This window comes from Brevundimonas sp. MYb52, assembly GCF_002979535.1.
Lineage (GTDB): Bacteria > Pseudomonadota > Alphaproteobacteria > Caulobacterales > Caulobacteraceae > Brevundimonas.
In genome coordinates this window covers 1-56,921 of the sequence record NZ_PCPB01000011.1, presented here as the reverse complement: position 1 = coordinate 56,921, position 56,921 = coordinate 1, and the positions used below count along the sequence as shown (strand labels likewise).

Annotated in this window: 51 protein-coding genes (1 of these 51 running past the window's edge); 37 read left to right on the top strand and 14 right to left on the bottom strand. The window is 68.2% G+C overall.

The features are described 5' to 3' along the window. From CQ039_RS12230 to CQ039_RS12165, 14 genes are all read left to right on the top strand, one after another. A protein-coding gene (locus CQ039_RS12230; protein ID WP_105564242.1) for an NAD-glutamate dehydrogenase crosses the window boundary here: on the top strand, window positions 1-989 show its 3' end. Its footprint begins 3,871 nt before the window's first position; 989 of the gene's 4,860 nt are visible here — the last part of the coding sequence; the start codon falls outside the window, past its left edge; the stop codon is at window positions 987-989. Between the two features lie 233 nt (window positions 990-1,222). Further along, on the top strand, window positions 1,223-1,690 hold the full coding sequence (locus CQ039_RS12225) for a universal stress protein (protein ID WP_105564243.1): 468 nt from the start codon (window positions 1,223-1,225) through the stop codon (window positions 1,688-1,690). A gap of 250 nt (window positions 1,691-1,940) precedes the next feature. Beyond that, complete coding sequence (locus CQ039_RS12220; protein WP_105564244.1) at window positions 1,941-2,498, top strand: NifU family protein; 558 nt, start codon at window positions 1,941-1,943, stop codon at window positions 2,496-2,498. 279 nt (window positions 2,499-2,777) lie between these two features. Next, the gene (locus tag CQ039_RS12215; protein ID WP_105564245.1) at window positions 2,778-3,374 is read left to right on the top strand and encodes a helix-turn-helix transcriptional regulator; all 597 of its coding nucleotides are present in this window, start codon (window positions 2,778-2,780) and stop codon (window positions 3,372-3,374) included. A 69-nt stretch (window positions 3,375-3,443) separates the two neighbouring features. Beyond that, on the top strand, window positions 3,444-3,812 hold the full coding sequence (locus tag CQ039_RS12210; protein ID WP_105564246.1) for a helix-turn-helix domain-containing protein: 369 nt from the start codon (window positions 3,444-3,446) through the stop codon (window positions 3,810-3,812). A 22-nt stretch (window positions 3,813-3,834) separates the two neighbouring features. Then, on the top strand, window positions 3,835-4,524 hold the full coding sequence (gene tsaB / locus CQ039_RS12205) for a tRNA (adenosine(37)-N6)-threonylcarbamoyltransferase complex dimerization subunit type 1 TsaB (protein ID WP_105564247.1): 690 nt from the start codon (window positions 3,835-3,837) through the stop codon (window positions 4,522-4,524). Continuing rightward, window positions 4,521-4,934, top strand: a complete 414-nt coding sequence (locus tag CQ039_RS12200; protein WP_105564248.1) for a GNAT family N-acetyltransferase — start codon at window positions 4,521-4,523, stop codon at window positions 4,932-4,934. Before tsaB ends, CQ039_RS12200 begins: the two co-directional genes overlap by 4 nt. 73 nt (window positions 4,935-5,007) lie before the next feature. Then, complete coding sequence (locus tag CQ039_RS12195) at window positions 5,008-5,454, top strand: Fur family transcriptional regulator (protein WP_369831557.1); 447 nt, start codon at window positions 5,008-5,010, stop codon at window positions 5,452-5,454. Between the two features lie 60 nt (window positions 5,455-5,514). Next, window positions 5,515-6,933, top strand: coding sequence for a tRNA (N6-isopentenyl adenosine(37)-C2)-methylthiotransferase MiaB (gene miaB, locus CQ039_RS12190; protein ID WP_105564250.1), 1,419 nt, complete (start codon window positions 5,515-5,517; stop codon window positions 6,931-6,933). 149 nt (window positions 6,934-7,082) lie between these two features. Beyond that, window positions 7,083-8,075: a PhoH family protein gene (locus CQ039_RS12185; protein ID WP_105564251.1), complete on the top strand. Its 993-nt coding sequence runs from the start codon at window positions 7,083-7,085 to the stop codon at window positions 8,073-8,075. Next, window positions 8,076-8,531 (top strand): rRNA maturation RNase YbeY, encoded by a 456-nt coding sequence (gene ybeY / locus CQ039_RS12180; protein ID WP_105564252.1) that lies wholly within the window; start codon window positions 8,076-8,078, stop codon window positions 8,529-8,531. It abuts the gene before it with no gap. Then, window positions 8,528-10,114, top strand: coding sequence for an apolipoprotein N-acyltransferase (gene lnt / locus CQ039_RS12175; protein ID WP_105564253.1), 1,587 nt, complete (start codon window positions 8,528-8,530; stop codon window positions 10,112-10,114). Before ybeY ends, lnt begins: the two co-directional genes overlap by 4 nt. Beyond that, window positions 10,111-10,581, top strand: a complete 471-nt coding sequence (locus CQ039_RS12170; RefSeq protein ID WP_105567996.1) for a helix-turn-helix domain-containing protein — start codon at window positions 10,111-10,113, stop codon at window positions 10,579-10,581. The genes lnt and CQ039_RS12170 overlap by 4 nt, the downstream gene beginning before the upstream one ends. 123 nt (window positions 10,582-10,704) lie before the next feature. Then, window positions 10,705-11,124: a helix-turn-helix domain-containing protein gene (locus tag CQ039_RS12165; protein WP_105564255.1), complete on the top strand. Its 420-nt coding sequence runs from the start codon at window positions 10,705-10,707 to the stop codon at window positions 11,122-11,124. An 84-nt stretch (window positions 11,125-11,208) separates the two neighbouring features. On the opposite strand, the gene CQ039_RS12160 is transcribed toward CQ039_RS12165, so the two are convergent. Further along, on the bottom strand, window positions 11,209-11,742 hold the full coding sequence (locus CQ039_RS12160; RefSeq protein ID WP_105564256.1) for a carboxymuconolactone decarboxylase family protein: 534 nt from the start codon (window positions 11,740-11,742) through the stop codon (window positions 11,209-11,211). 204 nt (window positions 11,743-11,946) lie between these two features. Then, entirely contained in the window at window positions 11,947-12,501 is a 555-nt protein-coding gene (locus CQ039_RS12155) for a peroxiredoxin (RefSeq protein ID WP_105564257.1), read from the bottom strand. A gap of 273 nt (window positions 12,502-12,774) precedes the next feature. On the opposite strand from CQ039_RS12155, the gene katG reads away from it, so the two are divergent. The 3 genes from katG (at window position 12,775) to acnB (ending at window position 18,709) form a co-directional block, all read left to right on the top strand. Next, a complete protein-coding gene (katG, locus tag CQ039_RS12150) occupies window positions 12,775-14,988 on the top strand; it encodes a catalase/peroxidase HPI (protein ID WP_105564258.1) in 2,214 nt (737 codons plus the stop codon). A gap of 113 nt (window positions 14,989-15,101) precedes the next feature. Next, window positions 15,102-15,989, top strand: a complete 888-nt coding sequence (locus tag CQ039_RS12145) for a hydrogen peroxide-inducible genes activator (protein WP_105564259.1) — start codon at window positions 15,102-15,104, stop codon at window positions 15,987-15,989. 137 nt (window positions 15,990-16,126) lie between these two features. Next, window positions 16,127-18,709 carry a bifunctional aconitate hydratase 2/2-methylisocitrate dehydratase gene (gene acnB, locus CQ039_RS12140; RefSeq protein ID WP_105564260.1) on the top strand — a complete coding sequence of 861 codons (2,583 nt, stop codon included), beginning with the start codon at window positions 16,127-16,129 and terminating at the stop codon, window positions 18,707-18,709. Window positions 18,710-18,778: 69 nt separating this feature from the next. On the opposite strand, the gene CQ039_RS12135 is transcribed toward acnB, so the two are convergent. Together CQ039_RS12135 and acnA are read right to left on the bottom strand one after the other, a co-directional pair. Further along, window positions 18,779-20,392, bottom strand: a complete 1,614-nt coding sequence (locus CQ039_RS12135) for an NAD(P)/FAD-dependent oxidoreductase (protein ID WP_105564261.1) — start codon at window positions 20,390-20,392, stop codon at window positions 18,779-18,781. Window positions 20,393-20,510: 118 nt separating this feature from the next. After that, window positions 20,511-23,237: an aconitate hydratase AcnA gene (gene acnA, locus CQ039_RS12130; protein WP_105564262.1), complete on the bottom strand. Its 2,727-nt coding sequence runs from the start codon at window positions 23,235-23,237 to the stop codon at window positions 20,511-20,513. A gap of 198 nt (window positions 23,238-23,435) precedes the next feature. Between acnA and ccmA the strand changes: the two genes are divergently transcribed. After that, window positions 23,436-24,059, top strand: a complete 624-nt coding sequence (gene ccmA, locus CQ039_RS12125) for a heme ABC exporter ATP-binding protein CcmA (protein ID WP_105564291.1) — start codon at window positions 23,436-23,438, stop codon at window positions 24,057-24,059. Further along, window positions 24,056-24,721 carry a heme exporter protein CcmB gene (gene ccmB / locus CQ039_RS12120; RefSeq protein ID WP_105564263.1) on the top strand — a complete coding sequence of 222 codons (666 nt, stop codon included), beginning with the start codon at window positions 24,056-24,058 and terminating at the stop codon, window positions 24,719-24,721. The genes ccmA and ccmB overlap by 4 nt, the downstream gene beginning before the upstream one ends. 150 nt (window positions 24,722-24,871) lie before the next feature. Here ccmB and CQ039_RS12115 read toward each other — a convergent pair whose 3' ends face one another. The 3 genes from CQ039_RS12115 to CQ039_RS12105 are packed head-to-tail and all read right to left on the bottom strand — an operon-like array spanning window position 24,872 to window position 26,329. Continuing rightward, window positions 24,872-25,465, bottom strand: coding sequence for a Smr/MutS family protein (locus tag CQ039_RS12115; RefSeq protein ID WP_105564264.1), 594 nt, complete (start codon window positions 25,463-25,465; stop codon window positions 24,872-24,874). A gap of 1 nt (window position 25,466) precedes the next feature. Continuing rightward, the gene (locus CQ039_RS12110; RefSeq protein WP_105564265.1) at window positions 25,467-25,700 is read right to left on the bottom strand and encodes a helix-turn-helix transcriptional regulator; all 234 of its coding nucleotides are present in this window, start codon (window positions 25,698-25,700) and stop codon (window positions 25,467-25,469) included. A 23-nt stretch (window positions 25,701-25,723) separates the two neighbouring features. Further along, window positions 25,724-26,329, bottom strand: coding sequence for a DUF2975 domain-containing protein (locus tag CQ039_RS12105; RefSeq protein ID WP_105564266.1), 606 nt, complete (start codon window positions 26,327-26,329; stop codon window positions 25,724-25,726). Window positions 26,330-26,786: 457 nt separating this feature from the next. Here CQ039_RS12105 and rdgB point away from each other — a divergent pair, with 457 nt between their 5' ends. After that, the gene (rdgB, locus tag CQ039_RS12100) at window positions 26,787-27,389 is read left to right on the top strand and encodes an RdgB/HAM1 family non-canonical purine NTP pyrophosphatase (protein ID WP_105564267.1); all 603 of its coding nucleotides are present in this window, start codon (window positions 26,787-26,789) and stop codon (window positions 27,387-27,389) included. After that, the gene (gene hemW, locus CQ039_RS12095) at window positions 27,382-28,578 is read left to right on the top strand and encodes a radical SAM family heme chaperone HemW (protein WP_105564268.1); all 1,197 of its coding nucleotides are present in this window, start codon (window positions 27,382-27,384) and stop codon (window positions 28,576-28,578) included. Before rdgB ends, hemW begins: the two co-directional genes overlap by 8 nt. A 1-nt stretch (window position 28,579) precedes the next feature. Here the strand turns inward: hemW and CQ039_RS12090 are convergent, their stop codons facing one another. Next, window positions 28,580-29,269, bottom strand: a complete 690-nt coding sequence (locus tag CQ039_RS12090) for an alpha/beta hydrolase (protein ID WP_105564269.1) — start codon at window positions 29,267-29,269, stop codon at window positions 28,580-28,582. A gap of 119 nt (window positions 29,270-29,388) precedes the next feature. Between CQ039_RS12090 and rsmI the strand changes: the two genes are divergently transcribed. From rsmI to CQ039_RS12050, 8 genes are all read left to right on the top strand, one after another. Then, window positions 29,389-30,264, top strand: a complete 876-nt coding sequence (rsmI, locus tag CQ039_RS12085) for a 16S rRNA (cytidine(1402)-2'-O)-methyltransferase (protein ID WP_105564270.1) — start codon at window positions 29,389-29,391, stop codon at window positions 30,262-30,264. After that, complete coding sequence (locus CQ039_RS12080) at window positions 30,261-30,689, top strand: YraN family protein (RefSeq protein WP_105564271.1); 429 nt, start codon at window positions 30,261-30,263, stop codon at window positions 30,687-30,689. The genes rsmI and CQ039_RS12080 overlap by 4 nt, the downstream gene beginning before the upstream one ends. Beyond that, the gene (locus CQ039_RS12075; protein ID WP_105564272.1) at window positions 30,686-31,498 is read left to right on the top strand and encodes a SirB1 family protein; all 813 of its coding nucleotides are present in this window, start codon (window positions 30,686-30,688) and stop codon (window positions 31,496-31,498) included. Before CQ039_RS12080 ends, CQ039_RS12075 begins: the two co-directional genes overlap by 4 nt. A gap of 156 nt (window positions 31,499-31,654) precedes the next feature. Continuing rightward, a complete protein-coding gene (gshB, locus tag CQ039_RS12070; protein ID WP_105564273.1) occupies window positions 31,655-32,605 on the top strand; it encodes a glutathione synthase in 951 nt (316 codons plus the stop codon). Between the two features lie 25 nt (window positions 32,606-32,630). Beyond that, complete coding sequence (locus CQ039_RS12065) at window positions 32,631-33,317, top strand: hypothetical protein (RefSeq protein ID WP_105564274.1); 687 nt, start codon at window positions 32,631-32,633, stop codon at window positions 33,315-33,317. Window positions 33,318-33,393: 76 nt separating this feature from the next. Further along, window positions 33,394-34,980: a YifB family Mg chelatase-like AAA ATPase gene (locus CQ039_RS12060; protein WP_105564275.1), complete on the top strand. Its 1,587-nt coding sequence runs from the start codon at window positions 33,394-33,396 to the stop codon at window positions 34,978-34,980. A gap of 69 nt (window positions 34,981-35,049) precedes the next feature. Further along, window positions 35,050-36,597: a response regulator gene (locus CQ039_RS12055; RefSeq protein ID WP_105564276.1), complete on the top strand. Its 1,548-nt coding sequence runs from the start codon at window positions 35,050-35,052 to the stop codon at window positions 36,595-36,597. 43 nt (window positions 36,598-36,640) lie between these two features. After that, window positions 36,641-38,314: an MFS transporter gene (locus CQ039_RS12050; protein WP_105564277.1), complete on the top strand. Its 1,674-nt coding sequence runs from the start codon at window positions 36,641-36,643 to the stop codon at window positions 38,312-38,314. Window positions 38,315-38,381: 67 nt separating this feature from the next. Here the strand turns inward: CQ039_RS12050 and CQ039_RS12045 are convergent, their stop codons facing one another. Beyond that, window positions 38,382-40,661: an NADP-dependent malic enzyme gene (locus CQ039_RS12045; RefSeq protein WP_105564278.1), complete on the bottom strand. Its 2,280-nt coding sequence runs from the start codon at window positions 40,659-40,661 to the stop codon at window positions 38,382-38,384. An 87-nt stretch (window positions 40,662-40,748) separates the two neighbouring features. After that, a complete protein-coding gene (gene dapF, locus CQ039_RS12040) occupies window positions 40,749-41,657 on the bottom strand; it encodes a diaminopimelate epimerase (protein ID WP_233190290.1) in 909 nt (302 codons plus the stop codon). Window positions 41,658-41,706: 49 nt separating this feature from the next. Between dapF and CQ039_RS12035 the strand changes: the two genes are divergently transcribed. The 6 genes from CQ039_RS12035 to CQ039_RS12010 all read left to right on the top strand — a co-directional run bounded on the left by CQ039_RS12035 (window position 41,707) and on the right by CQ039_RS12010 (window position 51,433). Continuing rightward, the gene (locus tag CQ039_RS12035) at window positions 41,707-42,510 is read left to right on the top strand and encodes a potassium channel family protein (protein ID WP_105564280.1); all 804 of its coding nucleotides are present in this window, start codon (window positions 41,707-41,709) and stop codon (window positions 42,508-42,510) included. A 115-nt stretch (window positions 42,511-42,625) separates the two neighbouring features. After that, window positions 42,626-44,794 carry a prolyl oligopeptidase family protein gene (locus CQ039_RS12030; RefSeq protein WP_105564281.1) on the top strand — a complete coding sequence of 723 codons (2,169 nt, stop codon included), beginning with the start codon at window positions 42,626-42,628 and terminating at the stop codon, window positions 44,792-44,794. Between the two features lie 142 nt (window positions 44,795-44,936). Then, the gene (locus CQ039_RS12025) at window positions 44,937-47,147 is read left to right on the top strand and encodes a prolyl oligopeptidase family protein (RefSeq protein ID WP_105564282.1); all 2,211 of its coding nucleotides are present in this window, start codon (window positions 44,937-44,939) and stop codon (window positions 47,145-47,147) included. A gap of 121 nt (window positions 47,148-47,268) precedes the next feature. Continuing rightward, window positions 47,269-48,012: a thioredoxin family protein gene (locus CQ039_RS12020; protein WP_105564283.1), complete on the top strand. Its 744-nt coding sequence runs from the start codon at window positions 47,269-47,271 to the stop codon at window positions 48,010-48,012. A gap of 74 nt (window positions 48,013-48,086) precedes the next feature. Further along, window positions 48,087-50,042: a potassium transporter Kup gene (locus CQ039_RS12015; protein ID WP_105564284.1), complete on the top strand. Its 1,956-nt coding sequence runs from the start codon at window positions 48,087-48,089 to the stop codon at window positions 50,040-50,042. A gap of 47 nt (window positions 50,043-50,089) precedes the next feature. Then, window positions 50,090-51,433 (top strand): RsmB/NOP family class I SAM-dependent RNA methyltransferase, encoded by a 1,344-nt coding sequence (locus CQ039_RS12010; protein WP_233190291.1) that lies wholly within the window; start codon window positions 50,090-50,092, stop codon window positions 51,431-51,433. On the opposite strand, the gene CQ039_RS12005 is transcribed toward CQ039_RS12010, so the two are convergent. After that, window positions 51,430-52,155 carry a hypothetical protein gene (locus tag CQ039_RS12005; protein WP_105564286.1) on the bottom strand — a complete coding sequence of 242 codons (726 nt, stop codon included), beginning with the start codon at window positions 52,153-52,155 and terminating at the stop codon, window positions 51,430-51,432. The genes CQ039_RS12010 and CQ039_RS12005 overlap by 4 nt on opposite strands. An 88-nt stretch (window positions 52,156-52,243) precedes the next feature. After that, window positions 52,244-52,663 (bottom strand): metallopeptidase family protein, encoded by a 420-nt coding sequence (locus CQ039_RS12000; RefSeq protein WP_105564287.1) that lies wholly within the window; start codon window positions 52,661-52,663, stop codon window positions 52,244-52,246. A gap of 145 nt (window positions 52,664-52,808) precedes the next feature. Between CQ039_RS12000 and CQ039_RS11995 the strand changes: the two genes are divergently transcribed. Next, on the top strand, window positions 52,809-55,121 hold the full coding sequence (locus tag CQ039_RS11995; protein ID WP_105564288.1) for a PAS domain-containing sensor histidine kinase: 2,313 nt from the start codon (window positions 52,809-52,811) through the stop codon (window positions 55,119-55,121). A 54-nt stretch (window positions 55,122-55,175) separates the two neighbouring features. After that, on the top strand, window positions 55,176-56,030 hold the full coding sequence (locus CQ039_RS11990) for an HAD family hydrolase (RefSeq protein WP_105564289.1): 855 nt from the start codon (window positions 55,176-55,178) through the stop codon (window positions 56,028-56,030). 23 nt (window positions 56,031-56,053) lie between these two features. On the opposite strand, the gene CQ039_RS11985 is transcribed toward CQ039_RS11990, so the two are convergent. Both CQ039_RS11985 and CQ039_RS11980 read right to left on the bottom strand, forming a co-directional pair. Further along, window positions 56,054-56,608, bottom strand: a complete 555-nt coding sequence (locus tag CQ039_RS11985; protein ID WP_105564290.1) for an ActR/PrrA/RegA family redox response regulator transcription factor — start codon at window positions 56,606-56,608, stop codon at window positions 56,054-56,056. Between the two features lie 80 nt (window positions 56,609-56,688). Then, on the bottom strand, window positions 56,689-56,921 hold a 233-nt coding region (locus CQ039_RS11980), incomplete at its 5' end, for an ATP-binding protein (RefSeq protein ID WP_146113545.1).

Genomic DNA, 56,921 nt, shown 5'->3' with positions numbered 1-56,921 from the left:
TCGACGAGATCGTCGGCTCCTCGGCCCCCGACGACGCCTTCTTCGAGCGCCTTCTGGTCCACTACTTCCCGGCGCCGCTGGCCAAGTTCGAAGACGACATGAAGCGTCACCGCCTGCGTCGCGACATCATCGCCACCGTGCTGTCGAACGAGATCGTCAACATGGCCGGGCCGACCTTCCCCGACCGCCTGCGCGCGGCGGCGGAATGCGACACCGCCGCCATGGTCACGGCCTTTGAAACGGCGCGTCAGGTCTTCCGCCTGGACCAGGCCTGGAAGGCGGTTTCGGCCCTGGACCTGAAGATCCCTGCCGAGGCCCAGACGGCCCTCTATCGTGAGATCGCCAAGGTCCTGCGTCGCCAGACCTACTGGCTGGCCCGTCGCGCCGCCCGCACCGAAACCACGGTCGGCGGCATGATCGCCGCCTATCAGCCCGCCGCCGACGCCCTGCGCGCCGCCGGTCCTGAGGTGCTGTCGCGCTTCGAGCAAGGGCAGTATGAGGCCCGCGTCGCCACCTTCGTCGGTCTGGGCGCGCCGGAAGACCTGGCGCGTGACATCGCCCTGCTGCGGCCCATGGTGGCCACGGCGGACATCGGCGACCTGGCCAATGAACTGGGCTGGAGCGCGCCGGCCATGGCCCGTCTCTATCACCAGGTCGGCGCCGCCTTCGACTTCGACCGTCTGCGCGTGGCGGCCGGTTCGGTGCCGTCGGGCGATCACTTCGACCGTCTGGCCGTGCGTCGCCTGATCCAGGACCTGATGGCCGAGCAGCAGCAACTGACCCGCGCCGTGGCCAAGGCCTCGGCCGAGGCGGCGGGCGCCAGCGAGGAAACCGCCGAACGGGCCGTCGACGCCTGGATCGGCGCCCGCATCGGCCAGGTCGAATCCCTGCGCGCCTCGGTCGACGAGATCGAGACCTCGGGCACGGGCTGGACCTTCGCCAAGCTGACCATCGCCAACGGGGCTATCAGAGAAGTTCTGGGAAGCTAGGGCTTCCCAGAGCGCTACGCTCGCGACGCAGTCGCTCGCTGCTTGAGCGAGTCTTTGGGCGCTATGCTCGGCTCGCGGAGCCTCGCGACTTGAGCGCATGACCCCGCGCTTTGGCGTCAGTTCAGGGCCCGCTCGTTTCGTCGTTCACGGCGAGGCGGGCGGGCCTTGGCGTTTGGGGCGGCTTGGCGTTAGGTGGTTCCCGCTGTTCAGAGATCCGCAAGGCCGTCCGTCCCATGCCCAGGAAGTTTCTCGTCGTCGTCGACGACAGTCCCGAGTTCGGCGCCGCCCTCGGCTATGCCGCCCGGCGGGCCAAATCGACCGGGGGCCGTGTCGTTCTTCTGCGCGCCCTGCCCGGCGGCTCGGACGAGCACTGGTCCGGCGTCCGCGACGAAATCCGCCGCCAGCAGCGTGAGGAGGCCGAGCTTCTGCTGAACCGTCTCGGCGAGGAGGCCGCCGAGAAATCCGGCGCCCCGCCCATCTTCCTGATCGAGGAAGGCGACCCCCAGGGCGCCATCCGCAAGGCCGTGGGCGCCGACCCCGACATCAAGATCCTGGTGCTGGCGGCGGGCTCCGGCTCGCGCGGTCCGGGGCCCCTGGTTTCGGCGGTGCTGAAACAGGGCGGGGCCTTCACCGGCCGCAAGCTGCCCGTGACCATCGTGCCCGGCGAACTGACCGAGGCGGATATTGAGGATTTGGCGTAATTCTTAGGGTCGCTATCGCAAGCCGCGCGGAACCGAGCTGCTTGAGCAACGCGACGCCTCTCCCTCCCCTTCATGGGGAGGGTGGCTGACGCGAAGCGTCGGACGGGTGGGGGCGCTTTGGCAACTCAAGCGCCGCGCCCCTGCATCACCTCGCCCTCCCCACCCGCTCGTCGCTCTGCGACGACCACCCTCCTCATAAAGGGGAGGGAGAAGGGTTGCGGACGGTTCGCCCAAGGCGCATCTCCCGGCCATGTTCATCCAGACCGAACCCACGCCGAACCCCAATGTCCTGAAATTCCTGCCGGGCCGCGATGTGGCGCCGGAAGGCGTGCTGGAATATCGCACCATCGACGAGGCGGCCGCCTCGTCCCTGGCCGAGGCCCTGTTCGAACTGGAGGGCGTCGAGGGCGTCTTCTTCGGCGCCGACTATGTCTCGGTGACGCGCGGCGCCCAGGCCCCGGACTGGAGCGCGATGAAGGCCCCGATCCTGTCGGTCATCATGGATCACTTCGTTTCGGGCGCGCCGCTGACGCGCGGCATCGAGGCCGCGGCCGAAGACGCCGGCGAGGACAGCGAGATCGTGGCCGAGATCAAGGGTCTGCTGGACAGCCGCATCCGCCCGGCCGTGGCCCAGGACGGCGGCGACATCCTGTTCGACCACTTCGATGTGGAAACCGGCGTCCTTCGTCTGCGCATGCGCGGCGCCTGCTCGGGCTGTCCCTCCTCCTCGGCCACCCTGAAGGCCGGCGTCGAGCAGATGATGCGCCACTACGTTCCCGAAGTGACCAGCGTCGAGCAGGTGATTTAAGCGAAGGGCGACATTCTTGGGGCGCTGCCGCTCGCCACGTGGCGGCTCGCTGCTTGAGCGCGCGCGAAGCGCCAGGCCGCGTCGGGTCGAGAAGGCGGAGGCTTCTGACCGCGGCCCACAAGAAAGCCGCGTCGGGTCGGGAGGTCCCGCAGGGCCGACGACTGCGGCCCACAAGAAAGCCGCGTCGGGTCGAGAAGGCGGAGCCTTCTGACCGCGGCCCGCCAAGATGTTTCACATGAAACACTATCGTCCGAACGGGCCGTGGGGCATGATCGCTGCATGGCCCGTTTCACATCCGATGATGACGCCGGGACCGAGGGGCGCGCCCTCGGCGAGGCCCTGTCCGCCCTGCGCCGCGAGCGCGGGCTGAGCCAGGCCGAGGCCGGCGCGAGGATCGGCATGACCAGCCAGGGCTGGGGCCTCTACGAAGCCGGCAAGCGCCCCGGCCTGTTCCGCCCCGACGTTCAGCGCCGCCTGACCGGCGCCCTGGACGCCACGCCCGAGGATTTGGCCCTTCTGGTCGGCGCCGCCCCTGCCCCCTCACCCAAGCCCGCCGTGGAGGGCCTGCAGGCGCGGGGCCGCGCCTTCGAGGCCGCGCCGGTCGCCGAGCGGCGGCGGATGCAGCTGTCGAGCGACGACCTGGCGCCCTGGGCCGCCGCCGGAACGGTGCTGGAATACGCCCCCGGCCGCTGGCCGCGCCGGGATCAGGGCTGCGTCATCGAGATGGACGACGGCAGTCTGCGGGCGCGGCTCTATGTCCGGTCCGACGAGGCTGAACTGGTGGTGCGCGGCGCCGGCGCCCTGCTGACCATCGAGCGGATTCCGCGCGAGCGCGCCCGAACGGTCGCGGCGGTCGTCGCCCGCCTGGATGAATGATGAAACGAAACAGTTGTGTTTCATTCTGCTTCATGAAACTCTCCCTTCATTATCAGGGAGACGCCGCCCATGAACCGCCGCACTCAAGATATCGACGCCGCCGTGGGCCTGCGCATGGCCGCGCGACGATCGGCCCTGGGCCTGTCGCAGACCGCCCTGGCCCTACAATTGGGCGTCAGCTTCCAGCAGGTGCAGAAATACGAAAAGGGCGCCAACCGCGTTTCAGCCTCGCGCCTGCATCAGGTGGCGACTGTCCTGGGTTGTTCGGTGGCCGACTTTTTCCCTGCGCGGGCCGACGCGCTCGACCCGTTGGCGGGTCTGCGCGACCTGACGGCGACGGCGGACGGACGCGCCCTGGCCGAGGCCTTCCCCCGGATCAGCGATCCGGTCCTGCGTCAGGCGGTCAGCCGGGTGGTCGAGGCGCTGGCGTCGGCCTGAGCGCCCCGATAGGAAGGCCGCGATGAGAATTCTGATCGTGGATACGGCGCTGGGCGCCTGTACGGCCGGCGTGGTCGAGAATGGACGCGTGCTGGGCCTTCGTTCCGAGTTGATGACCAAGGGCCATCAGGAACGGCTGGCGGGCATGGTTCGTGACGCCGTGGCCGATGCGGGCGGCGGCTTCGGGGTCATCGACAGGATCGGAGTCACCGTCGGGCCCGGCTCCTTCACTGGCCTGCGCGTCGGTCTGGCCTTTGCGCAGGGGCTGGGCGCGGCATTGGATCGGCCCGTGGTCGGCGTCTCGACGCTGGACGCCTTGGCGGCTTCGGTTGACGCAGCCGGTCTGGTCGCCGCCGTGATCGACGCCCGACGGGGGCAGGTCTATACGCGTCTGTTCCGCGACGGCGTTGCCCAGGGGCCGGCCGAGGCCCTGTCGCTGGAGGCTGCGACGGACCTTATCCTGGACGTTGCCGCTGGGACCAGGCCTGGGCTGGTCGGCTCGGGCGCGGCCGTCCTGGTCGAAACCTTCCTCGAGCGATTGGAGCGCGCTGAGGCCGCGCCCCTGGTTGCGCCCTCGCCGGAGGCCCTGGCGCGTCTGGCGGCCGCAGCGGACCCGGCGGTCGCCCTGCCCGCGCCCCTCTATCTGCGTGCGCCCGACGCCACGCCGCCCAGCCGTCTGCCGGGTCAGGCGCGTCCGCCCGCGACATCATGACCGACCCCCGCGCCCTTGCGGTGATCCACGCCGAGGCCTTCGACGCCCCCTGGGACGCGGCCAGTCTGGCGGCCTTGCTGGCCTCGCCCGGCGTCTTCGCCATCAAGGACGGCGACGGCTTCATCCTGATCCGCGTCGTAGCCGACGAGGCCGAGATCCTGACTCTGGCCGTACGAGCCGCCGCCCGGCGCAGCGGCCTGGGGGGCCGTCTGGTCCAGGCGGCCGTGGTGCGCGCCGCCGCCCTGGGGGCCGAGCGTCTGTTCCTGGAAGTGGCCGAGGACAATGTCGCCGCCCGCGCCCTCTACGCCCGCACGGGCTTTGTCGAGGCCGGCCGACGACGCGGATATTATGCGCGTGCGGACGGAAGCCGCGAGGATGCTCTGGTCCTGTCGCTGAACTTCACTCGATAGCTTCCATAAGCTGACGGCTCAGCCTATCTTCCGGCCCATGGAACGGATCGAAAAACTCTGCGCCGACCGCGGCATGCGTATGACCGAACAGCGGCGCGTGATCGCCCGCGTCCTGTCGCAGGCCGAGGATCACCCTGACGTCGAGGAGCTGTATCGTCGCGCCTCGGCTATCGACCCGCACATCTCGATCGCCACCGTCTATCGCACCGTGCGTCTGTTCGAAGAAGCGGGCGTGGTCGAGAAGCACGACTTCGGCGACGGCCGCAGCCGCTATGAAGAGGCCGGCGACGATCACCACGACCACCTGATCGACACCAAGACGGGCGAAGTCATCGAGTTCTTCGACGCCGAGATCGAGCGCCTGAAGACCGAGATCGCCAAGCGTCTGGGCTTCGAACTGGTCGGCCACAAGCTCGAGCTTTATGGCCACGCCATCCCCGGCGCCGAGCCGGTCGAGCGCGAGGGTCTGATCTACAAGCGCCACGCCGCACGGGTCGAACCGGAAACGGCCGACAGCTGAGACTGATCGCGGTCGAGCGCTCGCCTTGCCGTCGCCCGCTTGGGCGATCATAAGCCGGGCATGACCGATACCCTCGAAAAGCCCGTTGAAAAGGCTGAAGGCGCGCCGCTGGCCGACGCGCCCAAACGCCTGTTCATCAAGACCTACGGCTGTCAGATGAACGTCTATGACAGTGAGCGCATGGCCGATGTCCTGCGCCCGCTGGGCTATGCGCCGACGGATGCGCCCGAGGGGGCGGACTTTGTCATCCTCAACACCTGCCATATCCGCGAACGGGCCGCCGAGAAGGTCTATTCGGAACTCGGCAAGCTGAAGCAGATGCGCGAGCGCAAGCTGGCGCGCGGCGACGGCGGCATGACCATCGCAGTCGCCGGCTGCGTCGCTCAGGCCGAGGGCGAGGAGATCATGAAGCGTCAGCCGGCGGTGGACCTGGTGGTCGGACCCCAGGCCTATCACCAACTGCCGGAACTGCTGACCCGCACGGCGCGGGCCCGCGGCGAACGCATCGGCGCGGACTTCGCCCCGCATGAGAAGTTCGACGCCTTGACGCCCGAGATGATCGCGACGCGCGGCGGCGAAGGCCCGACCGCCTTCCTGACGGTGCAGGAGGGCTGCGACAAGTTCTGCACCTTCTGCGTCGTGCCCTATACGCGCGGGGCCGAGTGGTCGCGTCCCGTCGCGGCGGTCCTGGCTGAGGCCCGCGCCCTGGCCGACCGGGGCGTGCGCGAAGTCACCCTGCTGGGCCAGAACGTCAACGCCTATGACGGCGAAGGCCCGGACGGAAAGCCCTGGACCCTGGCCAAGCTGGCCTATGCCTTGGCAGAAATCTCCGGGCTGGACCGCATCCGTTATACGACCAGCCACGCCAACGACATGAGCGACGACCTGATCGCCGCCCACGCCGATCTGGACGCGCTGATGCCCTATCTGCACCTGCCGGTGCAGGCCGGGTCGGACCGGGTATTGCGGCTGATGAACCGCAAGCATGGCCGCCAGAAATACATCGATCTGATCGCCCGTATTCGCGAGGCGCGGCCCGACATGGCCATCGCCGGGGACTTCATCGTCGGCTTCCCCGGCGAGACGGATCGCGATTTCGAGGACAGCCTCGATCTGGTGCGCCAGGTCACCTATGCGGGCGCCTTCAGCTTCGTCTATTCGCCGCGCCCCGGCACGCCCGCCGCCACCATGCCGGGCCAGATCGAGGAGAAGGTCGGGCTGGAGCGACTTCAGCGGCTTCAGGCCCTTTTGTTCGAGCAACAGACCGCCTTCAACGCCGCCCAGGCGGGCAAGACATTGAACGTCCTGTTCGAGAAGAAGGGTCGGTATGACCGCCAAGCCATCGGTCGGACGCCCTATCTGCAGGCTGTCCACGTCGAGGGCGCGGATCATCTGCTGGGTCAGATCGTTCCGGTCGAGATCATCAGCGGCGCACAGAACAGTTTGAACGGGCGGTTGGCGGGCGCCGTCACTATCTAGGTCCGCTGGTCCCACGACGAGACCGCGAACTATAATACGGTGTCCCTCAAGCAGCTTCGCTCCGCGAGCGAGGCGATAGGGACCCTAAAACGCTCTCAGGCAGCCCCGCTCCGCGAGCGGGGCGCTAGAGCAACAAAGATGGAGCCTTAATGGCGCGAGAGTCCGAGTTCCTGTCCCTGAGCGATCAGGCCCTGCGAGCCGTGATCGGTCCCAACAGCCGCCACGTCGCCCTGATCGAGGACGCCTTCAAGGTGCTGGTCGAGGCGCCCGGCGGCGGCGTGTCGATCAACGGCTCTGCGCGGGACCGGGCTCAGGCCAAGCGCGTGGTCGAGACCCTGGCCAAGCGCGCCGACGCCGGGGCCGAGATCACCGAAGCCGACGTGCGCATGGCCCTGGGCGCCGCCGTATCGCAGCCGCGACCGGATCAGGGCCGGGTCGTGCCCGACGCCATCAGCCTGCCGGTCGGGCGGCGCGGGGCCATCGCGCCCAAGACGGCAGCCCAGGCCCAGTATCTGGACCTGCTCAGCCGCTGCGAGCTGACCTTCGGCGTCGGCCCGGCGGGCACGGGCAAGACCTTCCTGGCGGCGGCCTATGGCGCCAGCCTGCTGCGGCGCGGCCAGGTGGACCGTCTGGTCATCACCCGTCCGGCGGTGGAGGCGGGCGAGAAGCTGGGCTTCCTGCCAGGCGATCTGAACGAGAAGGTCGACCCCTATCTGGCCCCGATCTGGGAGGCGCTGAACGACATTCTCGGCGTCGAGGACGTGCGCCGCCGCCGCGAAAAGGGTGAGATCGAAGCCGCCCCCATCGCCTTCATGCGCGGCCGCACCCTCAGCCACGCCTTCATCATCGTCGATGAGGCGCAGAACACCTCGCGCCTGCAGATGAAGATGGTCCTGACCCGTCTGGGCGAGGGCGCGCGTATGGTCGTCACCGGCGACCCATCGCAGATCGACCTGTTGAACCCGCGCGATTCCGGCCTCAGCCACGCCCTGCGCATCCTGAAGGACGTGAAAGGGGTCGGGGTTCAGGCCTTCAAGGCCGAGGACGTGGTGCGCCACGCCATGGTCGAGCGCATCGTGCGCGCCTATGACGCCGATTCTGCGCGCAACCGCCCGACAGCGGACCTCGAGGACGAAGACTGAATGATCGAGATCGAAGTCGAGGACGTGGCCTGGAGCACCGCCATGCCGGACGCCGAAGCCGTGGTCCTGCGCGCGGCGACGGCGGCGCTGGGCACGCTTGAGGGCGACCTGGTCGTCCTGCTGACCGACGACGCGGAGGTTCAGGACCTGAACAAGCGGTTCCGCGACAAGGACCGGCCGACCAATGTCCTGTCCTTCCCTGCGGCCGAGAGCGCCTTCCCCCATCTGGGCGACGTGGTTCTGGGCTACGCCTATTGCGCGGCCGAGGCCGAGGCCCAGGGCAAGACCCTGTCCGATCATCTGAGCCATCTGGTCGTCCATGGGGTGCTGCATCTGCTGGGCCGCGACCATGAGGACGAGGCCGAGGCCGAGGAGATGGAGGCCGAGGAGCGAGAGATCCTGGCCGCGCTCGGCGTCGCCGACCCCTATGCCGTCGAACACGAGGCCAATGCATGAACGACCGCTTGTCAGCCCTTTGGGGGGGCGTGCTGACGAACCGCTGGGGCCGCATCGCCCTGGCCCTGCTGGCCGGCGCCGGCGCCGCTTTGGCCCATCCGCCGTTCGGGGTCCTGCCGGGGCTGTTGGGCTATCCCCTGCTGATGCTGCTGGCCGAGCGGTCGCGTAACGTGAAGGGCGGCTTCTGGGTCGGCTGGCTGGCCGGCTTCGCCTATTTCTTCATCGGCTGCTGGTGGGTGGCCGAGGCCTTCCTGGTCAACAAGGACCAGGCCTGGATGGCGCCCTTCGCCGCCAGTCTGCTGCCCATGGGGCTGGGCTTGTTCTTCGGGACGGCGACGGCGCTTTATCGCCGGTTCGCCCCGCAGGGCGTGCGCCGCGTCCTGCTGTTCGCCGCCCTGTTCGCCCTGCTGGAATGGCTGCGCGGCCATGTCCTGACGGGCTTTCCCTGGAATCCGACCGGGGCCGCCTGGCAGGCGGGGTCGGCCATGTCGCAGTTCGCCTCGGTCGCGGGCGTCTATGGCCTGGGGCTGGTGACGCTGGCGGCGGTCTCCGCGCTCGGCCCCTTGGTCGCAGGCGGGCCACGCCGTCCGCGCCTGTTCGCCGCGGGCCTGGGCGTCGCGGCTCTGGCCGGCCTGTTCGCCTTTGGAGCCCTGCGCCTGTCGTCGGCCGAGCGAGTCGACGGCCCGACCCTGGTGCGTCTGGTCCAGGCCGACATTCCGCAAGAATCCAAGTGGTCGCCTGAGGCCTATCAGGCCATCGTCGATCGCTATGTGGCGCTGACGGCTCAGAAAGGCGCGGCGGTTCCTGACGTGGTGGTCTGGCCCGAGGGCGCCCTGCCCGCCACCGCCAATGACGTGTTCAACTCGCCTGACGCCCAGGCCATCGCCGGCGCCCTGCAGACCGGCCAGACCCTGCTGATGGGCATCAGCCGCGGCGAGGCTGATCCGAGCGCCGAGGGCGGCGCGCGCTATTACAACAGCCTGTTCGCCTTGAACGACGAGGGCGCGGCGGGGCTGCGGATCGGCGCCATCTACGACAAGCATCGTCTGGTGCCCTTCGGCGAATACCTGCCGCTGGGGCGGCTGATGAGCCAGATCGGGGTGCGCAGCCTGGTGCACGTCCCCGCCGACTTCAGCGCCGGGCCTGCCCCCGCGCCGATCAGCCTGGCCAATGCGCCCAGGGTCCAGCCGCTGATCTGCTATGAAAGCCTCTATCCGGGCTTCACCCCGGCCAGCGGCGATGCGCGTCCGGCCTGGATCGTCAATGTCTCCAACGACGCCTGGTTCGGCGCCACCTCAGGCCCGCGTCAGCACCTGAACCTGGCCAGCTATCGCGCCATTGAAACCGGCCTGCCGATCGCGCGGGCCACTCCGACCGGGGTCTCGGCCATGATCGACCCCTGGGGCCGGGTGGTGGACGGCAAGCGGCTGGATCCGGGTCATGCCGGCGTCATCGACGTGCGCCTGCCGGAACCGGCGGCGCCGACCTTCTACGGTCGCTGGGGCGACGGTCTGTTCGCTGTTCTGCTGGCCCTCATGCTGGCGGGCGGCCTGTCGTGGAGCCGCCGCAAGGGGCGGGCATGACCAAGGCCGAGGATGACGAGGATCGCAAGCGCACGCAGCATATCGACGTGCCCCTGGGCGTGCGCGTGCGCGCCATTCGCGAGAACCACGGCCTGACCCAGGCCGACATGGCGCGGATGCTCGACATTTCCACGAACCAGTGGGGACGCCATGAAAGCGGCGCGAACCGTTTGCCGGCCGCGCGCCTGTGGCAGTTCTGCGAGGCGTTGAATATAGAGGTGGCGGCGGTGTTCAGGGATCAGCCGTTCGTGGCGGTCCGGCCTTCTGCAGCCTTCGTCCCCCTTCCTGAGCCGCAACGTCCTTTCAGTCTGCACGATGATGCGAGCGGGCCAGCAGACCCTGCGCCGAACGAAAGTGGCGGGGCGCTGGTGCAGAGGATCGGCGCGGCCGTGCGAGCGCTATCGCCGGAGCGTCAGCGCACAGCCCTGGCGGTTATTCGGGCCTTGAAGAACGAAGACCCGGAGTGAGGCGACGCCGTCGAGGCGGCGCTAAACCCGCGTCGCGCGAATTGTCGTGACAGCGCAGGCTATCCGTCGCATTTCGAGACAAGTGAGTAATCGATTTCGGGCGTAATTTTAGGCGAGAAGGCAATGGTCAGAGGCTCTGCTGAGGACGGTCCCCATCCGGTGGACCGGCACGTGGGTCGGCGAGTCTGCGAAAAACGGATCGCCCTGGGCTACAACCAAAGCGATCTGGGGCGCGCCCTGGGTCTGACCTTCCAGCAGATTCAGAAGTACGAGAAGGGCACGAACCGCGTGTCCGCGTCCAAGCTCTGGGACATCGCCCGCTTCTTCAAGGTCGACATCGCCTACTTCTTCGAAGGATTGACAACGGCGGCGCCGGGCATGGCCGAAGGCGAGGCCGAGCCCTTCGTGAACGATTTTCCCGCGACGCGTCAGAGCATCGAGATCGGTCGTCTGGCGCCTCAGCTGTCGGTGCGTCAGCAGAAGCTGGTGCTGGACATGATGCGCGAAATGACGGGCGCCGAGAGCGCGGCCGACAAGGACTGAGGCCGGGTCCGAGCTGGAATTGAAAAGGCGCGGATTGCTCCGCGCCTTATTGTTGTCTGGGGCCGAGGAAGTCCGGTCGCCTGACTATTCGGCCAGGGCGGCTTCCGAAGCCAGGATGCGGCTGGCGGCGTGGACCACGGCGCCGATGCGCAGCGCGGCCTGGATCTGCACGTTCGGCACAGCGTGCTTGCGCAGTTCGCCCTCGTGGGCGTCGATGCAGGCGCCGCAGCCGTTGATGGCCGAGACGGCGGTGGACCACAGTTCGAAGTCCAGCTTGTCGACGCCCGGATTGGCGATGACGTTCATCCGAAGCTTGGCCGGCAGGGTCGTGTACTCGTTGTTCTTCATCAGGTGCAGCGAGCGATAGTAGATGTTGTTCATGCCCATGATGGCGGCGGCGGCCTTGGCGGCGTTCATCGCCTCGGGCGACAGCACCGTCGCGGCCTGGGCCTCGATCAGCCTGACCGCCGGAGCGACGCCGATGGCGTGGGCCGAGGCCAGGAAGCAGCCCCACTTCTGCTGGTCGTTCAGCACCGTCTCATTGGCGAGCGACGACAGGTTCAGCGAGATGTCCTTGCCGTAGGCCGGGATGAGGTCGCGCAGGGCGTCGAGGGACATGGGGAAATCTCCGATAAGGGCCGACTGCCGGCCGGTGGCGCCAGGGGGCATTGAGACAGCGTATTCAGAACGCGCTCAAGCTGTCCGAAGGACGATAGCGCCCAAAAAAGAAAAAAGGCGGCGACAGTCGCCCGCCGCCGCCTCTTCAAAGAGGGGCGACCCGAACCATTACGAACGCGGTCCGGGCCTATCCTTGGCCAGTACTTAGGCGGCCAGGGTCTCGCCGCCGACCGGGCGGTTGCAGGCGCACAGTTCGTCGGTCTGCAGAGCATCGACCACGCGAAGCGTGTCTTCCGGCGAACGGCCGACGTTCAGGTTGGTGACATAGACGTGCTGCACGACGTTGTGCGGGTCCACGACGAAGGTGGCGCGCAGGGCGACGCCGTTTTCTTCGTCCAGGATGCCCAGATCGCGGGCCAGCTTGCCGCCGGCGTCAGCGAACTGCCAGATCGGCAGCTTGTTCAGGTCGGCGTGGTCGCGGCGCCAGGCCAGCTTGACGAATTCGTTATCGGTCGAACCGCCGAGGACGATGGTGTCGCGATCCTCGAAGTCCTTGCCCAGCTTGGCGAAGGCGGCGATTTCGGTCGGGCAGACGAAGGTGAAGTCCTTCGGATAGAAGAAGATGACCTTCCACTTGCCGTCAAAGCTGTCCTGCGTCAGCGTCTCAAAGGCCGAGACGCCGTTTTCTTCGTGGTCGTTGAAGCCCGGCTTCACGCCAGTGATCTTGAATTCAGGCAGTTTTTGACCGACGCCCAGCATAGTGGAGCTCCATTCTGACAATGTAAGACAGGCGGCGACGCAGGGAGGTGCATCGCCGATGGGGGTCAGATGGGCTTTGGCGGCCTGGAAGTCAAATCGATCATTTCGCAACTGCGAATAGATTTTTATTATGGATTGGGCGCGGGGGTTTGTCCGCCCCTACAAGCCTGACCATAAATTTTATTGCTTATCAGGTTAAAGTTTATCGATTTTCCTTCGGCGCGGAACCGGGCGTAGGCTCGAGGCCTAAACAAGCCAGGCAGGAGGAAAGTCATGGACGGACAAGCAGGCGGCCCCACCCCTCTCAATGATCCCAGGAAGGAGCCGGGCGCGCTGCGTTCGCTTCTGGGGCGCACCAACCGCGACTGGTGGCCCAATCAGATGGCCATGGACATCCTGCATCAGCAGGGCAAGTCGGGCGACCCGATGGGCGACGACTTCGACTACGCCGAGGCGTTCAAGTCGCTGGATCTGGCGGCGGTCAAGCGCGACCTGACCGCCCTGATGACCGACAGCCAGCCCTGGTGGCCGGCGGACTATGGCCATTATGGCCCCTTCTTCATCCGCATGGCTTGGCACTCGGCGGGCACCTATCGCACCGGCGACGGGCGCGGCGGCGCCGGCGCGGGCCAGCAGCGGTTCGCCCCGCTCAACTCCTGGCCGGACAACGGCAATCTGGACAAGGCGCGTCGCCTGCTGTGGCCGGTCAAGCAGAAGTATGGGGCCAAGCTCAGTTGGGCCGACCTGATGATCTTGGCTGGCAACGTCGCCATCGAAAGCATGGGCGGGCCGGTCTTCGGCTTTGGCGGCGGTCGCGCCGACGTCTGGGAGCCTGAAAAGGACGTCTATTGGGGCACCGAGGAAAACTGGGTCGGGGACGAGGGCAACCAGACCCGCATCCAGCCCGACAAGGACATGGCCCTGGAGGAACCTCTGGCCGCCATCCAGATGGGCCTCATCTATGTGAACCCGGAAGGCCCCGGCGGCGTGCCCGAAGCCCTGGCCTCGGCCCGCGACATCCGCGAGACCTTCGCCCGCATGGGCATGAACGACGAGGAGACGGCCGCCCTGACCGCCGGGGGCCACACCTTCGGCAAGGCCCACGGCGCCGGCGACGCCTCCAAGGTGGGCGCCAGCCCCGAGGGCGCCGACATCGCCCAGCAGGGCCTCGGCTGGATCTCGGGTCATGAGAGCGGCGTCGGCGATCACACGATCACCTCGGGCATCGAAGGCGCCTGGACCCCCACGCCGACCACCTGGGACATGACCTTCTTCGACATGCTGCTGGACCACGACTACGAGCTGGTCCGTAGCCCGGCGGGCGCCAAGCAGTGGCAGCCGGTCGGCAATCCGCCGGAGACCCTGGCCCCCGCCGCCCATACGCCCGGCAAACGCGTGCCGACGATGATGACGACGGCCGACATGGCCTTCAAGATGGACCCGATCTATCGCCCGATCATGGAGCGGTTCCGCGCCGACCCGGCCTATTTCAGCGATGCCTTCGCCCGCGCCTGGTTCAAGCTGTGCCACCGCGACATGGGGCCCAAGGCCCGCTACCTCGGCCCCGACGTGCCGGCGGAAGATCTGATCTGGCAGGACCCCGTCCCGGCCCAAACGGGGGCGAAGCTGTCGGACGCCGACGTCAAGGCGCTGAAGGACCGCATTGCGGCGTCCGGCCTGTCGGTGGCCGATCTGGTCTCGACCGCCTGGGCCTCGGCTGTGACCTATCGCGGCTCGGACCATCGCGGCGGCGCCAATGGCGGACGTCTGCGCCTGGCCCCGCAAAAGGACTGGGACGTCAACGAACCGGCCAAGCTGGCGAAGGTGCTCAAGGTCTATGAGGACATCCAGGCGGCGTCTGGCCTGAACGTCTCCATCGCTGACCTGATCGTCCTGGGCGGCGGCGTCGGGGTCGAGCAGGCGGCCAAGGCTGGCGGTCATGACGTGACGGTTCCCTTCACGCCGGGCCGCACCGACGCCTCGGCCGAGCAGACGGACGTGGAGGGCTTTGCGGTGCTGGAGCCGCGCGCCGACGGCTTCCGCAACTATCTGCAGGTCCGCTTCAACGTCCCGACCGAGGAACTGCTGATCGACCGGGCGCAACTGCTGGGCCTGACCGCGCCGCAGATGACGGTCCTGGTCGGCGGCCTGCGGGTTCTGGGGGCCAACCACGGCGGATCGAAGCATGGCGTCTTCACCGACCGGCCGGGCCAGTTGACCAACGACTTCTTCGTCAACCTGCTGGACATGAAGACCGGCTGGAAACAGGTGGATGGCGAAGGGGATGAGACCTTCGTCGGCTCCGACCTCCTGACCGGCGAGCAACGCTGGACCGCGACCCGCACCGATCTGGTGTTCGGCTCCAACGCCCAGCTGCGGGCCCTGTCCGAGGTCTATGCCTCGGCCGATGCGGGCAAGAAGTTCGTCACGGACTTCGTCGCGGCCTGGACCCAGGTCATGAACGCCGACCGGTTCGACCTGAACTAGGGCCCAAGAAACGGGAGAGCGGGCGCCGCGGGCCAGTCGGTTCGCGGCGCCTTGCTTCATCAATGACTTCGATTGTCTTTGAAAACACCATAGGGCGCGCCTATGTGGGGCGGATGCTCCCCACCCTGCGACAGCTCCACTATCTCAAGCTCCTGGCCGAGCACGCCTCCTTCAGCCGCGCGGCCGAGGCGGCCCACGTCAGCCAGCCGGCCCTGTCGGCCGGGGTGCAGGAGCTGGAGAAGATTCTCGGCGCGCCGGTGGTCGAGCGCACGCGCGGCGCGGTGCAACTGACGGCCGTCGGCGCCGAGGCGGTCAAACGCGCCGAGGACGTCCTGGCCCGCACCGAGGACCTGGTCGAGGCGGCGCGCAACGCGGGCAAGCCCCTGTCGGGCCGCTTCCGTCTGGGCATCATCCCCACCGTCGCCCCCTTCCTGCTGCCCCGCGCCCTGCCCGGTCTGCGCGACCGATACCCGGCCCTACGTCTGTTTATCCGCGAGGACCTGACCCCGCGCCTGATCGCCGGGCTGAAGGCGGGCCAGTTGGACGCCGCTGTCATCGCCCTGCCCTACGACGCGCCCGGCATCGACCACGCCCGTATCGGCGACGACGAAATCCTGGCCGCCGCCCCGGTCGGCCACCCGCTGGCGGGCGCCGGACCCATCCCCGAGGGGATGCTGAAGGCCGACGACCTGATCCTGCTGGAGGACGGCCACTGTCTGCGCGATCAGGCCCTGGCCGCCGTCAACATCGAGGCCCCGCGCGGCGAGGACGTCTTCGCCGCCACCTCGCTACATACTCTGGTGCAGATGGTGTCCTCGGGCCTGGGGGTCAGCTTCCTGCCGCAGATGGCGGTCCAGGCGGGCCTGGCCGACAACCCCGGCGTCGTCGTCCGCCCCATCTCCGCCGACGCCCCCCGCCGCGAGATCGTCGTCGCCTGGCGCGCCGGCTCCAGCCGCGCCGCCGAAGCCCGCCTGCTGGCCGAGGCTCTCAAGCTGGACTAACTCCCCCTACGACGGAGGTCGAAGGCCGAAGCGGTCCCCTTCCCTTGCGACCCTGACCCTTATGTGGGAAAGGCCACGCGCGGTTTTGGCGGGCCGACAGGTCGGTCATGCCGCGACTGGACCAAGGAAGGCCGCTCATGCTCGAAACCTATCGTCTTCACGTCGCCGAACGCGCGGCCCTGGGCATTCCGCCGCTGCCGCTGTCGGCCGAGCAGACCGCCGACCTGATCGAGCTGATCAAGGCGCCGCCCGCCGGTGAATCCGAGCAGGAACTGCTGGACCTGCTGACCCATCGCGTGCCGCCCGGCGTGGATGACGCGGCCAAGGTCAAGGCCTCCTTCCTGTCCGCCGTGGCCCACGGCGACTTCGCCGTGCCGTCGTTGTCGCGCGAACGCGCCACCGAGCTGCTGGGCACCATGGTCGGCGGCTATAACGTCAAGCCGCTGATCGACCTGCTGACTGATGCCGTGGTCGGCGCCGTCGCCGCCGAGGGTCTGAAGAGGACCCTGCTGATGTTCGACTTCTTCCATGACGTCGCCGAACTGGCCAAGGGCGGCAACGCCAACGCTCAGGCCGTGCTGAAGTCCTGGGCCGAGGCCGAGTGGTTCACGTCGCGCGACAAGGTCGCCGACAAGATCACCGTCACCGTCTTCAAGGTCACCGGCGAGACCAATACCGACGACCTGTCCCCGGCGCCCGACGCCTGGTCGCGTCCCGACATTCCGTTGCACTACCTGGCCATGCTGAAGAACGCGCGTCCGGGCATCACGCCGGAACAGGACGGCGTGCGCGGCCCGATGTCCTTCATCGAAGACCTGAAGGCCAAGGGCCATCTGGTCGCCTATGTCGGCGACGTGGTCGGCACCGGCTCGTCGCGCAAGTCGGCGACCAACAGCGTCATCTGGGCTACCGGCCAGGACATCCCCTTTGTGCCGAACAAGCGTTTCGGCGGCGTGACCCTGGGCGGCAAGATCGCCCCGATCTTCTTCAACACCCAGGAAGACTCGGGCGCCCTGCCGATCGAGGTCGACGTGACCAGCCTGAACATGGGCGACGTCATCGACATCTATCCCTATGCGGGCAAGATCGAGAAGGACGGCGCTGTCGTCTCGACCTTCGAGCTGAAATCGCAGGTCCTGCTGGATGAGGTGCAGGCCGGCGGCCGCATCAATCTGATCATCGGCCGTTCGCTGACCGCCCGCGCCCGCGAGGCTCTGGGCCTGGCCGCCTCGGCCGAGTTCCGCCTGCCTGTGACCCCCGAGGACAGCGGCAAGGGCTTCACCGTCGCCCAGAAGATGGTCGGCCGCGCCTGCGGTCTGCCGGAAGGCCAGGGCATCCGTCCGGGCACCTATTGCGAACCGCGCATGGCCACGGTCGGCTCGCAGGACACGACCGGCCCGATGACGCGCGACGAGCTGAAGGACCTGGCCTGCCTCGGCTTCTCGGCCGACATGGTGATGCAGTCCTTCTGCCACACCGCCGCCTATCCCAAGCCGGTCGACGTCAAGACGCACCGCGAACTGCCGCAGTTCATCTCCAACCGCGGCGGCGTGGCCCTGCGTCCCGGCGACGGCGTGATCCACTCCTGGCTGAACCGTCTGCTGCTGCCCGACACCGTCGGCACCGGCGGCGACAGCCACACCCGCTTCCCCATCGGCATCTCCTTCCCGGCCGGTTCGGGCCTGGTGGCCTTCGGCGCCGCCACCGGCGTCATGCCGCTGGACATGCCGGAGTCGATCCTGGTCCGCTTCAAGGGTGAGATGCAGCCCGGCATCACCCTGCGCGACCTGGTTCACGCCATCCCCTACTACGCCATCCAGCAGGGCCTGCTGACGGTGGCCAAGGCGGGCAAGGTGAACGAGTTCTCGGGCCGCATCCTCGAGATCGAGGGCCTGCCGGACCTGAAGGTGGAACAGGCGTTCGAACTGACCGACGCCTCGGCCGAGCGTTCGGCGGCGGGTTGCACCGTCAAGCTGAACAAGGCGCCGATCATCGAGTACATGACCTCGAACATCGTGCTCATGAAGAACATGATCGCCGACGGTTACGCCGACGCCCGCACCCTGCAGCGCCGCATCGACGCCATGGAGGCCTGGCTGGCCGCGCCGAACCTGCTGGAGGCCGACGCCGACGCCGAATACGCCCACGTCATCGAGATCGACCTGGCGGACGTCAAGGAGCCCATCCTGTGCGCCCCCAACGACCCCGATGACGCGCGCCTGCTGTCGGCGGTGCAGGAGACCCCGATCGACGAGGTCTTCATCGGTTCGTGCATGACCAACATCGGCCACTTCCGCGCCGCCTCGCTGCTGCTGAAGGGCAAGAAGGACATCCCGACCCGTCTGTGGGTGGCCCCGCCGACCAAGATGGACGCCTCGGAACTGACCAAGGAGGGCCACTATTCGACCCTCGGCGGCGCCGGCGCCCGTATGGAGATGCCGGGCTGCTCGCTGTGCATGGGCAACCAGGCCCAGGTGAAGGAGGGCGCGACCGTGGTCTCGACCTCGACCCGCAACTTCCCCAACCGTCTGGGCAAGGGCTCGAACGTCTATCTGGCCTCGGCCGAACTGGCCGCCGTCGCCTCCAAGATGGGCCGCATCCCCACCGTGGCCGAATACATGGCCGAGATGGGCGTCATCGACGCCGACCGCGACGAGGTCTACCGCTACATGAACTTCGACCAGATCCCCGAATACGCGGATCGCGTCGCGGCCGAATAGGGCGGACGACCGTCTGAAAGACAAACGGCCGGTGGAGCGATCCATCGGCCGTTTTCATGGGCGGCGCGTTTACGTCGCCGTCTGTCCGACCATTGATCGGGCGACGGCCTCAGCGACCTTGATGCCGTCGACGGCGGCCGACAGGATGCCTCCTGCATAGCCTGCGCCTTCGCCGGCGGGAAACAGACCGCGCACGTTCAGGCTCTGGAAGTCCGTGCCCCGGGTCATGCGGATCGGTGACGAACTGCGGGTCTCGACGCCCGTCAGAACCGCTTGGGCATCGTCATAGCGGGCGATCTTGCGGCCGAAGACGGGTAGGGCCTCACGCATGGCGGCGATCACATAGTCCGGCATCAGCGGGGCCAGATCAGTCGGGCGCACGCCTGGCCTATAGCTGGGAACGACCTCCCCCAGCGTCGTCGAGGCGCGTCCCGCCAGAAAGTCGCCGACCAGCTGGCCCGGCGCGAAATAGTCGCCGCCGCCCGCCGCATAGGCGCGGGTCTCCAGATCGCGTTGCAGCTCGATCCCCGCCAGCGGGTGGTCGCTCGGATAGTCTTCAGGCGAGATGCCGACCACGAAGCCTGAGTTGGCGTTCCGCTCATTGCGCGAATACTGGCTCATGCCGTTGGTCACGACGCGGCCCGGCTCGCTGGTCGCCGCCACCACCGTCCCGCCCGGGCACATGCAGAAGCTGTAGACTGTCCGCCCGTTCGAGCAGTGGTGCGAAAGCGAATAGGCCGCCGCCCCCAGATCGGGGTGTCCGGCGCAGGGCCCGAACAGCGCCCTGTCGATCCATGACTGCGGATGTTCGATCCGAAAACCGATCGAGAAGGCTTTGGCCTCGATGTGGACGCCCCGGTCGTACAGCGTCTTGAATGTATCACGCGACGAATGGCCGATGGCGAAGACCACATGGTCGGCCTCCAGGAACTCCCCGGTGTGCAGGTGCACGCCACGCAGCTTCCCCTTGTCGAGCTCGATATCGACCACCCGATGCTCGAAGCGGTATTCGCCGCCCAGGGCCTCGATCTTCTCGCGCATGGCCTCGACCATGGTCACCAGACGGAAGGTGCCGATATGCGGATGGGCCTCTGTCAGAATCTCCTCCGGCGCCCCGGCCGCGACGAACTCGGTCAGCACCTTGCGAGCCAGGAAGCGCGGGTCCTTGATCTGGCTGTAGAGCTTGCCGTCGGAGAAGGTGCCGGCGCCGCCCTCGCCGAACTGGACGTTGGATTCCGGGTGCAGTTTGCTCTTGCGCCACAGCTCCCAGGTATCCTTGGTGCGTTCCCGCACCACCTTGCCGCGGTCGAGGATAATGGGCTTGAAGCCCATTTCGGCCAGGATCAGCCCAGCGAACAAGCCGCATGGCCCGGCTCCGATCACGACGGGCCTCAGGCGCTGGTCTTTGGGCGCGACCGCAACCGGGCGATAGGCGACGTCCGGCGCGGGCTGAACGTGCACGTCGTCCTTGAAGCGGGCCAGCAAAACGGCCTCGTCCCTGACCTCGACGTCGAGAATATAGACCTTCAGGATCGCGGACTTCCGACGTGCGTCGTGCGCCCGCTTCCAGACCGACCAGGAAATGACATCACTCGGCGGCACGCCCAGGCGGGTAGCGATCGCGGCGGGCAAGGCCTCCTGCGGGTGATCGAGGGGCAGCTTGAGTTCTGACAGGCGCAACATCGGCGTCTTGTAGCCGTTTGTGACGCCAAACGCATGAGGCAAGAGGCGGCGGATGGCCGAAGAAAAAGGCCGGCGGATCGCTCCGCCGGCCTTTCCAGTTCTTGCCTGACGCCTCGCCTTATTCGGCGGCGGCGGGCGCCTCGGCTTCCGGGCCGCGGGCCAGGTTGCGCAGGACGTAGGGCATGACGCCGCCGGCCAGCAGGTAGTCCAGCTCGGTCTGGTTATCGATGCGGCAGCGGACCGGGAAGCGGGCCATCTTGCCGTCCGAGGGGCGGAACATCTCGACCCAGAGGTCCTGACGCGGCTTCAGCTTGCCGATGTTGGCGTCGGTCAGGCCGCGGATGGTGACGATCTCCTCGCCGGTCAGGCCCAACTTCTGCCAGCCGTCCTGCTTGAACTGCAGCGGGACCACGCCCATGCCGACCAGGTTCGAGCGGTGGATGCGCTCATAGCTTTCGGCGATGACGGCGCGGACGCCCAGCAGACGCGTGCCCTTGGCCGCCCAGTCGCGCGACGAGCCGGTGCCGTATTCCTTGCCGGCGAAGACGACCAGGGGACGGCCTTCCGACTGGTAGCGCATGGCCGCGTCATAGATCGACATGGTGTCGCCCGACGGGAAGTGCTTGGTGACGCCGCCCTCGATGTCCGGGGTGATCTTGTTGCGGATGCGAATGTTGGCGAAGGTGCCGCGCATCATGACTTCGTGGTTGCCGCGGCGGGCGCCGTAGCTGTTGAAGTCCAGGGCGTCGACGCCGTGGTTGGTCAGATAGACGCCAGCGGGCGAGGCCTTCTTGATCGAACCGGCCGGGCTGATGTGGTCGGTGGTGATCGAGTCGCCGAAGATGCCCAGGATGCGGGCCTCCACGATGTCGCTGACCGGGGCCGGCTCCATCGACAGGCCTTCGAAGTAGGGCGGGTTCTGGACGTAGGTGGAGGTATCCTCCCACTCATAGGTCTGGCCGCCGGTGACCTTGATGGCCTGCCAGTGCTTGTCGCCCTTGAAGACGTCCTTGTAGCGCTTGGCGAACATGGCCGGGGTGACCGACTTCTTCTGGATGTCGGCGATCTCCTGCGAGGTCGGCCAGATGTCCTTCAGGAAGACGTCCTTGCCCTTCTTGTCCTGACCGATGGCGTCCTTGGTGATGTCGATGCGCATCGAACCGGCGATGGCGTAGGCCACGACCAGCGGCGGCGAGGCCAGGTAGTTGGCCTGGACGTCCGGGTTCACGCGGCCCTCGAAGTTGCGGTTGCCCGACAGGACCGAGGTCGCGACCAGGCCGTTGTCGTTGATCGCCTTCGAGATCGCCGGGTCCAGCGGGCCCGAGTTGCCGATGCAGGTGGTGCAGCCGTAGCCGACCAGGTTGAAGCCCATGGCGTCCAGGTCTTTTTGCAGGCCGGCGTCGGTCAGATAGTCGGTGACGACCTGCGAGCCGGGAGCCAGCGAGGTCTTGACCCAGGGCTTGACCTTCAGACCCAGGGCGTGGGCCTTGCGCGCCACCAGACCGGCGGCGATCAGGACCGACGGGTTGGAGGTATTGGTGCACGAGGTGATGGCGGCGATGACCACGTCGCCGTCGCCGACGGTGAACTTCTCGCCTTCGACAGCCACGCGCTCGGCGTCGGTGACGCGGCCGAAGACGTCGGCCAGGGCGGTCTCGAAGGCCGGGGCGGCGGTGGTCAGTTCAACGCGGTCCTGCGGACGCTTGGGACCGGCCAGCGACGGCACGACCGTCGAGATGTCCAGTTCCAGCACGTCGGTGAAGACGGGGTCTTCCGAGGTCTCGTCGATCCACAGGCCTTGCGCCTTGGCGTAGGCTTCGACCAGGGCGACGCGCGCCTTATCGCGGCCGGTGGCCGTCAGATAGTCGATGGTCGCGCGCGAGACGGGGAAGAAGCCGCAGGTGGCGCCGTATTCCGGGGCCATGTTGGCGATGGTGGCCTGATCCTCGATGGTCATTCCGGCGATGGCGTCGCCGAAGAATTCCACGAACTTGCCGACCACGCCCTTCTTGCGCAGCATCTGGGTGACGGTCAGCACCAGGTCGGTGGCCGTCGCGCCTTCCGGCAGCTTGCCGGTCAGCTTGAAGCCGATGACTTCCGGGATCAGCATGGGGATCGGCTGGCCCAGCATGGCGGCCTCGGCCTCGATGCCGCCGACGCCCCAGCCCAGGACGGCCAGGCCGTTGATCATGGTGGTGTGGCTGTCGGTGCCGACGACGGTGTCGGGATAGGCGACGGTCTTCTTGCCTTCGTCCAGGGTCCAGACGGTCTGGGCCAGGTTCTCCAGGTTCACCTGGTGGCAGATGCCGGTGCCGGGCGGCACGACGCGGAAGTTGTTGAAGGCCGACGAACCCCAGCGCAGGAAATTGTAGCGCTCGATGTTGCGCTCATACTCGCGTTCGACGTTCTGGCCGAAAGCCTTGGCGTTGCCGAAGTGGTCGACCATGACCGAGTGGTCGATGACCAGGTCGACGGGGACCAGCGGATTGATCTTGGCGGCGTCGGCGCCCAGCTTGGCCATGGCGTCGCGCATCGCGGCCAGGTCGACCACGGCGGGCACGCCGGTGAAGTCCTGCATCAGGACGCGGGCCGGACGGAAGGCGATCTCGTGCTCGACGGCGCCCTTGTTCTCGATCCAGGCGGCGACGGCCTTCAGGTCGTCCTCGGTGACCGAGACGCCGTCTTCGTTGCGCAGCAGGTTCTCGAGAAGCACCTTCATCGAGCGCGGCAGACGGGAAATCCCGGCCAGACCGGCTTCCTCGGCGGCGGGAAGGCTGTAATAGGCGTACTTCTTGCGTCCGACGGCAAGGTCCAGACGGGTCTTGAGGCTGTCAATCGACGGCATGGAGATAAGTCCTCTGACTAACGCCGCCCGACAATTCGGTTGCGCCTTCGCGCGCTGGACGCCGGGGCGCACAGGTCCCAGGCGCGCGCGGCGAAAGCCTGCTGCGGCGCTTGGGGATATAGTCCTGCGCGGGGAAGCCGTCCATGTATCCACAACGGCGTCATGGACATTGAGAAGGGTTCGCAAATCGGCGGGATCATGCTGACGGCGGTCGAGATCAAGGACTTGAGCCTGTCGCGGGGCGAGCGCGTCCTGTTCCAGGGCCTGTCGTTGCGGCTTTCGGCGGGCGAGGCTGTGGCCCTGACCGGGGCCAACGGGGCGGGCAAGACCAGCCTGCTGCGGGCTGTGGCGGGCTTTATCCGGCCGGATTCGGGCGCGATCACTTTTGGCGGCGCGGACGGTGAGGCGCTGGATTCGGAGGCTGCGCGGCGCGATGGCGTCCACCTGCTGGGTCACCTCGAAGGGTTGAAGCCGACGCGGACGGCGCGGCAGGAGTTCGAATTTCAGACGGACTGGCTGGGCGGGACCGGCGCGGCGCGCGAGGCGGCCATTGCGCGTCTGGCGCTGACGCCCCTGCTGGATCTGGAGACGCGCAAGCTGTCGGCGGGGCAGAAACGTCGCCTGTCGCTGGCCCGACTGGTGGCCGCGCCGCGCGCCCTGTGGCTGCTGGATGAACCCCTGGCTCCGCTGGACGAGCGTTGGCGGGCGGCCGCGGCCGAGTTGATGGCGGCGCATCTGGCCTCGGGCGGGATGATTCTGGCGGCGGTGCACGACCCCCTGCCCGTTCTGGCCCGCAATCTTGATCTCGGAGGGCTGTCTTGAGGGCCGCGCGCGTCCTGTTCGGCCGCGAGCTGTCGCTGGCCTGGGGCGGGGGCGGCGGGCCTTTGCTGGCCTGCGGCTTCATGCTGTGCCTGACCGCCATCCTGCCGCTGGCGGCGGGCGGCGATCCGCGCGTCCTGGCCCCGGCGGCCTCGGGCGCCAGCTGGATGGCGCTGGCCCTGGCGTCCCTGTTGTCGCTGGAACGTCTGTTCGAGCGCGATCTGGAGGACGGGGCTCTGGACCTCTTGGCGCTCGGCCCCCTGCCGCTGGAGGCGACGGTGGCGATCAAGGCCCTGGCGCAATGGCTGGCGACGGGTCTGCCTTTGGCCCTGACTGCTCCGGTTGCCGCCCTGGCTCTGGGACAGCCGGCCCATCTGATCGGTCTGACGGCCCTGGCGGCGGCCATCGGCGCTCTGGGTTTCGCCTTCACCGGGGCCCTGGGCGCGGCCCTGGCGCTGGGGGCCAGGCGCGGCGGTCTGCTGATCGCGGTGGTGGTTCTGCCCCTGTTCATTCCGCCGGTGGTGTTCGGCGCGGGCGCGCTGACGCGGGCGGCGGGAGGCGGCGATCCCCTGTCGGCTCTGGCCCTGCTGAGCGCCTATGTCCTGTTCGCCATTGTCATCGCCCCGGTGGCCGGGGCGGCGGCGATCCGCAATGCTCAGGGCTAACCTTCTTTTGCCGTCATCCCGGACAAGGCTCGCTGGCGAGCCGCAGATCCGGGACCCAGACGGGTGATGTTCTCGTGGGTGTCGATGATGTCCAGAGCCGACGCCTGGGTCCCGGATCGGCCTGGCGGCCGTCCGGGATGACGGAGGGTTTTAACCGCGCGGCTTCAGCGTGACATAGAGGGCGCCGTCGCCGCCGTGGCGGCGGTGGGCCGAGGCGAAGCCGGACACCACCCCGCGCAGGTGCGGCCCGGTCAGCCAGTCGTGCACCGAGCCGCGGATGATCCCGCCGCCGCGTCGTCCCTGCCCGGTGATGACCAGAACCGAACGCAGGCCGCGCATCTGACAGCTGATGAGGAAGCCGCGTAGTTGGTCCTCAGCCTCAAAGCGGCCGAAGCCGTGCAGATCGATGCGCGCCTCGATGGGATCGCGCTCGCGCGACAGGCGGCGCTGGCGCCGGGGCTCCAATTCCTCTGGCGTGGGGCGGATGCGAGCCGGCGCCGGCCGTGCCGGGACGACGAGGCCCAGGGCCTCGAAGCTGGGCGTCTGGTCGGGGGTGTTGCGCTTCTTGCCGGCGACGCCGCGCGCGGGCCTGGCCGCGACGGGGGGCGCTTCGGGATCGGGCAGGACCGCGCCGGGGGTGACGCGGGCGGCCTTGCGGCGCGCGGGCGGCGTCACCGTCCCGGTCACGCGGGCCCAGATACGCTTGTCGTCGTCGGAAGTGGTTGGCGGGCCTTTGCGGGCCACCTCAATCCTCGTCGTCGAAGGCGTCGCCGGGGCCAGGCTCGTGGGCCAGCAGGTCGCCCGGCTGGCAGTCCAGCTCGCGGCACAGGGCGTCCAGGGTCGAGAAGCGCACGGCGCGCGCCTTGCCGGTCTTGAGGATCGACAGATTGGCCACGGTCACGCCGACGCGGTCGGCGAGCTCCGTCAGCGACATGCGCCGTTCAGCAAGGATGCGGTCAAGTTGGACGCGGATGGCCATGGGGTGAGCTTAGCGTTTTCAGATCAGATCGTCAGTTCGGATTCGCGGCGCAGGCGGGCGCCTTCGCGGAAGACCTCCGCCAGGACGAAGACGACGAGGATGGAGAAGACGGGGGTGAGCAGGTCGCTGATCCCTTGCGGCTCCATGACGCCAGGGGCCAGGCGGGCCGCCACCAGGCCCTGCGCCAGCCAGACGCCGCCGGTCACGACGGCCAGGATCAGGCCGATCTGGCGCAGGCGGCGCACATTGTCGGGCTGGAAGGGATCGCCCAGGGTCAGGGTGCGGAAGATCTTTCTCAGGCCGCGCAGGATCATCAGGAAGCCGCCGAAATAGGCGGTCATGGCGCCGACGCCGAACAGCAGCAGCGGACGGGTCAGCGGCATCTGCCGGCCATTGTCGCCGTCCGTGACGGTGACGTTGATGTTGTCGAGCGGAATGAAGATGGAGGCGACCCAGAGCAACAGCAGGACGCCGGTGATCAGGGCCAGCAGGACATAGGCCACATCCAGCGCGATCTTCAGCAGGCTGGATACGGAACCTGGACCCAATGTCCGAAGCGGGGTGCGCAGGTTGGCGCCCGTCAGGCGCGGCGCTCCTATCCCGATGGCAGGCAGTTTCGGGAGGCGCATGAAGTCTGGTCTCAGGCCGGAGGGTTCGGGCGGCGATCGCCGCGCGGGGTCCGGCAAACCCTCACGCGGCGCTATTCTTCGCGGTGTTCATGCTGATCGTCAAAGCCCTCATCTCATCACCTGGGCGATCGAAGGGACGATCACAGGCTCTGGATGAACAGGGCGATGGCGGCGGTGGGCAGGGCGGCCAGCAGAAGGGCGTTGAAGAAGCCGTGGCCGACGCGGTCCATCCAGATCGAGGTTTTCATCGCTTGCATCGCATCTCTCCGTTGTTGCACGATTTTCGTGCGTTTCTGTGGTGCCGCTGGGTGAACGTTGCGTTGTTTTCGCTTCGTTTGAACGGTGCGACCCCCGTTCTTGAGATTGAAGATAGGGGCGACCCCGTCGAAAAGCACGTTACATATCGTTTAACGATGTTAAACTTCCGCAATGCGTCGGACGGAGGTAAGGTCGCGCCATGAATCTCAAGCTGATCAAGGGGATGCGGCTGGTGGCCGCGACCCACAATCCGGGCAAGGCGCGCGAGATCGAAGCGCTGCTGGACGGAAATTACAGGATCGTCACGGCCGGCAGCCTCAACCTGCCCGAACCGGACGAGACCGAGAGCACCTTTGTCGGCAACGCCATGCTGAAGGCGCGCCACGCGGCCGAGGCCTCGGGCGAAGTCTCTCTGGCCGACGACTCCGGTCTGTCGGTCGCGGCCCTGGATGGGGCGCCCGGCATCTTCTCCGCGCGCTGGGCCGGGCCCGGCAAGGACTTCGCCCTGGCCATGAAGAAGGTCGAGGAGCGGCTGGAGGAGATCGGCTCGACCGATCGTCGCGCCTGGTTCACCTCTGCGCTCGCTGTGGCCTGGCCCGACGGCCCCTGCGTGGTGGTCGAGGGCCGCCTCGACGGCGATCTGGTGTTTCCGCCACGCGGCGACCGGGGCCACGGCTATGATCCCATCTTCCGGCCGGAAGGCTCGGACAGGACCTTCGCCGAGATGACGGACGCCGAGAAGGACGCGATCAGCCACCGCGCCCGCGCCTTCGCCCGGCTCAAGGCGGCGCTGATTGACTGAGGCCGTCCCTCAAGCCGCCTTCCTCTGCAAGGGAGGCGATGGGGACCAAAAGGATACCCTCGCCCTCTACGTCCACTGGCCCTACTGCGCCCGCATCTGTCCCTATTGCGACTTCAACGTCGTGCGCGACCGGGGCCGGATCGAGGAGCAGGCCGGGCTGGTCCAGGCCATCCTCGCGGACATGGAGGCGCAGAGCCGCCTGATCGGGCCACGCAATCTGGCCTCGATCTTCTTCGGCGGCGGCACCCCCTCCTTGATGCCGCCCGAAGCGGTGGCGGCGGTGATCGAACGGGCCAAGACCCTGTTTCCCCCTGACGGCGACATAGAGATTACGCTGGAGGCCAACCCCACAGACGCCGAGGCGGACCGGTATGCCGCCCTGGCCGCCGCCGGGATCAACCGCCTGTCCATGGGGGTGCAGTCGTTCGACGACGCGGCCCTGACCTTCCTCGGCCGCGACCATTCGGCGGCGGAGGCGCGTCGCGCGGTTCAGACGGCGGCTGCGGCCTTCCCGCGCCTGTCGATCGACCTGATCTACGCCCGGCCGGGGCAGTCGGTCGCTGAGTGGACGGCGGAGCTGACCACGGCGCTGGACCTGGGGTTCGAGCACATCTCGCCCTACCAACTGACCATAGAGCCGACCACGGCCTTTGGTCGGGCCTTCGCGCGCGGGACATTGACCCCGCCGGACGAGGATCTGGCGGCGGCCCTCTATGAGGCCACGCAGGCCGTGTTGGAGGGCGCGGGGTTTGAGGCCTATGAGGTGTCCAACCACGCCCGCGACGAGGCCGCCCGGTCGAGCCACAACCTGCACGTCTGGCGCGGCGGCGACTATCTGGGCCTCGGCCCCGGCGCCCACGGACGGCTGACGCTGGCGGGAGCGCGGACGGCCACGGTCGCCCACCGCCGCATCGCCGACTATGTCGCCGGCGTCGCGGCCGGGGCACCCTGGGCCGAGCGCGAGACGCTGGACCCGCAGGGCGCCGCCGAGGAACTGGTGCTGTTGGGGCTGCGAACCGTCGAAGGGGTGTCTGTGACCACCCTGCAGGCCCTGGGCCTGTCCGATCGGACGGGGCCTCTGGTCGACCTGCTGGCCGATGGCTTCCTGACCCTGCATCAGGGCCGGGTCGCAGCGACGGCGTCCGGGCGTCCGGTGCTGGACGCCGTGCTGCGGACCCTTCTGACCTAGATCAGATCGCCGCGACCGCTTCCTCGATCAGGTCGCTGATCTCGACCGGATGGGAGGCGAGTGAGGCGTGGCTGGCGTCCAGGGTGATGACCTTGCGGGCGTTCATCCGCGCCGACATCCGTTCCTGATTGGTCGGGGCGATCATGTGGTCCTGGCTCGAGACCTGGTACCAGACCGGCTTTTTGCGCCAGGCTGGGGCGGTGACCGCATCGCCGAAGGTCGTGGCCAGGGGCGCCTTCTGCGTCACGGCCATGACCAGGGCCTCGTCCGCCGTCAGGTCCTGGCAGAAGCTCTCGTGGAACTTGTCGGGCTTGACCCACAGATAGCCGTCGCTGTCGGGCGCCAGGTTGGGCGCGGCGATCGGCGGGTCCTGCTGGGTGATGCCGCCGGGGCTTTCGCCCGCGTCGGGGGCGAAGGCGGCGACATAGACCAGGCCCGCCACGTTCGGCAGGTCGCCGGCCTCCGACAGCACGGCGCCGCCGTAGGAGTGACCGACCAGGATGACCGGACCTTCCTGCTGACGCACCATCTTGCGCACCCGTTCGGCGTCGTCGGCCAGGGAGGTCAGGGGCATTTCGACGGCGTGCAGGGAGGTATAGCCGCGCCGGCTCAGCTCCGTGATGACCTTGGCCCAGTGGGCGGCGCCGCCCCAGAAGCCATGGACGAGGACGATGGCGGTGGATTTGGACATGGGTGCGTTTCCTAAGCTTGGCGGTTTCGTAGCCGCTCGGACACATGAGCGCCTCAATTGGAGCCCGGTTCCCAGAACTGGCGGGTTTCACGACAGGGTGACGCCCATTAGGATGGGGCATGTCTTCAGACGCCTCCCTGTTCCCGCCGACCGCCCCGCCCGCACGCTCTGTCGCGCCGGGCCTCTATCTGGTGGCCACGCCCATCGGCAATCTGCGCGACATGACGCTACGGGCGCTGGACGTCCTGGCCGCCGCCGACCTGGTCCTGGCCGAAGACACCCGCGTCACGGCCAAGCTGCTGACCGCCTATGGGCTTCGCGCCAAGCTGGAACGCTGCGACGATCATGCTTCGGCGCGCGCCGCCGAGATCGCGGTCGAGCGGCTGAAGGCGGGCGAGGTCGTGGCTCTGGTGTCGGACGCCGGCACGCCCCTGGTGTCGGACCCCGGCTATGTCGTGGCTCGCGCAGCCATCGCCGAGGGCCTGCCTGTCCATCCCATCCCCGGCGCCTCCAGCCTGCTGGCCGCCCTGTGTCTGGCGGGGCAGCCGGCTGATCGGGTGCTGTTCGCCGGTTTCCTGCCGCCCAAGTCGGGGGCAAGAAAGACCATGCTGGAGGAGTTGCGGACCGGACGTCAGACCCTGGTCTTCTTCGAGAGCGGTCCGCGTCTGAAGGACAGCCTGACCGACATGGCCGAGGTCCTGGGCGACCGCCCCGCCGCTGTCACCCGCGAACTGACCAAGCTCTATGAGGAGGCCGTGCGCGGCACCCTGTCCGAACTGGCCGTCGACCCGCGCTGCGACGCGCCCAAGGGCGAGATCGTCGTGGTCGTGGGCCCCGGCGAGGCCGAGGTCGCCAGCGCCGCCGACGCCGATGCGGCCCTGGCCGAGGCCATGACCCGCCTGCCGCCGGGCGAGGCCGCCGCCGAGGTGTCCAAGGCGCTCAATCTTCCCCGCAAACCGCTCTACAAGCGGGCGTTGGAAATGCAGGGCCGGTGAAGCCCCGCCTGCGCCCCGGTCCGTCGCCGCGTCAGCCGAAAGCGGGCTGGCGTCAGGCGCTGGGCGGGCGGTCGCATCGCGAAGGCCACAGCGCCGAATGGATCGCCGCTGCCTGGCTGATGCTCAAGGGCTATCAAATCCTGGCCTTTCGTCTGAAGGGGCGCGGCGGCGAGATCGATATTCTGGCCAAACGGGGCGGCACCCTGGCGGTGGTCGAGGTCAAGCGACGGCGCACGATCGAGGCCGCCATTCTGGCGCTGGGGTCGGAACAACACGGTCGTCTGGCCGTCGCCGGCGCCGCCGTGGCCCGCAGCCGGCCCTCATTGCAGGGGCTGAACCTGCGGATTGATATGGTGGCGCTGGCTCCCGGACGATTTCCGCGTCATCTTCGCGGGGTGACGACCACAGGAACGGACATCGCGTGACCCGCGACGAGGCCGAGATCATTCTGACTCAGGCGGGAACCGCCCAGGACGACGGCTTCCCGCTGCTCGCCTGCGCCATCGCCTGCGCCATTCACGACTACCCGTTCCGCGATCCCGAACCGGTCCGGCTGCTGGCCGATCAGGCCGCCCAGCGGGTCAAGGAACGCGCAGCCAACGAAAGTCCCGACGACGCCCTGGCCGAGACCATGGCCTGCGACCTGCGTCTGAACGGCGATCTTCTGAACTATGATCATCCGGGCAACACCGACGTCATCGACGTGGCCGAACGGCGGCGCGGCCTGTCGGCGGCCCTGGTGGTCTTCTATCTGGACGCGGCACGGCGTGCAGGGCTGAAGGCGGCGGCGGTGGACTTCCCCGGACATGTTCTCTTGCGCGTGGAGACGCCCGAGGGGCCGGTGGCGCTGGACCCCTTCAGCCAGGGTCGTCTGGTCCTGCCTAGCGAGTTGACGCGGCGCGCCCTGCTGGCGGGACTGACGCCGCATGTGGCCGACCGGCTGGACCTGCTGATGGCCCCGGTCAGCGATCGCCAGGCCTTGATCCGTCTGCAGAACCTTCTCTTCACTCGCGCCTTGCTGGCTGAGGACTATGAGGGGGCGGAGCGCTCGGCCCTGCGCCGCGCCCTGCTGGACCCGGAAGATCACCGGCCCTGGCTTGACGTCGCCGCCGCCCGTGAGAAACAGGGCGCTTTGACCGGAGCGCTGCAGGCCCTGTCGCGCGCCCGCGCCATCGACGGCCCCGCCGACGCCCACCGCGCCAGCATGGACCGGGTGCGGATGCGCCTGAACTGAAGCCTTGCGGTACGCATCCTGCGCCATCAAGTAGGAGCTAGCGCGCTTCGGCGCTCAAGCCGTGATCGTCCGCGACGCGAGCATAGCGCACTAAAACTAGCTCAAGCAGCGAGCGCCCGCGGCGCGAGCGATAGCGCCTCTTACTAAGGACTACCCATGCTGAAAGTCGCCATCCAGATGGACCCGCTCGAGGCGGTGAACGTCGAGTCCGACACCACCTTCCTGATGGCCCTGTCGGGTCAGGCGCGCGGCCACAAGCTGTGGATCTACGACTTCCGCACCCTGGCGCTGGACGAAGGCCGCCTGTTCTGCCGCGCCCGCCCGGTGACGGTGAACGCGGTCCAGGGCGAGCACGCCGACTTCGGCCCCGAGGTGGTCCTTGATCTGGCTGAGGACGTGGACGTCATCCTGATGCGTCAGGACCCGCCTTTCGACATGGCCTATGTCACCGCCACCTATCTGCTGGAGCGGGTGCATCCGAAGACCCTGGTGGTCAACAATCCCGCAGAGGTGCGCTCGGCGCCCGAGAAGCTGATCGCCACCCTCTTCCCCGGCCTGCAGCCGCCGACCCTGGTGTCGTCCGACCCGGTCGCCCTGGTCGACTTCCACCGCCGCCACGGCGACGTGGTGCTCAAGCCCCTGCACGGCGCCGCCGGGTCGGGCGTGGTGCGGCTGAAGGCCGACGATCCCAATCTGGAAGCCCTGATCGAGATTCACGCCGCCGGGTCGCGCGACCCCCTGGTGATCCAGAAATTCATCCCCGCCGTGTCCAAGGGCGACAAACGCATCATCCTGATCGACGGCGAGGCGGTCGGCGCCATCAACCGCATCCCGGCCAAGGATCAGGTGCGCTCGAACCTGCGCGTCGGCGGCACGGCGGCCCCGGTCGAACTGACCCCGCGCGACCTGGAAATCTGCGCCGCCATCGGCCCCTATCTGAAGGAACGCGGCCTGATCTTCGTCGGCATCGACGTGATCGGCGACTACCTGACCGAGATCAACGTCACCTCGCCCACCGGCGCCCAGCAACTGCTGAAGTTCTCGGGCGTCGATGCGACGGCCCTGATGTGGGACGTGATCGAAAGGAAGACGCGCGAAGCCCGCTAGGGCGCGCACAACGGGAGGGGACCCCATGACCAGAACGACGACCGCCGGCGCGCTGACCGCCTTGACCCTGCTTATCGCCGCGCCGGCCTCGGCTCAGGAGGCGGCGCCGAAACGCCCGTCGATGGAGGTGCTGGAGCGGATCATCGAGACCCGCACCCCCCAGACCCGCGTCGAGACGCCGGATCACGACCGCATCACCGCCCGCCGCATCGACATCGTCGACGCCGATGGGACCATTCGCATGACCCTGTCAGGCGCCACGCCCGCCCCGATCATCGACGGCATCCAGTACAAGCGCGCCTTCAATGTCGCCGGCCTGATCCTCTATGACGACAAGGGCAGCGAGCGCGGGGGCTTCGGCACGGCGGATGTGGACGGCGGTATGGCGGTGCTGGCCCTGGATCACCCGGCTATGGACGCCATCGGCTGGCGCGTGTCGCCGGACGGCGCGGTCAGCTTCGTCATCAACCAGGCGCCGCCCTTGATCCGTGAGCCGGGTCTGGGCGACGCTCTCGTGCCCGGCGTGCAGACGCCGACGCGGATGCGGCTGTCGGTCGCCGCCGACGGCACGCCCGCAGTCGCCCTGTCCGACAAGCATGACAGACCGCGCGTTCGCATGACGGTGACGGAAGAAGGCTTTGGCGCCATCCAGTTCCTCAATGCGGCGGGCGAGGTGATCCACACCCTGGCGCCGGAAGCCGATCTGCCTTGATCTGGTGACATAACGACGCTCTTGCAGTTGCTATGAGTTCGTGATTTGTTCCCTCTTGGTCCGCAGGAGGGAGCCTATGGTCGCGCGCGTGGTGACAGTCGCCTTCGACGGGGTCGAGGCGCGACGGGTCGATGTCGAGGTGCAACAGGTGGCGACCCCCGCTGGGGCCTTCGCCATCGTCGGCCTGCCGGACAAGGCGGTGGCCGAGAGCCGCGAGCGGGTGCGCGGGGCCTTCGCCGGCATCGGCCTGGCCCTGCCGCCCAAGAAGGTCATCGCCAACCTGGCCCCAGCAGACCTGCCCAAGGAAGGCAGCCATTTCGACCTGCCCATCGCCCTGGCCCTGCTGGCCTCCATGGGGGTGATCGCGCCGGACGCCCTCGACGGCTGGGCGGCGGTCGGCGAGCTGGGCCTGGACGGCCAGATCGCGGCGGTGGGCGGAACCCTGCCTGCGGCCATGGCCGCTGGCGCCATGGGGCTGGGCCTCATCTGTCCCGAGGCCAACGGCCCCGAGGCGGCCTGGGCCGGGGAGACCGCCATCCTGGCGCCCCGCTCTCTGATCGGCCTGATCAATCATTTTCGCGGCACGCAGATCCTGCGCCCGCCCGAGCCCGGCCCGGTGACGGCGGGCGGCGCCGTGCCGGACCTGCGCGAGGTCAAGGGTCAGGAGAGCGCCAAACGAGTGCTGGAGATCGCCGCGGCCGGCGGCCACAACCTGCTGTTCGTCGGCCCGCCCGGCTCGGGCAAGTCGATGATGGCCCAGCGTCTGCCGGGCCTCTTGCCGCCATTGACGCCGCAGGAACTGCTGGAGACTTCGATGGTCTGGTCGGTGGCGGGCCTGATCCAGCGTGGCGCCTTGACCCGCGACCGGCCCTTCCGCGCGCCGCACCATTCAGCCTCCATGGCCGCCCTGACCGGGGGCGGTTTGCGGGCCAAGCCGGGCGAAGCCTCGCTGGCGCACAACGGCGTGCTGTTTCTTGATGAACTGCCGGAATATTCCGCCCAGGCGCTGGACAGCCTGCGTCAGCCGCTGGAGACGGGCGAGATCGTGGTGGCGCGCGCCAACGCCCATGTCCGCTATCCGGCGCGGTTCCAGCTGGTGGCGGCGATGAACCCCTGCCGCTGCGGCCTGGGCGGGGCCGGGCGCGGCGCCTGCGGCAAGGCTCCTCGCTGCCAGAAGGATTACCAGAACCGCATCTCCGGCCCGATGTTCGACCGCATCGACCTGACGGTGGAGACGCCGCCGGTCACCGCCGCCGACATGGCCCTGCCTCCGCCCGCTGAGGGCACGGTCGAGGCCGCCGCCCGCGTGGCCACAGCCCGCGCCCAGCAGGAGGAACGCGTCCGGGAAGCCGGATTCGACTCGGAGAAGGCGCGCGATCAGGCGATCAACGCCCGCGCCTCGGGCGAGACCCTGGATCGCTTCGCGGCGCCGGATGACGCAGGCCGGGCCCTGCTGATGCGGGCGGGCGAGGCCGGCGGGTTGACGGCGCGGGGGTGGACCCGGACCCTGCGGCTGGCGCGCACCATCGCCGACCTGGACGGCTCGACCGGGGTGCTGCGACGCCATGTCGCCGAAGCCCTGATGTATCGCCGCACCACCGTTGGAGCTCAGGGCGACTTCGACCGGCAGACCGCCCATCGCAGCGAGGCGCCAGCCTTCTGAAGCGTGGCCTTTTGAGGGCTGAAATCTGCGTTCGGTCACGCTTAACTCTTGGGCTCTAGGGTGGCGGATATGGGACAGGCACGCAGAACGCACGCACCGACCGAGATTACGCCCGCCGCCCCCCCCGGAGCGCCGTCGGGCGCGCCGGAACAGCAGTTCCTACGGCTCATGAGCCATGAGATGCGCACCCCTCTGAACGGGGTGATCGGCATGCTGGGCCTGCTCTCGAGGACCAAGCTGGACGGGGCCCAGCGCGCCTATGCCGAGGCGGCGCAGAAGTCGGCTGAGCATCTGTTGGGTCTGGTCAACGACCTGCTGGATTTCGCTCGCCTTGAAGCCGGGGCGCTGGAGTTCGATCCCGCTCCTGTCGATCTGGAAGGCCTGACGCGCGGCGTGGCCGAACTGCTCAGCCCCAAGGCCCACGACAAGGGGCTGGAGATCGTCTGGTCCGTCGCCGCCGATGCGCCCGACGTCATCGCCGACGAGGGCCGTCTGCGTCAGGTCCTGTTCAACCTGGCCGGCAATGCGGTGAAGTTCACCGACCGCGGCGGGGTCCGCCTGACGGTTGAGCGCGCCGGCGGGACCGCCGCGCGCCCGCGTCTGGCCTTTGTCGTCGATGACAGCGGCCCTGGCGTGCCGGAAGAGGCGCGCGGCCGCATCTTCGACGAGTTCGGCCACGCCGACGCCTCGGACGCCGCCCGTTTCGACGGCGCCGGTCTGGGCCTGGCCGTGGTCCGGCGTCTGGCCCAGGCCATGGGCGGCACGGTCGCCGTGAGCGATAGGCCGGACGGCCTCGGCGCTCGTTTCCGCTTCGAGGCCCCCTTCCCGGTCGCCGAAACCGCCCCGCGCGCCCGTCTGTTGGACGGCGTGGCCGTGGCGGTGCGCACCCCCGATCCCTTCGTGCGCCAGGCGGCGACCGCCCAGATCGAGGCCTCGGGCGGCCGTGTCGCGCGTCAGGCAGGGGTGACCCTGATCGACCACGCCATGGCCGAGGACGGCGCCCTGATGGTCAAGCCGTCGCAGGGCGAGGCCATCATTCTGTTGAAGCCCAGCGAGCGTGATCTGGTCGACCGCTACCGGGCGGCCGGTTTTCACGGCTATCTGATCAAGCCCCTGCGCCGCGCCTCCCTTGCTGAAAGGGTGCTGGCGGCCGCGGGCCGTCGCAAGGGGCTGACGGTTGCGGTCGGACGCGGTCAGGACGACGACCGTGTCACGCCCGTCGCCTTCAAGGGGCTGCGGGTCCTATTGGTCGAGGACAATCCGGTCGGCGCCCTGCTGGCCAAGACCCTGCTGCGCCGCGAGGGCTGCGTGGTTCAGACGGCGGCGGACGGCCATGAGGCCCTGCTGACGCTCAAAGAGGCCCGCTTCGATCTGATCTTCATGGACATGCGGATGCCGCGCATGGATGGCCCGGCAGCGGCGCGCGCGCTGCGCGAGCGTGGGGAACGCACCCCCATCATCGCCCTGACGGCCAACGCCTTCGCGGAGGACCGGATCGCCTGTCTGGAGGCGGGCATGAACGATCATCTGACCAAGCCGCTGGAGGCCGACGCCCTGCGCGCCGCCCTGATCCGCTGGACGAACGTCGGCAACCGCGCCAAGGTCGGGGCTCAGTAACCACGACCGCCCGTTTTCCGGCGGCGTCCCGCCGGAGACCTGCATGACCGACACGAAGACGCCCGCTTCCGAGGTTGCGGCACTGCAGCCGTCGCCGAAAGGTCTGGGCGTTCTGAAGGCGGCCTTCCGTGAGCGCCGCACCCTGGCCATGCTGCTGCTGGGCTTCTCCGCCGGCCTGCCCTTCGCCATGCTGTTCGGCACCCTGAACGCCTGGCTGTCGGATGCGGGCGTGTCGGTGGCCACCATCGGCGTCCTGTCCTGGGTGGGTCTGTTCGGCGCCTTCAAATTCCTCTGGTCGCCCTCGGTCGGCCTGACGCCGCCGATCATTGGAAGAATGGGGCGGCGCCGGTCCTGGCTGATCCTGTGCCAGGTGGTTCTGGTCGGCGCCCTGCTGACCATCGCCCTGTCGCATCCGGGCACGGGCGCCATTGCCCTGCTGGCCGGGGCGGCGGCGCTGGGCGCCTTCGCCTCGGCGACCCAGGACATCGTCATCGACACCTGGCGGATCGAAGTCGCCGACGAACGCGTCCCGGTGGATCTGCTGTCCACCGTCTACCAGTTGGGCTTCCGCACTGCGGCCCTGGTCGGCGGCGCCGGCGCCCTGTTGCTGGCGGATCGCTTCGGCTGGTCTTCCACCTTCGTCATCGGCGCTGGCCTGATGGGGCTGGGGGTGATCGGGACCCTGATCGCGCCGGAGCCGAAGCCAGCGCCGAAACAAGCCATCGCCCGCGAGCGCATCGGTTCGCCGCGTCTGCGCATGATCGCCCTGGCCGCCACTCTGATCGCCTGGGCCTGGGCCGCCTTCATGCTGATCCGTTTCATGGTCACGGCGCTGAGCGTCACCCCGGCGCCGAGTGCGGGCGAGTTCACCGCCACATGGGGGCCGTGGATCGTCGGCGGCGCCGTGATCCTTCCGGCGGCTCTGGCCGGGTTGATCGTCTGGCGCGGAGGCAAGACCGGGCCGGTCCAAGACGAGCGTGAGGCCCCGCCGCTGCTGAACACACTCTATGACGCCATCCTCGCGCCCCTGGTCGAGTTGATGGGGCGTCTGGGCTGGGGCGCGATCATCGTCCTGGGCCTGATCCTGACCTACCGCATCACGGACGGGGTCTGGGGGCCGTTCGCCTTTCCCTTCTATATGGGCGATACGGGCGGCGCCCTGGGTCACACCAAGACCGAGATCGCCCTGGCGTCCAAGACCTTCGGCGTCGTCATGACCATCCTTGGCATCGGTCTGGGCGGTTGGGCCCTGTTGGTCATCGGGCGCATGGCCAGCCTGCTGCTGGGCGCGGCCCTGTCGGCGGCCACCAATCTGCTGATGATGGATCTGGCGCTCGGCGCGCCGGTCATCCACGGCTTCATGCAGGTCAGCGGTCTCTACAAGGTGTTCGGCCTGTTCCATGTGGGCGAGCCCCTGGCGCGACTGATGCTGGCCATCGCGGGCGAGAACATCGCCGGCGGCTTCGCGGGCGCGGCCTTCGTCGCCTATCTGTCGGCCCTGTCGAACAAGATGTTCGGGGCGGTCCAGTTCGCGGTCTTTACCTCTCTGGCCCTGTTGATCGGCACCTTGGGGCGCGGCGCCCTGGGCGAACTGATCGAGCGTCAGGGCTATGCCGCCATGTTCGTCATCGCCGCCTGGCTGGGTCTGATCGCCGTCGTCTTCTGCGCCGTGGAGTGGGTGCGTGTGACGGTCGAACGTCGGCGGTTGACCCGGTAGACCTGACGCGCAAACGCAAAGAGGCGGCCCGAAGGCCGCCTCTCGACTTTCCAGCGATGGAAAGCGATCAGTCCTCGACCGACGCGCCTTCGGCGTAGGCGGCGAAGGTGGCGGCGGTGATGATCTCGTTGACCGAGGCGCCCAGGGGCACGATCTGCACCGACTTCTCCAGGCCGACCAGCAGCGGGCCGATCACGGTGGCGCCGCCCAGCGACTGCACCAGACGGGTCGAGATAGCCGCCGAATGAATGGCCGGCATGACCAGGACGTTGGCGTCGCCGGTCAGGCGCATGAAGGGATAGTTGGCGCGGGCTTCGGGGTTGAGCGCCAACTCGGGCGGCATTTCGCCTTCGTATTCGAAGCCGACGTCCATGCTGTCCAGAATGCGGATGGCCTCGCGGACCTTCTCGCCACGATCGCCGGGGGGATCACCGAAGGTCGAGTAGCTGAGGAAGGCGACGCGCGGCGTGCGGCCCAGCTTCTTGACCGTGGCGGCGGCCTTGATGGCGATTTCGGCCAGTTCGGCGGCGTTGGGCAGTTCGTGGATCGAGGTGTCGGCCACGAACAGGGTGCGCCCCTTGGCCAGAAGGATCGACAGGCCGATCATGCGGTCCGTGACGTCGAGGACGCGACGGACTTCCTTCAGGGCCATGTTGAAGTTGCGGGTCACGCCGGTGACCATGCAGTCGGCCTGACCGCGCGCAATCATGGTGGCGCCGAAGTAGTTGCGGTCCTGATTGATCATGCGCTGCACGTCGCGACGCAGATAGCCGCGACGGTTCAGGCGCTCATACAGCCAGTCCGTGTATTCGACATTGTGGCCCGAGGTGCGGGCGTTGACGATCTCGATGCCCAGCTCGTCGAAGTTCAGGCCGGCCTCGGCGGCGTTCTGACGGATCAGATCCTCGCGGCCGACCAGGATGGGCGTGCCCAGCTCGGCCTGCTTGAAGGCCCAGGCGGCGCGGATGACGGACTGCTCCTCGCCCTCGGCGAAGACCACCCGCTGCTTGGGTCCCGAGCGCACGGCCGAGGAGATCTTCTGCATCAGGGCGGCGGACGGATCGACGCGCTGCTTCAGCGAGATGCGATAGGCGTCCATGTCGGCGATGGGCTTGCGCGCCACGCCGGTCTCCATCGCCGTCTGGGCGATGAAGGGGGGGATGTACCAGATCAGGCGCGGGTCGAACGGGGTCGGTATGATGTATTCCGGGCCGAACTTCAGCTTGCGGCCGCGATAGGCGGCGGCGACTTCGTCCGGCACGTCCTCGCGGGCCAGGGCCGCCAGGGCGTGGGCGCAGGCGATCTTCATCTCGTGGTTGATCTGACGCGCGCGCACGTCCAGGGCGCCCCGGAACAGATAGGGGAAGGCCAGGACGTTGTTGACCTGGTTCACATAGTCCGAGCGGCCGGTGGCGATGATGGCGTCCGAGCGCACCGACTTGACGTCTTCCGGGGTAATCTCGGGGTCCGGGTTGGCCATGGCGAAGATGATGGGCTTGGGCGCCATGGAGGCGACCATTTCCTTGCTGATTGCGCCCTTCGCGCTCAGGCCCAGCACCACATCGGCGCCGACCATGGCTTCTTCCAGGGTGCGCAACGGGGTGTCGGTGGCGTGCGCCGCCTGCCATTGAGAGACGTTGTCGCGGCCCTTGTAGATGACGCCCTGACGATCGCAGATGACCGTGTTCTCGGCCTTGACCCCGGCGGCCTTCATCAGGGCGATGGACGACAGGCCGGCGGCGCCGGCGCCCGACAGGACGACCTTGAGGTCTTCCAGCTTCTTGCCGACGATATGGGCGGCGTTGATCAGGCCGGCGGTCGAGATGATGGCCGTGCCGTGCTGGTCGTCATGGAAGACGGGGATGTCGAGCAGGTCTTGAAGTTGGGCTTCGATCTCGAAGCACTCGGGGGACTTGATGTCCTCCAGGTTGATGCCGCCCCAGGTGTCGCCGATGTTCTTGACCACCGTGACGAACTCGTCCGGGTCGGTGGTCTTCACCTCGACGTCGAAGCTGTCCACGTCGGCGAAGCGCTTGAACAGGACCGACTTGCCCTCCATCACCGGCTTGGACGCCATGTGGCCGAGGTTGCCCAGGCCCAGGATGGCCGTGCCGTTGGAAATGACGGCGACCATGTTCCCCTTGGAGGTGTAGTCATAGGCCTTGTCCGCATCGGCGGCGATGGCCAGGACCGGCACGGCCACGCCCGGCGAATAGGCCAGCGACAGGTCGCGCTGGGTCGCCATCGGCTTGGTCGGGGCCATGGAGATCTTGCCCGGGATCGGATCGCTGTGGAACTCCAGAGCGTCGTCGTCGGAGAAGGTCTGTTTATCGGTCAATTCGGGCATTTCGATCTCGGGAAGGGCAGGCGCCCCATGTTCCTAGATCGTGGGACGGGTGGGGACAACTGCTGACGCTACGTCAGGGCCGATTGCTTAAGCCTGTGGCAAAAGCCCCGTGCGCTCGACTTCGACCGGTCCGGTCATGAAGACATGGCCGGACGCCTCGTCCCAGTCGATGGTCAGTTCGCCGCCGTCGACGACGACCGTGGCCTTGCGGTCGGTCAGACCGCGCCGCGCCGTGGCCACCAGGGCGGCGCAGGCGCCGGTGCCGCAGGCCAGGGTCAGGCCCGCGCCGCGCTCCCACACCCGCAGCCGGATATGGTCGCGGTCGATGACCTTGGCGAAGCCGACGTTGACCCCCTCGGGGAAGAGCGGGTGATGCTCGACCAGGGAGCCCGAGCCGCGCACGAAGGCGTCGTCCTGCTGATCGGTGAAAAAGACGACGTGAGGATTGCCCATCGAGACCGCGCCGGGCGTATGCAGAACCGGGGCGTCGATCGGCCCGACCTGCAGTTCGATGCCGCGCGTGTCCATTTCCTCGGCCAGCGGCACCTGGTCCCAGTTCAGACGCGGTTGGCCCATATCCACCGTGACCTGATGATGGGCCGCGGTCGTCGACCCTCCGATCAAGTCGAGAGGATCTCCCGACCCGACGCGGCCGTGATCGCCCGCGCGCCTTGCCGTCGTCGGTCCGCCCAGGGTGTCGATGACCACCTCTTCCTTGTCGGTGGCTTCCAGCAACAGCCAGCCGACGCAGCGCAGGGCGTTGCCGCAGGTCTCGACCATCGAGCCGTCGGCGTTCCACACCCTCATGAAGGCGTCGGCCGTCTCGGACGGCTCGACGCCGATCAACTGATCGAAACCGCCCAGACCTGCCTCAGGGCTGGCCAGGGCGCGCACCTGATCCTCGGTGGGGTGGAAGCCCTCCTCGAAGGCCTGAACGACGATGAAGGCGTTTCCGGCGCCGTTCATGCGGATGTAGGGGCGTGCGGCCTGGGTCATGATCGCCTTCATATAGGATTTTTCGCCGGTTCATGTATCGCTGACGCGGATGACGTCTGATCACATCGAAACCGCCAAACCTGATGGACTGCGGCTGAAGGCGCGGCTGCGCTACCTCTATCACGGGACCCAGCCGGCGGCGGTCAAGTTCCGCCTGATGGTCATCATCGTCGACCTGATCATCATCGGCTTCTTCCTGGCCACGCCCATCCTCAAGGAGGCGGGCTGGGCCTTCTATGTGATGGACTATCTGATCGCCGCCATCCTGGGGCTGGATCTGGCGGCTCGGGCCTATGCCTGGTCCGACATCAAGGACTGGCTGAAGCGGCCGATCGTCTGGATCGACCTCTTCGTCCTGGCCACCCTGCTCTTTCCGGTCTGGCTGGCCAATCTCGGCTTCCTGCGGCTGTTGCGGCTGTGGACCCTGCTCAACTCGGACTTCTTCTGGCGCACCATCGGCCGGCGCTTCGATGATACCCGGGTCGAGGAGATCACCCGCGCCCTGGCCTCGCTGGTGACCTTCGTCTTTGTCGTCACCGGCTTCGTCTATGCCGCCTTCCGGGGGCGGGCCGAGCATATCAACGGCTATCTGGATGCCCTGTATTTCACTGTGGCGACCCTGACGACGACGGGCTTTGGCGACATCACCCTGCCGGGCAACTGGGGGCGGGTCATCTCCATCGTCGTCATGCTGGTAGGCATCACCCTGTTCATCCGTCTGGCCCAGACCCTGATCCGTCCGCACAAGGTCAAGTTCCCCTGCCCCACCTGCGGCCTGCAGAAGCACGACCCCGACGCCGTTCATTGCAAGGCCTGCGGCCAGATCCTGTGCATCCCGGACGAGGGGGACTGACGACGGTCGCGCCGTCGCTGCGACGAAAGATGACAGGCTTGTAAGATTTCCGCCGCTTGCCGCCGTCCTTTCGTCTCGCCAAGGTGCCGCCCGAATTCTGTTGGGGAAATGAACCATGATCCGCACCCTGGCGTCCGCCGCCGCCCTTCTTCTCGCCGCCGGAGCCGCACCCGTCGCCATGGCCCATTCGACTGACACGCCCGCCGCCGTCGCTTCCACGCCGGGTTTCGCCACCAGCGACGCGACTGACCCCTATATCTGGCTGGAAGAGGTCGAGGGCGAGCGCGCCATGGACTGGGTCAAGGCCCACAACCAGACCTCGCTGGGCACGCTGCAGGGCGACCCCCGCTACGACGCCCTGCACCAGCAGGCCCTGGACCTGGTTCAGTCGCGCGACCGCATCCCCTCGCCGGGATTCACCCATGACGGTCATGTCGACAACTTCTGGCAGGATGCGACCCACGTGCGCGGTATCTGGCGCCGCACGACGCTGGACAGCTATCGCACCGACGCCCCGACCTGGGAGACCATTCTTGACATCGACGCCCTGTCGGCCGCCGAGGGCAAGAATTGGGTTTACAAGGGCGCGACCTGCCTGGCGCCTGAGGAACGCTACTGCCTGCTGTCCCTGTCGGACGGCGGCAAGGATGCGGTGACCATCCGCGAGTTCGACAGCGTGACGAAAACCTTTGTCGAAGGCGGCATCAACCTGCCGGAATCCAAGGGCGGGGCCAGCTGGATCGACAAGGACACCCTGCTGATCTCGCGCGACTTCGGCGAGGGCTCGCTGACGGACTCGGGCTATCCGCGCACCGTGCGCCTGATGAAGCGCGGCCAGAGCGTCGATCAGGCGGTCGAGGTCTTCGCCGGTCAGCAGGCCGACGTCTCGGTCTCGGGCTACACCCTGCGCGACGCCGACGGCGTGGTGCAGGCCGTGCTGCTGAACCGCGGGATCAACTTCTATGAGAGCGAAACCTGGCGTCTGAACGCCGACGGCACGACCACCCAGCTGGCCCTGCCGCTCAAGGGCAACATCAACGCCCTGGTCAACGGCCAACTGGTGGTGACGACGGATCAGGACTGGACCGCGCCCTCGGGTCAGGAATTCAAGACCGGCGACGTCATCGCCTGGAACCTGCAAGCTTGGCTGGCCGATCCCAAGACCCCGGCGCAACTGGTCATCCGTCCGGGCGAGCGCGAGGCGATCGAGGGCATCAGCGCCACGCGCAACAAGCTGGTCGTGGCCCTTTATGAAAACGTGCGCGGCTCGGTCTATGTCTATGACCCGGCCGACTGGAGCCGCACCCGTCTGGACCTGCCGCAGAACGTCTCGGTCGGCGTCGGCTCGGCCTCCGAGCAGGACGACAAGATCTTCGTCAGCGTCACCGGCTATCTGAACCCGTCCAGCCTCTATCTGGCGGATGCGGCGACCGGCGCCGTCGCCCTGACCAAGTCCCTGCCGGCCAAGTTCGACGCCAGCGGAATGCGCGTGGATCAGTTCGAGGCCCGTTCGGCCGACGGGACGATGATTCCCTATTTCGTCGTCCACAAGGACGCCATGGCCATGGACGGGTCGAACCCGACGCTGCTCTATGGTTACGGCGGCTTCCAGTCGTCGCTGCTGCCGGGCTATTCGCCCACGGTCGGCAAGCTGTGGCTGGAGCGCGGCGGCGTCTATGTCATCGCCAATACGCGCGGCGGCGGCGAGTTCGGACCCAAGTGGCACCAGGCGGCCCAGCAGGAAAACCGCCAGCGCGCCCATGAGGACTTCCAGGCCGTGGCCCTGGACCTGATCGCGCGCAACATCACCAGCCAGCCGCACCTCGGCGTCATGGGCGGCTCGCAAGGCGGCCTGTTCATGGGGGCGATGCTGACCCAGCGCCCGGACCTGATCAACGCGGCGGTCATCCAGGTGCCCCTGTTCGACATGCTGCGCTTCCACAAGCTGTTGGCCGGCGCCTCGTGGATCGGTGAATACGGCAACCCGGACATCCCGGAGCAGCGCGCCTGGATCGAGGAGTACTCGCCCTATCAGCGTCTGGCGGCGGGCCAGCCCTACCCCGAGGTCTTCATCCACACCTCGACCAAGGACGACCGCGTCCACCCCGGCCACGCCCGCAAGGCGGCGGCCCGTCTGGAAGAGCTCGGCTATCCGGTGCTCTTCTATGAAAACGTCGACGGCGGCCACGCGGCCGGCGCCAACCTGCGCGAAACGGCCCGCCGCATCGCGCTGGAATACACCTATCTGACGCGTCGCCTGATGGACGACCCGGCGCAGCAGTAACCCCGGCCCGCTCATCCCGCAGAAGCGGGGACCCAGGTTTGAGCCTCGCGCCCAGACCTGGGACATGAGCGATGATTCTGACGGCGGCTGGTTCAGCCAAAGCCCTGGGTCCCCGCTTCCGCGGGGATGAGCGGAGAAAATCATGAAGTCCCTGTTCCTGTCCGCCGCCCTGCCGGTGCTGATCCTCGCCGCCGCTCCGGCCCTGGCTTTGGCGCCCGCCGATCCGACCGCCGCCGCTGCGACCAACCCGCCGCCGCACTTCCCGCGCGACCTGTCGCCTGAGGGAGTCAAGGCCGCCGACGACCATCTGGCGCTGGAAGAGGTGGACGGGGTCGAGGCCAAGGCCTTTGTCGCCGCCTCGAACGAGAAGGCCCTGTCGGCCCTGACCGGCGACCGCCGCTACGAGCCCTTCCGCCAGCAGGCCGAGGCCATTCTGACGGCCACCGACCGTATCCCCGGCGTCAGCTTCCTGGGCGAAGGCCTCGGCAACTTCTGGCAGGACGCGGCCAATCCCAAGGGCGTCTGGCGCCGCACGACCCTGGACAGCTATCGCAGCAACCAGCCGCAGTGGGAGACCCTGCTCGACATCGACGCCCTCGCAAAAGCTGAAGGCCGCGACTGGGTGTTCAAGGGCGCTGACTGCCTGGCGCCGGACGAGACCCGCTGCCTGATCAACCTGTCGGACGGCGGCAAGGACGCCGTGACGGTCCGCGAGTTCGACCTGACGACGAAAACCTTCGTCACTCCGGAGAATGGGGGCGGCTTCGTCATCCCCGAGGGCAAGCACCGCCTGACCTGGCTGGATCGCGACACCCTGCTGATCGCCACCGACTTCGGACCCGGCACGATGACCGAGTCGGGCTATCCCTTCATCGTCAAATCCCTGAAACGCGGCCACCCTCTGGCCCATGCGACCGAGGTCTATCGCGGCCAGCAGTCCGACGGCGGCTATGGCGTCTCGCCCATGGTCTTCCGCGACAAGGCCGGGGCGGTCGAGGCGGTCCTGTTCAGCCGCCCGCTGGACACCTTCCGTTCGGAGATCTGGGCGCTCGGCGCTGAGGGCAAGCCGTACAAGCTGAGCCTGCCGGAACGCGTCGCTGTCGAAGGCGTCATGGGCGGCAATCTCATCTTCTCGCCGGATCAGGCGTGGCGCTTCGACGGCCAGGACTATGCGGCGGGTTCGCTGCTGTCCCTGCCGCTGGGCGTCCTGGGACCGGTTCGGCTGGATATCGCCATCGGCGCGGACCGCGCGACCATCTTCACGCCGACGCCGCGCCAGTCGCTGCAGAACGTGACGGTCCTGTCCGACAGCATCGTGGCCGTGATCGCGGACAATGTCGTGGGCACGCTGAAGCGTTTCATTCCGAGCGCGAACGGCTGGACCGCGACTGAGCTCGCTGTTCCCGCCAACAGCGCTGTGGGCCTGGGCGACAGCTCCAAGTCCAGGGGCCAGGTCTTTGTCTCGACCCAGGGCTTCCTGACGCCGCCGACCCTCAGCCTTGCCGACGTCTCGACCGGCGCCCTGACCGAGCTGAAGTCGGCCCCGGCCAAGTTCGACGCCTCGACCCATGTGGTCGAACAGTTCGAGGCGACCTCGACCGACGGGACGAAAATCCCCTACTTCGTCACCCGTCCGAAGAACCTGGCGATGGACGGCACCGGTCCGTCCATCCTGTTCGGCTACGGCGGCTTCCAGGCCAGCTTCCCGCCCGCCTACAAGCCCGAGATGGGCAAGCTGTGGCTCGAGAACGGCGGCGTCTTCGTTCAGGCCAACATCCGCGGCGGCGGCGAGTTCGGCCCCGGCTGGCACCAGGCGGCCCTGCGGGAAAACCGCCAGCGCGCCTTCGACGACTTCGCCGCCGTGGCCCGCGATCTGGAGCAGCGCAAGATCACCAGCCCACGCCACCTGGGCATCTACGGCCGCTCGAACGGCGGGGTTCTGACCTCGGTGTCGATCACCCAGCGTCCGGAACTGTTCAACGCGGCGGTGATCGAAAGCCCGCTGATCGACATGCTGCGCTATCAGGACCTGCCCGCCGGCGCCTCGTGGATCGGCGAATACGGCGACCCGCGCATCCCCGGCGACGCCGAGTTCATCGCGCGTTATTCGGCCTATCAGCAGCTGCGACCCGAGGCGAAATACCCGCGCGTCTACATCACCACCAATACACGCGACGACCGTGTCCACCCCGGCCACGCCCGCAAGTTCGCGGCGCGCCTGGGCGATCAGGGCCACGACCACCTCTATTACGAGGACACGGCGGGGGGGCATTCCAACGACGCCGACCCGGTCGCCAACGCCCGCCGCTGGGCCCGGCACTATGTCTATCTCAGCCAGCAGCTGATGGACTGAACCGGCGCGGCCCTGGGCAGCCCAGGGGCGGCAGGCCAATGAAGCCAATGAATATGTGAGGTTCTTGCCGCTCACGGTTTTATGAGCGGCGCGGATGGATCGAAGGGCTAGGATCGCGGCCATGAAGGCAAGGGGTCTGATCAAGAGCGGTTTTCTCGTTGCGGCGATCATCGGCGTCGGCGCGGCCGCCCCGTCACGTGAGCGCGACGCCTCGGTCCAGCCGGTGGTGGTCGAACTGTTCACGGCCCAGGGCTGTTCCGGCTGTCCCGACGCCAACCGCACCCTGGAGGCGGTGGCCGATGAGCCGGGCGTCATCGTCCTGACCTACGGCGTTGGCTACTGGGACTATCTGGGCTGGTCCGACACCTTCGCCAAGCCCGAGTTCGCCGCGCGGCAGCAGGCCTATCGTCAGGCGCTCAGGTTGAGGAATGTTTCGACGCCCCAGGTGGTGATCGACGGCCGCCGCCATCTGTCCGGCGCCCGCTCGCCCGAGCTTCAGGCCGCGATCGACGCCGAGGCGGCGGCTCGCCTGCATCCGCCCGAGATCGAGTTTCGCGAAACCGGCGACCGCGTCGGCGTCGGCTCCGGCCGTCCACCCGCCGGCGGGGCCGAGGTCATGGCCGTCGTCTATCAACCGGGGCTGCAGACGGTGGAGGTGCGCCAGGGCGACAACCGCGGTCAGGCCGTGCGCCACGTCAACGTCGTGCGTGAAGTGAAGCGTCTGGGCGACTGGACCGGCCGTCCGGTCCTGTTTGTCCTTCCGCCGGATTCCGCCTCAGAAGACAATGTCGTAGTTCTGGTTCAGGCCAAGACGGATCGGCGCATCCTGTCGGCGGCGCGTCGGGCGGAACCGGCGCGCGATTGAACCGCTGACCGAAAGGGGCTAAAGGCCCGCCGCTCTTGATGGGCGCGCCGCTCCGCGCGACCCGGAGGTTATGCATGGCCGGGGATACGCCCCGCGGCGACGCTGAGACGTCCGCCGCAAACGCTTCTGAACAACCCAACGCCCAGACTCCCGCTCCGCAGGGTCATGGCAAGGCGACGCATCGCGCCTTGATTCTGGGCGCCATCGGCGTCGTCTTCGGCGACATCGGCACCAGCCCCATCTACGCCCTGCGCGAGGCCATCGGCCACGCCCAGAAGGGCGTCGGCGGCGAACTGGCCATTATCGGCGTCGTCTCCCTGGCCTTCTGGGCCCTGATGGTGGTGGTGACGTTCAAATACGTCATGTTCCTGATGCGGGCCGACAACAAGGGCGAGGGCGGCACCCTGTCGCTGATGGCCCTGGCCCAGCACGCGGTCGGCCGACGCAGCGCCTGGCTGTTCATCCTCGGCGTCTGCGGCGCGGCGCTGTTTTACAGCGACGGCGTCATCACCCCCGCCATTTCGGTGCTGTCCGCGGTCGAGGGTCTGAAGGACGCGCCGGGTCTGAATGGCGAGCTGGACCCCTTCATCCTGCCGATCTCGGCCGGCATCCTGGTCGCCCTTTTCATGGTTCAGTCGCGCGGCACCGCCGGCCTGGCCAAGTTCTTTGGTCCCATCACTGCGGTCTGGTTCCTCAGCCTGGGCGTCCTGGGCCTGACCCATATCTTCGACGACCTGTCGATCCTGCGCGCCCTGTCGCCGATTTACGGGATTGAGCTGCTGCTCAAGGACGGTTTCCTCGGCTTCGTCATCCTCGGCAGCGTCTTCCTGGCCGTGACGGGGGCCGAGGCCCTCTATGCGGACATGGGCCATTTCGGCAAGGCGCCGATCCGTCAGGGCTGGCTCTTCGTGGTCCTGCCCTGTCTGACTCTCAACTATCTGGGCCAGGGCGCCTTCCTGCTGGACAACCCCGGCGCGGCGGACAATCCGTTCTGGAACATGGTGCCGCAGATGATCTACTGGCCCATGCTGATCCTGGCCACGGCGGCTACGGTCATCGCCAGCCAGGCGGTCATCACCGGGGCCTTCTCGGTGACGCAGCAGGCGGTTCAACTGGGCCTGCTGCCGCGCATCGACATTCGCAACACCTCCGAGACCCTGGCCGGCCAGATCTATGTCCCGGCGGTCAACAGTCTGCTGATGATCGGGGTCCTGTTCCTGCTGCTGACCTTCCAGTCGTCGCATAATCTGACGGCGGCCTATGGCGTGGCCGTCACCGGCACCATGCTGGTCAACACCCTGATGTCCTGGTCGGTGGTGACCAAGAAATGGAAGTGGCCGATGTGGGCGGTGCTGGGCACCCTGGTCCCGTTCGGGATCATCGACGGCGTCTTCCTGACCTCCAACCTGCTCAAGATCCCCGACGGCGCCTGGATGCCCCTGGTGCTGGGCGGCGGTCTGGTGCTGATCATGTGGACCTGGGTGCGCGGCACGCAGATCCTGACCGAGAAGACCCGCAAGGACAGCCTGCCCTTGCATGACCTGATCGAGATGCTGAAGGCGCGCCCGCCGCACCGCGCGCCGGGCACGGCCATCTTCCTGACTTCGGACCCCGAGGTCGCGCCGGTGGCCCTGATGCACAACCTCAAGCACAACAAGGTGCTGCACGAGAAGAACGTCATCCTGACGGTCCACACCGCCGACCGGCCGCGTGTGGCCGACAGCCATCGCGTGACGATGGAGCCGATCAGCGACGACTTCAAACGCCTGACCATCACCTACGGCTTCATGGAGACGCCCAATGTGCCGCGCGCCCTGGGCCTGTGCCGCAAACAGGGTCTGAAGTTCGACATCATGTCGACCAGCTTCTTCCTGGGCCGTCGCTCGGTGGTGCCGTCGGCGCGTCAGGGCATGCCGCTGTGGCAGGACAAGCTGTTCATCTTCCTGATGCGCAACGCGGCCAATCCGACCGACTTCTTCCATATTCCGCCCGGCCGCGTGGTCGAACTGGGCACGCAGGTATCCGTATGAGTGGTGGCACCCCCAAGGGCAAAAGCTCGGCCGCACGCGGTCGTCGCATGGCTGAGAAATCGCGTCCGCGTCGTGAGGCCAAGCCCGAGATCGTCGCTGACGACCCCCACGCCGACATTGGCGTCGAGGCGCGTCTGGTGGCCGGCATCCTGCTGAACGCGGCCCTGGAGAAGCGCACAGGTCTGGACGAGGCGCTCGGCCAGTCTCCGGCCAAGGATCTGGCCGGTCCCGACCGGGCCTTCGCCCGCGCCGTGGCCATGGCCGCCCTGCGCCGTCTGGGCGAGATCGATCAGATTCTGGACCGCCGCCTGCAGAAGGCCCCGCCGGCCCCGGTGCGCACCATCCTGCGCGTCGCCCTGGCTCAGACCCTGGTGCTGGGCACGCCCGCCTTCGCCGCCGTCTCGACCGCGGTGAAGCTGGCCGAGCGCGACGCCAAGACCCGCCCCTACAAGAACCTGGTCAACGCCGTCCTGCGCGGCGTCGATCGCGACGGCCCGGGCCTGACGACCGCTGAGTCCAACCTGCCCGACTGGCTGGCCGCGCGCTGGAAGGCGACCTACGGCGAGGCCGCCCTCCTGGGTCTGGCCCTGGCCACCCGCGAGGAACCCGCCACCGACCTCAGCGCCAAGCCGGGCGTCGATCTCGAAGTCCTGGCTCAGGACGTCGAGGGCGAGGTCCTGCCCGGCGGCACGGTCCGCACCGGCAAGCGCGGCGACGTGGCCGGCTGGCCCGGCTTCGAGGCCGGCGACTGGTGGGTCCAGGACGCCGCCGCCGCCGTCCCCGCCCGCCTGCTGGACGCCCAGACCGGCGAGACCGTGCTGGACATGTGCGCCGCCCCCGGCGGCAAGACCCTGCAACTGGCCGCCGCCGGCGCCGAAGTCGTCGCCGTGGACCGCTCGCCCGCACGCCTGAAGCGCCTGAAACAGAACTTCGATCGCACCGGCCTGCCGGTCGAGGTCGTGGCGATCCCGGTCGAGGACTGGGAGGATGCGCGCACCTTCGACGCCGTCCTGCTGGACGCGCCCTGCACCGCCACCGGCACCTATCGTCGCAACCCCGAAGTCCTGCGCGCCACCCGACCCGCCGAGGTCGCCAAGCTGGCCGATGTGCAGCACCGTCTGCTCGACGTGGCCGCCGAGAAGGTGAAGCCCGGCGGTCGTCTGGTCTATTGCGTCTGTTCGCTGGAACGCGAAGAGGGCGAGACCCAGGTCATCGCCTTCCTGCGCCGCAACCCGGCCTTCCGCACCGTGCCGGCTGTTCCGGCGGAGATCGGGGCCCCGGACGAAGCCCTGACGCCCGAAGGCTGGCTGCGCATCCTGCCCTCGCAGTGGGCCGAGCGCGGCGGCGTGGACGGCTTCTTCGCGGCCAGGCTGGAGCGGATCGCCGACTAGGAGACGGTTCCGGCGTAAAGGCCGATGGCCGCCACAAGGATGGAGCCGAGCAGTCCGATGACGGCGATAACCGCCGTCAGGATCACCGCCTTGACGCCCCCAACCAGTGGGGAGCGATACCATCGGCCTCGCCCCATCCTCAGGAAGGCGACCAGGCCGAGGACCGCCATGGCCAGGCTGGCCAAGGCCGCGAGCGGCCCGGCGCCGTAGAGGAACCAGGCAATGGGCAGAAGCGGCACGGTCCAGGCGTTCAGATAGGCGCAGGCGGCGCGAAAGCCGCGGCGCCAGCCCAGCGTCTCCGGGTCCCACCAGCGCAGCAAAGGCGTGGCGGCGACAACGTAGAAGGTCGCCAAAAGCGGAACCATGATCAGGCTCATCCAGCCGTCGGCGTCGGCGATGAAGGCGTCGCGCGTCTTGCCGGAGGCTTCAATGGCGGGAAGCAGGATCTCGGGCGGCAATCCCCGCAGCAGGTTGGCCGACCCGCCGTTGAGGAACTGGATCAGCATGAGGACGCCGTTCAGCGCCAGATAAAGACGCAAGGGTCGGGCGTAGCGACCGGCGCCTGTCGCGCCCTGCGTCATCCAGGCCTCCAGCACCTGACGGGGGCGCAGCAGCAGGTCCCTGATGGTGCGAAGGTCGGTCGAGCCGACGCCCAGGGCGTCCTCCGACAGATCGTCGATGGTCTGCGCCCGCGCGGATCGGGTGTTCTCGTGGTCGGTCATCTTGCGTCCCCTGCCCCGTCTGGATCGCATTGCGGCGCGGCCAGGGCAAGGGTGGGGGGCAAGGGTGGGGCATACAGGGCGAGGGCGGCTAGTCCTCGTCTTCGATGTGGTGGATCTGGTCGTCGTCGAGCCCCAGGTGGTGGCCGATCTCATGGATCAGGACGTGGGCGATGATCTCGGCCAGGCCGACGTCGCCGCGTTCGCACCACTCATCCAGGATCGGACGGCGATAGAGGAAGATGCGCGAGGGTTCCGCCGCCGGACCCATGGCGTCGCGCTCGCCGATGTGAACCCCGGAATAGAGGCCGGTCAGTTCGAACGGGTCCTCGATCTCGAGGTCGGCCAGGGTCTCCTCGTCCGCGAAGTCATCGACGCGGATGACCACCTCTCCCGCGGCGTGGCGGAACACGTCGGGTAGGGCGGCGAAGGCGGCCTCAGCCAGGCGGGCGAAGTCGTCGAGCGAGGGGGCGGGCTGGTCGTTCCACGCCGGGTTCGGGGTCTGGGTCATGCTTTCGGTATCGCCTTGGGAGGGGCGCGCCGCAATCCGTCGTCTCGCCGCATCGCAATCGCTGCAATCAGGGTATGGTAAACGCGAATCGGTCCGGCGCCCGCGTGGCGCGGGTCCGGCGACAGACGGGTTTCTTGGGGAAGGCATGGCCGAGGCCGACATCGCCTATGTGGCCACCGCGGGCGCGGCAGGGCTGGCGCTGGCGATCAGCGCCTGGGCCTGGCGGCTGCGCAAGCGTCTGGGCGCGCGCGAGACCGAGATCGAGACCTGGCTGTCCGGTGAACGCGCCCACGCCGCCGCCTGCGAAGGCGCGCTCAACGTCTTCGACGACGTGAGGCTGGCTCTGACGCCCGAGGGCGCGGCCCAGTCGGTGTTCGGCGCGCCCGAGGCTCTGGCCGTGCTTGCGCCGGGTCGCGAAGGCGTCGCGGCGGCCGAGGCCATCGTGGGGGCGCTCAACCAAACCCATACAGGTCACATGGAAGGCCTGATCCAGCGCGGCGAACCGTTCGAAACCCTGCTGGAAACGGCGGACGGCGCCTGGGCGGTCGAGGGCCGCGCCCTGGGCGGTTCGGCCTGGCTGCGACTGTCGAAACTGGGCGGGGCTGAAACCGCCGCCGACGCCGGTCTGGGCGCTCTGACCGAGGCCTCGCCCGCTCCGACCTGGGTGGTCGACGGCGCCGGTCAGCTGATCTGGGCCAACAAGGCCTGGCTGACCGAGACCAAGGCCGAGACCCTGGCTGAGGCGCATGAGGCGGGGCTCAGCTTCGATCGCGGCGCCGACCTGATCGTGGCCGAGGCGTCGCGCCTGAATGCGCGCCAGGAGGGCTTCCGCTGGGTGTCGTCGGACGGTCGGCGCAAGGCCTGGCGCATCCTGGCCGAGCCGCTGGCGGGCGGGCGCGGGGCCGTCATCGCCTTCGCCATCGACATGACCGAGGCCGAGGAGACGCGCGACACCCTGCGCCGTCACGTCGAAGCCCATGACGAGACCCTGAACCACCTGGCCGACGCCGTGGCCATCTTTGGCCCGGCCAAGCGGCTGGCCTTCCACAACACCGCCTTCCAGTCGTTGTTCAACATCGACCCGGCCTGGCTGGACGAGCGCCCGACCCACGCGGAGTTGCTGGACCGTCTGCGCCAGAAGCGACAACTGCCCGAGGTCATCGACTACGCCGGGTGGAAGGCCAGCGAGCTGGAATTCTACGGCGCCGCCCAGGCCGCGCCGGATGACAGTTGGTCCCTGCCCGACGGCCGCACCCTGCGGGTGGTGCGCCAGCCCCACCCCCTGGGCGGCATCCTGCTGATCTTTTCGGACATCACCGACGAGCTGCAGCTGCGCAGCCGCTACAACGCCCAGATCCAGGTCCAGACAGCGACTCTGGACAAGCTGAACGACGCGGTCGCCGTCTTCGGCTCAGACGGACGGCTGCGCCTCAACAACGACGCCTTCGAGAGCTTCTGGGGCGTGACGGCCGACCAGTTGGCCGAGGCCGGTGATTTCGACGCGGTGGCCGCCCTGTGCCGCCCGGTGCTGGACGACGCCGCCCTGTGGCTGGGCCTGAAGGCGCGCGTGGCCGATCCCGATCCCGAAAGCCGTGTTCCGATCTCGGGCGAAGGGCGCACCGATGACGACCGCGTGGTGGCCTGGCAGACCCGCCCCCTGCCCGACGGCGCCACCCTGGTCGCCTTCTCGGACGTCACGGCCCGGCGCGAGCTGGAACAGGCCCTGGCCGCCAAGGAAGCCGCCTTGGCCGAGAGCCAGGCCCTGAAGCGCGAGTTCGTCGGCAGCGTCTCCTATGAACTGCGCACCCCCCTGACGACCATCGTCGGCTATTCCGAACTGCTGGAAGCCATGGGCGACCTGCCCGAGCGCAGTCGCCAGCATGCTGGGGCCATTCGCGTCGCCGCCAGCCACCTGGCGCGCTCGATCGACGATGTTCTGGACATGGCCCAGATCGACGCCGGGGAGATGGAGCTGACGCTGGGCGACATGCGCGTCTGCGACCTTCTGGAGGCCGCCGCCGACAAGGTGCGGGCCAAGGTCGAGGGCCGCGGCGCGGCCCTGAGCGTCGCCTGCCCGCCCCGGCTCAAGCCGATCCGCGGCGACGTCCGCCGCATCGCCCAGGCCGTAGATCACCTGCTGGAAAACGCCTGCCGCGCCGTGTCCGAAGGCGGGGCCGTGACGCTGACGGCCGAGGTCGGCGCGGGCGAGGTGCGCATCCGGGTCGAGGACACCGGACGCGGCATTCCCTATCACCTGCAGGCCCACGTCTTCGACCGCTTCGTGCGGCGCGAGCGCGGCGGGCCGGGCGTGGCCCTGGCCCTGGTCAAGGCCCTGGTCGAGCTGCACGGCGGCTGGGCCGAGGTTCAGTCCGAACCGGGCAAGGGCGCGGCCTTCATCCTGCACCTGCCGGTCGAGGCCACGGCGCCCACGGCGGCCCCGGAACTGCTGCTGGGCTGATCTTTGCGTCAACGACGTGCTAGAGGGCTTGTCCAAGCCCCTCAGGACGTCCCCATGGCCGACACGACCCGCCCCCTGCTCAAGACCGCCATCATCTATGATTTCGACGGCACCCTGGCGCGGGGAAACATGCAGGAGGTCAGCTTCATCCCCTCGATCGGGATGACGCCGGCCCAGTTCTGGAACGAGACCGTTCGTCCCCGGACCATCGCCTCCGACGGCGACGGCATCCTGATGTATATGCAGATGATGCTGTTGGCCGCGCGCGAGCAGGGCAATCCCGTCACGCGCCAGACGCTTCAGGATCACGGCCGCGACGTGGCTCTGTTCGAGGGTCTGCGGGACGGCAGCTGGTTCGACCGCATGAACGCGTTCGGCGCCCAGTACGGCCTGGAAATCGAGCACTACATCATCTCGGCGGGCCTTGAGGAGATGATCCAGGGCTGCCCCATCGCCGAGGCCTTCACCCACGTCTTCGCCTCGAAATACGCCTATGACGACAACGAGGTCGCCGTCTGGCCCGCGGTCGGCGTCAACTACACCACCAAGACCCAGTACCTGTTCCGCATCAACAAGGGCGTGCACAACCACTGGGACGACGAGCGCATCAACCGCTTCATCCCCGACGAGGAACGCCCCATCCCGTTCGACCGGATGATCTTCCTCGGCGACGGCGACACCGACGTGCCGACCATGAAGATGATGCACACCAAGGGCGGCTTCTCGATCGCCGTCTATGACCCCGACAACACCCCGCGCGATCACAACAAGATCCACCGCCTGATCTCGGAAGACCGCGTCAACTTCGTCGCCGAGGGCGATTACCGCGAAGGCACGCCGGTCGACCTGATCGTCAAAGGCCTGATCGGCCGCATCGCCGTCAACTACGGCCGCATGCCGGCGGACTGATCCGGCGGCAGCCCGAGAGCCTCTTAACGAGGGGCGCGCTTGGCCAGGATGCGTTGCAGGGTGCGGCGGTGCATGCCCAGGCGGCGGGCGGTTTCCGAGACATTGTGGTCGCACAGCTCATAGACGCGCTGGATATGCTCCCAGCGCACCCGGTCGGCGCTCATGGGGTTTTCCGGCGGCTCGGGCGCCTCGCCGACCGAGAGCAGGGCCTTGACCACATCGTCGGCATCGGCGGGCTTTTGCATGTAGTCGACGGCGCCGGCCTTGACCGCTGCGACGGCGGTGGCGATGGCGCCATAGCCGGTCAGCATGACGATGCGGGCGTCCTCACGGCGCTCGCGGATGGCCTCGACCACCTTGAGGCCGTTGCCGTCTTCCAGCCGCATGTCCAGCACGGCGAAGGCGGGGACCGAGACGCGCAGGGCGTCGCCGGCCTCGGCCACTGACCCGGCCAGAGTGACCTCGAAGCCGCGCGCTTCCAGCGCCCGGCCCATGCGGGTGCGCAGGGCCGCGTCGTCGTCGAGCAATAGCAGGGTCTTGTCGGCGAGGGTGGCGATGCGGGCTTCGAGTTCGGACATTCGGTTCTCCTGACGCTCAGGTCGTGCGTCTCAGCCGCATGGTCAAGGTTTTAGCTCGCGACTGCGACATCAGGTTCCACCTAGACCTTGGCGGTTTCAAGGGCGGGATCGGCGACTTCGAGGGCTTGTCGCGGCCAGCGGACGGTGACGCGGGCGCCGCGCGGTTGGCCCTTTTCGCCGTCGCCGGATCCGACCGAGACCTTGCCGCCGCTGCGTTCCAGCAGGGTGCGGGCGATGAAGAAGCCCAGGCCCATGCCGCCCTGGCTGGGGGCGATGGGGGCGGTGACGGGGGGCGGGCTCTTGCTGCCCTTGG

Coding starts and splice junctions, on each gene's coding strand:
- CQ039_RS12225 (WP_105564243.1), top strand. CDS start 1,223: ATGCCCAGGAAGTTTCTCGTCGTCGTCGACGACAGTCCCGAGTTCGGC.
- CQ039_RS12220 (WP_105564244.1), top strand. CDS start 1,941: ATGTTCATCCAGACCGAACCCACGCCGAACCCCAATGTCCTGAAATTC.
- CQ039_RS12215 (WP_105564245.1), top strand. CDS start 2,778: ATGGCCCGTTTCACATCCGATGATGACGCCGGGACCGAGGGGCGCGCC.
- CQ039_RS12210 (WP_105564246.1), top strand. CDS start 3,444: ATGAACCGCCGCACTCAAGATATCGACGCCGCCGTGGGCCTGCGCATG.
- tsaB (WP_105564247.1), top strand. CDS start 3,835: ATGAGAATTCTGATCGTGGATACGGCGCTGGGCGCCTGTACGGCCGGC.
- CQ039_RS12200 (WP_105564248.1), top strand. CDS start 4,521: ATGACCGACCCCCGCGCCCTTGCGGTGATCCACGCCGAGGCCTTCGAC.
- CQ039_RS12195 (WP_369831557.1), top strand. CDS start 5,008: ATGCGTATGACCGAACAGCGGCGCGTGATCGCCCGCGTCCTGTCGCAG.
- miaB (WP_105564250.1), top strand. CDS start 5,515: ATGACCGATACCCTCGAAAAGCCCGTTGAAAAGGCTGAAGGCGCGCCG.
- CQ039_RS12185 (WP_105564251.1), top strand. CDS start 7,083: ATGGCGCGAGAGTCCGAGTTCCTGTCCCTGAGCGATCAGGCCCTGCGA.
- ybeY (WP_105564252.1), top strand. CDS start 8,076: ATGATCGAGATCGAAGTCGAGGACGTGGCCTGGAGCACCGCCATGCCG.
- lnt (WP_105564253.1), top strand. CDS start 8,528: ATGAACGACCGCTTGTCAGCCCTTTGGGGGGGCGTGCTGACGAACCGC.
- CQ039_RS12170 (WP_105567996.1), top strand. CDS start 10,111: ATGACCAAGGCCGAGGATGACGAGGATCGCAAGCGCACGCAGCATATC.
- CQ039_RS12165 (WP_105564255.1), top strand. CDS start 10,705: ATGGTCAGAGGCTCTGCTGAGGACGGTCCCCATCCGGTGGACCGGCAC.
- CQ039_RS12160 (WP_105564256.1), bottom strand. CDS start 11,742: ATGTCCCTCGACGCCCTGCGCGACCTCATCCCGGCCTACGGCAAGGAC.
- CQ039_RS12155 (WP_105564257.1), bottom strand. CDS start 12,501: ATGCTGGGCGTCGGTCAAAAACTGCCTGAATTCAAGATCACTGGCGTG.
- katG (WP_105564258.1), top strand. CDS start 12,775: ATGGACGGACAAGCAGGCGGCCCCACCCCTCTCAATGATCCCAGGAAG.
- CQ039_RS12145 (WP_105564259.1), top strand. CDS start 15,102: ATGCTCCCCACCCTGCGACAGCTCCACTATCTCAAGCTCCTGGCCGAG.
- acnB (WP_105564260.1), top strand. CDS start 16,127: ATGCTCGAAACCTATCGTCTTCACGTCGCCGAACGCGCGGCCCTGGGC.
- CQ039_RS12135 (WP_105564261.1), bottom strand. CDS start 20,392: ATGTTGCGCCTGTCAGAACTCAAGCTGCCCCTCGATCACCCGCAGGAG.
- acnA (WP_105564262.1), bottom strand. CDS start 23,237: ATGCCGTCGATTGACAGCCTCAAGACCCGTCTGGACCTTGCCGTCGGA.
- ccmA (WP_105564291.1), top strand. CDS start 23,436: ATGCTGACGGCGGTCGAGATCAAGGACTTGAGCCTGTCGCGGGGCGAG.
- CQ039_RS12110 (WP_105564265.1), bottom strand. CDS start 25,700: ATGGCCATCCGCGTCCAACTTGACCGCATCCTTGCTGAACGGCGCATG.
- CQ039_RS12105 (WP_105564266.1), bottom strand. CDS start 26,329: ATGCGCCTCCCGAAACTGCCTGCCATCGGGATAGGAGCGCCGCGCCTG.
- rdgB (WP_105564267.1), top strand. CDS start 26,787: ATGAATCTCAAGCTGATCAAGGGGATGCGGCTGGTGGCCGCGACCCAC.
- CQ039_RS12090 (WP_105564269.1), bottom strand. CDS start 29,269: ATGTCCAAATCCACCGCCATCGTCCTCGTCCATGGCTTCTGGGGCGGC.
- rsmI (WP_105564270.1), top strand. CDS start 29,389: ATGTCTTCAGACGCCTCCCTGTTCCCGCCGACCGCCCCGCCCGCACGC.
- gshB (WP_105564273.1), top strand. CDS start 31,655: ATGCTGAAAGTCGCCATCCAGATGGACCCGCTCGAGGCGGTGAACGTC.
- CQ039_RS12065 (WP_105564274.1), top strand. CDS start 32,631: ATGACCAGAACGACGACCGCCGGCGCGCTGACCGCCTTGACCCTGCTT.
- CQ039_RS12060 (WP_105564275.1), top strand. CDS start 33,394: ATGGTCGCGCGCGTGGTGACAGTCGCCTTCGACGGGGTCGAGGCGCGA.
- CQ039_RS12055 (WP_105564276.1), top strand. CDS start 35,050: ATGGGACAGGCACGCAGAACGCACGCACCGACCGAGATTACGCCCGCC.
- CQ039_RS12050 (WP_105564277.1), top strand. CDS start 36,641: ATGACCGACACGAAGACGCCCGCTTCCGAGGTTGCGGCACTGCAGCCG.
- CQ039_RS12045 (WP_105564278.1), bottom strand. CDS start 40,661: ATGCCCGAATTGACCGATAAACAGACCTTCTCCGACGACGACGCTCTG.
- dapF (WP_233190290.1), bottom strand. CDS start 41,657: ATGACCCAGGCCGCACGCCCCTACATCCGCATGAACGGCGCCGGAAAC.
- CQ039_RS12035 (WP_105564280.1), top strand. CDS start 41,707: ATGACGTCTGATCACATCGAAACCGCCAAACCTGATGGACTGCGGCTG.
- CQ039_RS12030 (WP_105564281.1), top strand. CDS start 42,626: ATGATCCGCACCCTGGCGTCCGCCGCCGCCCTTCTTCTCGCCGCCGGA.
- CQ039_RS12025 (WP_105564282.1), top strand. CDS start 44,937: ATGAAGTCCCTGTTCCTGTCCGCCGCCCTGCCGGTGCTGATCCTCGCC.
- CQ039_RS12020 (WP_105564283.1), top strand. CDS start 47,269: ATGAAGGCAAGGGGTCTGATCAAGAGCGGTTTTCTCGTTGCGGCGATC.
- CQ039_RS12015 (WP_105564284.1), top strand. CDS start 48,087: ATGGCCGGGGATACGCCCCGCGGCGACGCTGAGACGTCCGCCGCAAAC.
- CQ039_RS12010 (WP_233190291.1), top strand. CDS start 50,090: ATGGCTGAGAAATCGCGTCCGCGTCGTGAGGCCAAGCCCGAGATCGTC.
- CQ039_RS12005 (WP_105564286.1), bottom strand. CDS start 52,155: ATGACCGACCACGAGAACACCCGATCCGCGCGGGCGCAGACCATCGAC.
- CQ039_RS12000 (WP_105564287.1), bottom strand. CDS start 52,663: ATGACCCAGACCCCGAACCCGGCGTGGAACGACCAGCCCGCCCCCTCG.
- CQ039_RS11995 (WP_105564288.1), top strand. CDS start 52,809: ATGGCCGAGGCCGACATCGCCTATGTGGCCACCGCGGGCGCGGCAGGG.
- CQ039_RS11990 (WP_105564289.1), top strand. CDS start 55,176: ATGGCCGACACGACCCGCCCCCTGCTCAAGACCGCCATCATCTATGAT.
- CQ039_RS11985 (WP_105564290.1), bottom strand. CDS start 56,608: ATGTCCGAACTCGAAGCCCGCATCGCCACCCTCGCCGACAAGACCCTG.